Annotated in this window: 59 protein-coding genes (2 of these 59 only partly in view); 44 read left to right on the top strand and 15 right to left on the bottom strand. The window is 63.2% G+C overall.

The window, feature by feature from the left end; all coding sequences use genetic code 11:
- Positions 1–98, bottom strand: partial view of a rhodanese-like domain-containing protein gene (locus EV688_RS06205; protein WP_162883792.1) — the beginning only. It extends 403 nt beyond the left edge of the window; the window shows 98 of its 501 coding nt (coding positions 1–98); the start codon lies at positions 96–98; its stop codon lies off the left edge, out of view.
- A 31-nt stretch (positions 99–129) separates the two neighbouring features.
- On the opposite strand from EV688_RS06205, the gene EV688_RS06200 reads away from it, so the two are divergent.
- The 9 genes from EV688_RS06200 (at position 130) to EV688_RS06160 (ending at position 11,378) form a co-directional block, all read left to right on the top strand.
- A complete protein-coding gene (locus tag EV688_RS06200) occupies positions 130–660 on the top strand; it encodes a GNAT family N-acetyltransferase (RefSeq protein WP_162883791.1) in 531 nt (176 codons plus the stop codon).
- Positions 661–748: 88 nt separating this feature from the next.
- A complete protein-coding gene (gene dinB, locus EV688_RS06195) occupies positions 749–1,897 on the top strand; it encodes a DNA polymerase IV (protein WP_117314921.1) in 1,149 nt (382 codons plus the stop codon).
- A 92-nt stretch (positions 1,898–1,989) separates the two neighbouring features.
- On the top strand, positions 1,990–2,370 hold the full coding sequence (locus EV688_RS06190) for a nuclear transport factor 2 family protein (protein WP_117314920.1): 381 nt from the start codon (positions 1,990–1,992) through the stop codon (positions 2,368–2,370).
- 259 nt (positions 2,371–2,629) lie between these two features.
- Positions 2,630–5,125 carry a TonB-dependent receptor domain-containing protein gene (locus EV688_RS06185; protein ID WP_117314918.1) on the top strand — a complete coding sequence of 832 codons (2,496 nt, stop codon included), beginning with the start codon at positions 2,630–2,632 and terminating at the stop codon, positions 5,123–5,125.
- The gene (locus EV688_RS06180) at positions 5,125–6,366 is read left to right on the top strand and encodes a Ca2+-dependent phosphoinositide-specific phospholipase C (RefSeq protein WP_117314916.1); all 1,242 of its coding nucleotides are present in this window, start codon (positions 5,125–5,127) and stop codon (positions 6,364–6,366) included. Before EV688_RS06185 ends, EV688_RS06180 begins: the two co-directional genes overlap by 1 nt.
- A gap of 9 nt (positions 6,367–6,375) precedes the next feature.
- Positions 6,376–7,638 carry a YdcF family protein gene (locus EV688_RS06175; RefSeq protein ID WP_117314914.1) on the top strand — a complete coding sequence of 421 codons (1,263 nt, stop codon included), beginning with the start codon at positions 6,376–6,378 and terminating at the stop codon, positions 7,636–7,638.
- 2 nt (positions 7,639–7,640) lie between these two features.
- Positions 7,641–9,695, top strand: coding sequence for a glycoside hydrolase domain-containing protein (locus EV688_RS06170; protein ID WP_205686485.1), 2,055 nt, complete (start codon positions 7,641–7,643; stop codon positions 9,693–9,695).
- A gap of 61 nt (positions 9,696–9,756) precedes the next feature.
- Positions 9,757–10,770: a phospholipase C/P1 nuclease family protein gene (locus EV688_RS06165; protein ID WP_205686484.1), complete on the top strand. Its 1,014-nt coding sequence runs from the start codon at positions 9,757–9,759 to the stop codon at positions 10,768–10,770.
- Between the two features lie 131 nt (positions 10,771–10,901).
- Positions 10,902–11,378 carry an SgcJ/EcaC family oxidoreductase gene (locus tag EV688_RS06160; protein WP_117314910.1) on the top strand — a complete coding sequence of 159 codons (477 nt, stop codon included), beginning with the start codon at positions 10,902–10,904 and terminating at the stop codon, positions 11,376–11,378.
- A gap of 15 nt (positions 11,379–11,393) precedes the next feature.
- Here EV688_RS06160 and EV688_RS06155 read toward each other — a convergent pair whose 3' ends face one another.
- The 4 genes from EV688_RS06155 to EV688_RS06140 are packed head-to-tail and all read right to left on the bottom strand — an operon-like array spanning position 11,394 to position 14,520.
- Positions 11,394–12,194, bottom strand: coding sequence for a DUF1295 domain-containing protein (locus EV688_RS06155; protein ID WP_117314908.1), 801 nt, complete (start codon positions 12,192–12,194; stop codon positions 11,394–11,396).
- Positions 12,195–12,237: 43 nt separating this feature from the next.
- Complete coding sequence (locus tag EV688_RS06150; protein ID WP_117314906.1) at positions 12,238–12,996, bottom strand: SDR family oxidoreductase; 759 nt, start codon at positions 12,994–12,996, stop codon at positions 12,238–12,240.
- A gap of 35 nt (positions 12,997–13,031) precedes the next feature.
- Positions 13,032–14,126 carry an NAD(P)H-dependent amine dehydrogenase family protein gene (locus tag EV688_RS06145; protein ID WP_162883790.1) on the bottom strand — a complete coding sequence of 365 codons (1,095 nt, stop codon included), beginning with the start codon at positions 14,124–14,126 and terminating at the stop codon, positions 13,032–13,034.
- On the bottom strand, positions 14,119–14,520 hold the full coding sequence (locus EV688_RS06140; RefSeq protein WP_117314902.1) for a nuclear transport factor 2 family protein: 402 nt from the start codon (positions 14,518–14,520) through the stop codon (positions 14,119–14,121). The genes EV688_RS06145 and EV688_RS06140 overlap by 8 nt, the downstream gene beginning before the upstream one ends.
- Before the next feature lie 95 nt (positions 14,521–14,615).
- Between EV688_RS06140 and EV688_RS06135 the strand changes: the two genes are divergently transcribed.
- The gene (locus tag EV688_RS06135) at positions 14,616–15,647 is read left to right on the top strand and encodes a DUF3667 domain-containing protein (RefSeq protein ID WP_162883789.1); all 1,032 of its coding nucleotides are present in this window, start codon (positions 14,616–14,618) and stop codon (positions 15,645–15,647) included.
- A gap of 18 nt (positions 15,648–15,665) precedes the next feature.
- Here EV688_RS06135 and EV688_RS06130 read toward each other — a convergent pair whose 3' ends face one another.
- From EV688_RS06130 to EV688_RS06115, 4 genes are all read right to left on the bottom strand, one after another.
- Positions 15,666–16,424, bottom strand: a complete 759-nt coding sequence (locus EV688_RS06130) for a class I SAM-dependent methyltransferase (RefSeq protein ID WP_117314898.1) — start codon at positions 16,422–16,424, stop codon at positions 15,666–15,668.
- Positions 16,421–17,275 carry a glutathione-dependent disulfide-bond oxidoreductase gene (yghU, locus tag EV688_RS06125; protein ID WP_117314896.1) on the bottom strand — a complete coding sequence of 285 codons (855 nt, stop codon included), beginning with the start codon at positions 17,273–17,275 and terminating at the stop codon, positions 16,421–16,423. The genes EV688_RS06130 and yghU overlap by 4 nt, the downstream gene beginning before the upstream one ends.
- The gene (locus EV688_RS06120) at positions 17,272–18,213 is read right to left on the bottom strand and encodes an MBL fold metallo-hydrolase (protein ID WP_162883788.1); all 942 of its coding nucleotides are present in this window, start codon (positions 18,211–18,213) and stop codon (positions 17,272–17,274) included. Before EV688_RS06120 ends, yghU begins: the two co-directional genes overlap by 4 nt.
- 300 nt (positions 18,214–18,513) lie before the next feature.
- Positions 18,514–19,110 (bottom strand): uracil-DNA glycosylase family protein, encoded by a 597-nt coding sequence (locus tag EV688_RS06115; protein ID WP_117314892.1) that lies wholly within the window; start codon positions 19,108–19,110, stop codon positions 18,514–18,516.
- Positions 19,111–19,214: 104 nt separating this feature from the next.
- Here EV688_RS06115 and EV688_RS06110 point away from each other — a divergent pair, with 104 nt between their 5' ends.
- Positions 19,215–21,341: a hybrid sensor histidine kinase/response regulator gene (locus EV688_RS06110; RefSeq protein WP_117314890.1), complete on the top strand. Its 2,127-nt coding sequence runs from the start codon at positions 19,215–19,217 to the stop codon at positions 21,339–21,341.
- A gap of 100 nt (positions 21,342–21,441) precedes the next feature.
- On the opposite strand, the gene katG is transcribed toward EV688_RS06110, so the two are convergent.
- The gene (gene katG, locus EV688_RS06105; RefSeq protein ID WP_117314889.1) at positions 21,442–23,661 is read right to left on the bottom strand and encodes a catalase/peroxidase HPI; all 2,220 of its coding nucleotides are present in this window, start codon (positions 23,659–23,661) and stop codon (positions 21,442–21,444) included.
- Positions 23,662–23,957: 296 nt separating this feature from the next.
- On the opposite strand from katG, the gene frdA reads away from it, so the two are divergent.
- From frdA to EV688_RS06065, 8 genes are all read left to right on the top strand, one after another.
- Positions 23,958–25,742, top strand: coding sequence for a fumarate reductase (quinol) flavoprotein subunit (gene frdA / locus EV688_RS06100; RefSeq protein WP_205686483.1), 1,785 nt, complete (start codon positions 23,958–23,960; stop codon positions 25,740–25,742).
- Positions 25,739–26,494, top strand: coding sequence for a succinate dehydrogenase/fumarate reductase iron-sulfur subunit (locus tag EV688_RS06095; protein WP_117314887.1), 756 nt, complete (start codon positions 25,739–25,741; stop codon positions 26,492–26,494). The genes frdA and EV688_RS06095 overlap by 4 nt, the downstream gene beginning before the upstream one ends.
- Entirely contained in the window at positions 26,487–26,900 is a 414-nt protein-coding gene (locus EV688_RS06090; RefSeq protein ID WP_117314885.1) for a fumarate reductase subunit C, read from the top strand. The genes EV688_RS06095 and EV688_RS06090 overlap by 8 nt, the downstream gene beginning before the upstream one ends.
- Entirely contained in the window at positions 26,897–27,262 is a 366-nt protein-coding gene (frdD, locus tag EV688_RS06085) for a fumarate reductase subunit FrdD (protein ID WP_117314883.1), read from the top strand. The genes EV688_RS06090 and frdD overlap by 4 nt, the downstream gene beginning before the upstream one ends.
- Before the next feature lie 75 nt (positions 27,263–27,337).
- Positions 27,338–28,033 carry a glutathione S-transferase family protein gene (locus tag EV688_RS06080; protein WP_117314881.1) on the top strand — a complete coding sequence of 232 codons (696 nt, stop codon included), beginning with the start codon at positions 27,338–27,340 and terminating at the stop codon, positions 28,031–28,033.
- Positions 28,030–28,809, top strand: coding sequence for an SDR family NAD(P)-dependent oxidoreductase (locus tag EV688_RS06075; RefSeq protein WP_117314879.1), 780 nt, complete (start codon positions 28,030–28,032; stop codon positions 28,807–28,809). The genes EV688_RS06080 and EV688_RS06075 overlap by 4 nt, the downstream gene beginning before the upstream one ends.
- Positions 28,810–29,910, top strand: a complete 1,101-nt coding sequence (locus tag EV688_RS06070) for a c-type cytochrome (RefSeq protein ID WP_117314877.1) — start codon at positions 28,810–28,812, stop codon at positions 29,908–29,910.
- A 76-nt stretch (positions 29,911–29,986) separates the two neighbouring features.
- Positions 29,987–30,532: a DsrE family protein gene (locus EV688_RS06065; protein WP_162883787.1), complete on the top strand. Its 546-nt coding sequence runs from the start codon at positions 29,987–29,989 to the stop codon at positions 30,530–30,532.
- A 10-nt stretch (positions 30,533–30,542) separates the two neighbouring features.
- Here EV688_RS06065 and EV688_RS06060 read toward each other — a convergent pair whose 3' ends face one another.
- Positions 30,543–31,631, bottom strand: a complete 1,089-nt coding sequence (locus EV688_RS06060) for a GGDEF domain-containing protein (protein WP_117314873.1) — start codon at positions 31,629–31,631, stop codon at positions 30,543–30,545.
- A gap of 282 nt (positions 31,632–31,913) precedes the next feature.
- Between EV688_RS06060 and EV688_RS06055 the strand changes: the two genes are divergently transcribed.
- Positions 31,914–32,993, top strand: coding sequence for a GGDEF domain-containing protein (locus EV688_RS06055; RefSeq protein ID WP_131917568.1), 1,080 nt, complete (start codon positions 31,914–31,916; stop codon positions 32,991–32,993).
- A gap of 44 nt (positions 32,994–33,037) precedes the next feature.
- On the opposite strand, the gene EV688_RS06050 is transcribed toward EV688_RS06055, so the two are convergent.
- The 4 genes from EV688_RS06050 to flgA form a co-directional block, all read right to left on the bottom strand.
- On the bottom strand, positions 33,038–33,733 hold the full coding sequence (locus EV688_RS06050) for a flagellar brake protein (RefSeq protein WP_117314870.1): 696 nt from the start codon (positions 33,731–33,733) through the stop codon (positions 33,038–33,040).
- Between the two features lie 62 nt (positions 33,734–33,795).
- On the bottom strand, positions 33,796–34,284 hold the full coding sequence (locus tag EV688_RS06045; protein WP_117314868.1) for a flagella synthesis protein FlgN: 489 nt from the start codon (positions 34,282–34,284) through the stop codon (positions 33,796–33,798).
- 17 nt (positions 34,285–34,301) lie between these two features.
- Complete coding sequence (flgM, locus tag EV688_RS06040) at positions 34,302–34,589, bottom strand: flagellar biosynthesis anti-sigma factor FlgM (protein WP_162883786.1); 288 nt, start codon at positions 34,587–34,589, stop codon at positions 34,302–34,304.
- Between the two features lie 107 nt (positions 34,590–34,696).
- Positions 34,697–35,416: a flagellar basal body P-ring formation chaperone FlgA gene (gene flgA, locus EV688_RS06035; protein WP_162883785.1), complete on the bottom strand. Its 720-nt coding sequence runs from the start codon at positions 35,414–35,416 to the stop codon at positions 34,697–34,699.
- A 321-nt stretch (positions 35,417–35,737) separates the two neighbouring features.
- Here flgA and flgB point away from each other — a divergent pair, with 321 nt between their 5' ends.
- From flgB to fliF, 24 genes are all read left to right on the top strand, one after another.
- Complete coding sequence (gene flgB, locus EV688_RS06030; RefSeq protein WP_117314863.1) at positions 35,738–36,148, top strand: flagellar basal body rod protein FlgB; 411 nt, start codon at positions 35,738–35,740, stop codon at positions 36,146–36,148.
- On the top strand, positions 36,148–36,561 hold the full coding sequence (flgC, locus tag EV688_RS06025) for a flagellar basal body rod protein FlgC (RefSeq protein ID WP_117314862.1): 414 nt from the start codon (positions 36,148–36,150) through the stop codon (positions 36,559–36,561). The genes flgB and flgC overlap by 1 nt, the downstream gene beginning before the upstream one ends.
- Positions 36,562–36,563: 2 nt before the next feature.
- Positions 36,564–37,229, top strand: a complete 666-nt coding sequence (locus EV688_RS06020; RefSeq protein WP_117314861.1) for a flagellar hook assembly protein FlgD — start codon at positions 36,564–36,566, stop codon at positions 37,227–37,229.
- A 12-nt stretch (positions 37,230–37,241) separates the two neighbouring features.
- Positions 37,242–38,462 carry a flagellar hook protein FlgE gene (flgE, locus tag EV688_RS06015; RefSeq protein WP_117314860.1) on the top strand — a complete coding sequence of 407 codons (1,221 nt, stop codon included), beginning with the start codon at positions 37,242–37,244 and terminating at the stop codon, positions 38,460–38,462.
- A gap of 36 nt (positions 38,463–38,498) precedes the next feature.
- Entirely contained in the window at positions 38,499–39,239 is a 741-nt protein-coding gene (locus EV688_RS06010; RefSeq protein ID WP_117314859.1) for a flagellar basal body rod protein FlgF, read from the top strand.
- A 5-nt stretch (positions 39,240–39,244) separates the two neighbouring features.
- On the top strand, positions 39,245–39,370 hold the full coding sequence (locus tag EV688_RS17785) for a hypothetical protein (RefSeq protein WP_276309844.1): 126 nt from the start codon (positions 39,245–39,247) through the stop codon (positions 39,368–39,370).
- 53 nt (positions 39,371–39,423) lie between these two features.
- Complete coding sequence (flgG, locus tag EV688_RS06005) at positions 39,424–40,206, top strand: flagellar basal-body rod protein FlgG (protein WP_117314858.1); 783 nt, start codon at positions 39,424–39,426, stop codon at positions 40,204–40,206.
- Positions 40,207–40,217: 11 nt separating this feature from the next.
- Complete coding sequence (gene flgH, locus EV688_RS06000; RefSeq protein ID WP_117314857.1) at positions 40,218–40,913, top strand: flagellar basal body L-ring protein FlgH; 696 nt, start codon at positions 40,218–40,220, stop codon at positions 40,911–40,913.
- An 11-nt stretch (positions 40,914–40,924) separates the two neighbouring features.
- Positions 40,925–42,055, top strand: coding sequence for a flagellar basal body P-ring protein FlgI (locus EV688_RS05995; RefSeq protein ID WP_117315235.1), 1,131 nt, complete (start codon positions 40,925–40,927; stop codon positions 42,053–42,055).
- 2 nt (positions 42,056–42,057) lie between these two features.
- Positions 42,058–42,516, top strand: coding sequence for a rod-binding protein (locus EV688_RS05990; RefSeq protein WP_117314856.1), 459 nt, complete (start codon positions 42,058–42,060; stop codon positions 42,514–42,516).
- Positions 42,517–42,564: 48 nt separating this feature from the next.
- Positions 42,565–44,442, top strand: a complete 1,878-nt coding sequence (flgK, locus tag EV688_RS05985) for a flagellar hook-associated protein FlgK (RefSeq protein ID WP_117314855.1) — start codon at positions 42,565–42,567, stop codon at positions 44,440–44,442.
- 6 nt (positions 44,443–44,448) lie between these two features.
- The gene (gene flgL / locus EV688_RS05980) at positions 44,449–45,639 is read left to right on the top strand and encodes a flagellar hook-associated protein FlgL (protein ID WP_117314854.1); all 1,191 of its coding nucleotides are present in this window, start codon (positions 44,449–44,451) and stop codon (positions 45,637–45,639) included.
- A gap of 204 nt (positions 45,640–45,843) precedes the next feature.
- Positions 45,844–47,412: a flagellin N-terminal helical domain-containing protein gene (locus tag EV688_RS05975; RefSeq protein WP_205686482.1), complete on the top strand. Its 1,569-nt coding sequence runs from the start codon at positions 45,844–45,846 to the stop codon at positions 47,410–47,412.
- 156 nt (positions 47,413–47,568) lie between these two features.
- Entirely contained in the window at positions 47,569–47,886 is a 318-nt protein-coding gene (locus EV688_RS05970; protein WP_162883784.1) for a flagellar protein FlaG, read from the top strand.
- Between the two features lie 173 nt (positions 47,887–48,059).
- The gene (fliD, locus tag EV688_RS05965; RefSeq protein WP_117314852.1) at positions 48,060–49,427 is read left to right on the top strand and encodes a flagellar filament capping protein FliD; all 1,368 of its coding nucleotides are present in this window, start codon (positions 48,060–48,062) and stop codon (positions 49,425–49,427) included.
- A gap of 56 nt (positions 49,428–49,483) precedes the next feature.
- Positions 49,484–49,927 (top strand): flagellar export chaperone FliS, encoded by a 444-nt coding sequence (gene fliS, locus EV688_RS05960; RefSeq protein ID WP_205686481.1) that lies wholly within the window; start codon positions 49,484–49,486, stop codon positions 49,925–49,927.
- Entirely contained in the window at positions 49,924–50,256 is a 333-nt protein-coding gene (gene fliT / locus EV688_RS17395) for a flagellar protein FliT (protein ID WP_162883783.1), read from the top strand. Before fliS ends, fliT begins: the two co-directional genes overlap by 4 nt.
- Positions 50,257–50,267: 11 nt before the next feature.
- Positions 50,268–50,807, top strand: coding sequence for a PilZ domain-containing protein (locus EV688_RS05955; RefSeq protein ID WP_162883782.1), 540 nt, complete (start codon positions 50,268–50,270; stop codon positions 50,805–50,807).
- A gap of 212 nt (positions 50,808–51,019) precedes the next feature.
- Positions 51,020–52,105, top strand: a complete 1,086-nt coding sequence (locus tag EV688_RS05950; protein ID WP_117314850.1) for a sigma-54 interaction domain-containing protein — start codon at positions 51,020–51,022, stop codon at positions 52,103–52,105.
- A gap of 84 nt (positions 52,106–52,189) precedes the next feature.
- Entirely contained in the window at positions 52,190–53,377 is a 1,188-nt protein-coding gene (locus tag EV688_RS05945) for a sensor histidine kinase (protein ID WP_117314849.1), read from the top strand.
- Complete coding sequence (locus EV688_RS05940; protein ID WP_117314848.1) at positions 53,374–54,738, top strand: sigma-54-dependent transcriptional regulator; 1,365 nt, start codon at positions 53,374–53,376, stop codon at positions 54,736–54,738. The genes EV688_RS05945 and EV688_RS05940 overlap by 4 nt, the downstream gene beginning before the upstream one ends.
- Positions 54,735–54,869 carry a pentapeptide repeat-containing protein gene (locus EV688_RS17865; protein ID WP_117315230.1) on the top strand — a complete coding sequence of 45 codons (135 nt, stop codon included), beginning with the start codon at positions 54,735–54,737 and terminating at the stop codon, positions 54,867–54,869. Before EV688_RS05940 ends, EV688_RS17865 begins: the two co-directional genes overlap by 4 nt.
- An 18-nt stretch (positions 54,870–54,887) precedes the next feature.
- On the top strand, positions 54,888–55,205 hold the full coding sequence (gene fliE, locus EV688_RS05930; protein WP_117314847.1) for a flagellar hook-basal body complex protein FliE: 318 nt from the start codon (positions 54,888–54,890) through the stop codon (positions 55,203–55,205).
- 27 nt (positions 55,206–55,232) lie between these two features.
- Positions 55,233–56,124 carry the 5' portion of a flagellar basal-body MS-ring/collar protein FliF gene (gene fliF / locus EV688_RS05925; RefSeq protein ID WP_117314846.1) on the top strand. The gene runs 764 nt beyond the window's last position, so the window shows 892 of its 1,656 coding nt (coding positions 1–892); its start codon is at positions 55,233–55,235; the stop codon falls past the right edge of the window.

The following is a 56,124-nucleotide window of genomic DNA, read 5'->3' as shown; positions in this document are numbered from 1 at the left end:
CCAAACCAATCTGCCTGTGCCGGCAGGGCGCTTGCCGCGAGCAGGAGCAGTGCGAACAGCCAGGGCGTGACGCGCGCAAAACTCGTGTATGGTTGCATGATCATTGCCTGCGTTACGGGGGAGTCGACTATGGTAGCAGTTCCAGAGCTTGTGACCCCTCGCCTGCTGCTGCGGGAAGTCCGCATCAGCGACCATGAACCCGCGACTGCTATGTGGGCAACACCGTCGGTCGTCCGCCATGTCGGCGGTACCCCGTTCTCGGGTAGCCATACCTGGAACCGGCTGCTGCAGTTCGCCGGGATGTGGCAACTGCTGGGCTATGGCTACTGGACCGTTGAGGAGCGCGGCAGCGGTCTCTTTGTCGGGCAGGCCGGGCTCGCGGATTTTCATCGGGACATCGATGCACCGATGAGCGGTGTGCCGGAGGCTGGCTGGGCGGTGTCTCCCCGGCACGAGGGCAAGGGCTATGCGACCGAGGCCGTTGCCGCCGTTCTCTACTGGGCCGACAACCACCTGCCGGCCACACGGACCTGCTGCCTTATCGAGCCGGACAACCGACCCTCATTACGCGTGGCGGGCAAGCTGGGCTTCGTCGTGTTCCGGGAGACCCGACTCGGCGATTCGGTGACGCAGCTGCTCTTTCGCGCCCGGCCTGACTGACCGCCTGATACGCTGGAGTTTTTGCGTCTACTCACGCACGCTACTGTCGAACTTGCCGGAACCTCGACGTCTGCCTAGTATCCCGCGCATGCCCGACGCCACGCCACCACCGCAGCGCAAGATCCTTCATATCGACATGGATGCCTTCTATGCCAGCGTCGAGCAGCGCGATAACCCCGAGTTGCGCGGCAGGCCTGTCGCCGTCGGCGGATCGGCACTGCGTGGCGTGGTGGCGGCGGCGAGCTACGAGGCGCGGGTCTTCGGTGTCCGTTCGGCAATGCCGTCGGTCACGGCAAAACGGCGCTGTCCCGACCTGGTATTTGTCAAACCGCGCTTCGACCGCTACCGGGAGGTGTCGCGGAAGGTACACGCGGTTTTCGCCCGGCACAGCGAGCTGATTGAGCCGCTGTCGCTGGATGAGGCCTATCTCGACGTTACCCGCGACAGGCAGGGAATCGGCAGTGCTATCCGCGTCGCCCAGTGCATACGGGCGGAAATCCTGGCCGAAACCGGACTGACCGCCAGCGCCGGTGTCAGCTACAACAAGTTCCTGGCCAAGGTGGCCTCCGACCAGAACAAGCCGGACGGCCTGTTCGTGGTGTTGCCCGATGACGGCGCCGTCTTCGTCGCTACTCTGCCGGCGCAGCGCTTTCACGGCGTTGGCCCGAAAACCGCCGCCCGCATGGCGACGCTCGGCATCCATACCGGTGCCGACATCCGCGACTGCTCGCTGGCCTTTCTGCAGCAGCATTTCGGTAAACAGGCCCTGTACCTCTACCGCGCCAGCCGAGGGCAGGATGGGCGACCCGTGCGGCCGGATCGGCAGCGCAAATCCATTGGTGCCGAACGCACCTGGGACACAGACCTGATCGGTGAACATGCCCTGCGACCGGCGCTGGCGCAGATTGTGGAGATTGTCTGGCCCCGGATTGAGCGCCAGGGCGCCCAGGGCGGAACGCTGACGCTGAAGGTCAAGTTCGCGGATTTCCAGCAGATCACCCGCGCCTGCTCGCCGGCGGTGCCCATCGCCACGCGCGAGGCGCTGACACAGTGTGCGGACGTCTTGTTGTCCAGGCTGCTGCCGCTTGACCGGGGCGTCCGTCTGCTGGGTCTGGCGCTGTCTGCGCTGGAGCCCGCCGGGTTGCGCACAGTGAAAGTCGTGGATGATGGCGTTGGCAGTGAAGCGGGGCTGGTGGACCTCGCCGAGCCACCGGCGCAGTACCGTCTGCAGTTCTGAGGGCTGTGCGCTGATTCGCTATACATGCCGATGGCCGCGCCGCGCGCTGTGCTACCCTTTTTTATCGTCTTTTTTCCGGAGTAGAGTCTGATATGACCCGTCACGATAACTATCTGCAAATCGGCGAGCGGCTCATGGCCTGTCTCGAAGCCTGCGATGTCGATGCGACGCGCAGCCTGTACCGGCCAGACGCGCGCATCTGGCACAACTTCGACCAGCGCTGCCAGCCACTGGAGGAAAACCTGAAGTCCCTGCAGTGGATGCACCGAAAGCTCAGGAACCTGCGCTACGATATCAAGCGCCGGGAAGCGATCCCCGGTGGCTTCTATCAGGAGCACGTGGTGCGGGGCACGCTGGCGAACGGCGACGAATTCGCCATGCCCGCCTGCGCCATTATCAAGATTGAGGACGGTCTGATCGTGTCGCTTGATGAGTATCTGGATAGTGCACATACGCAGGCGCTGATGGCCTGAGCGCTGATTCGCTATCTGCCGGGTCTTTCGCAGTGACTGACCCCGTCTGACCAATCCTGCCGACGCTCGTTGCTTGTCCCGGAACAACGTCGTTCGCGCCCTGCCATTGTAGTTAAAGACTGGGCGCGCGTAGCGAGCGCACTGTCAAAGTGCTGTCTTCCAATATTAATACAAACGTCATTCAAGCGTCACGCCAGCGTCATGTGTGATCCGCAGGATATGAGCCTCTCTCATTTGCAAGTCTTGACGGGGTCATCTCATGCATCAGAAAACCATTATGGCAAGCGCTATCGCCCTCCTCACCGGGTTGTCGATCGACGGTATGGCACAGACGCTCGCCAATGACGCTCGGAACACCACTGGTGGTTCCTCGCAGCAGACCAGAAGCCGGATGGTAGAAGAGGTCATCGTGACCGGGAGCGCTGGCGGCCAGAGCAAATTTGATACGGCCTATGCTGTATCCAACGTTGATGACGAGGCTATCCAGAAATTCGCGCCGTTGAATACCGCGGACCTGCTGGGTCGGTTACCGGGAATCTACGCGGAAGCCAGCGGCGGCGATGCGCAGAACGTGTATCGCGTGCGCGGTATTCCGAACGAAGGTAGCTTCTACTCGTTTCAGGAAGATGGAATGCCCATTTACCCGGATGACGGTTTCTTTTTTAAGGGCGATGGCTTGCTTCGTACCGATCTCATGACACAGACGCTTGAGAGCGTGCGCGGTGGTCCAGCACCGGTGTTTGCCGATAACTCGGCAGCGATCTTCAATCAAGTCACGCGTCAGGGCGGTCCGGAGGCCGAGGGCGCGATACGCACAACGATCGGAGATACTGGCCTGTATCGCGTTGACGGTTACTGGTCTGGCCCTATCGCCGAACAAACCTACATCGCCGCCGGCGGCTTCTTCCGCTACCACGATGGCTACAGAGATAACGGCTTCCGCAGTGATGAGGGTGGGCAGTTTCGCATTAACCTGCGGCACGAGATGGATCGCGGAGAAATTCGTGCCCACGTTAAGCATTTCTCTGATACCAATGTCTTTTACCTGCCAATTCCCCTCGCAGATCCTCGTGATCCCAGCCGCTCTCTCAACCCGTTCCTCGACAGTGAAGACGGCACCTTGAACACGCCGGAACTCAAGGATGTTGTACTTCGCTACGCTGACGAAAATGGGAATGTAGTGCAGGAAAGCCGGGATCTGTCTGATGGCCGGAAGATTGAGTACACCAACGTGGGCCTGGACGTGGAATGGGAGCTCAGGGAAGGGCTGCGTGTGGAGAACCGGTTCCGATATACCGATGGAGACCTCGACTTCGACGCGCTTTACTCCACGCAGAACCCCAGGGATGCCGGGCAATATGCGACAAATGCGCTCCCCGCAGCGCAGGCAGCCTTTGCGGGTGCGCAGTCGATGGGTTATCGGATTGCAAGAACCGGGGCCGCCTATGACCCTTCGCAGGACTCCGGCCTTGTGGTTGAGGCGCAGTATCGGGCGATCGGTGCACCGTTCGAGTCGCTGATGAACGAAACGCGAGTCAGTCTGGATTTTGATCTTGCCGGCCAGCATACGCTCACTGCAGGTTACTTTTACTCAAGCTATGAGACTGATGGCATGTGGCGGGCACAGGACTACCTGATGGAAATGCGGGGCAAGCCGCGCCTGCTTGATCTTGTGGCGCTCGACGGTAATGGAAATGTCGTTGGATCAGCCACCGACGACGGTGTCATTCGCTACGGTACGGCATTCAATTCTGGCAGCACGGACACCACGCGTGACGCGTTTTTCCTCTCCGACACCTGGTACGTTAACGATCGGCTGACGCTTGACTTTGGGATACGAAGGACCAGTTACGACGGTAGCGGCGCGAGCCGCGGCAGGGCTGTAAGAGACCTGGGTGACGCAAGTACTCTGGCAGACAACGCCACCCTGGGTTTCTCAGGCGTTACCGAAGCGTCCAGCATTGACCAGAGCTATACCTCCTGGACCATTGGCGGCAACTATACCCTCTCGGATGAGCTCGGTGTTTATGCCAGGGCCTCCCGGGCCAACCGGGGAGCCAATGAGTTTGATCTGATTTTCATGAGCCCGGGCGGGAGAACGGAAGCAGACCAATATGAGCTTGGGGTCAAATATGATGCGCCGGCTTTCTCGGTATTCGCAACGGCCTTTTACTCGCAGTTCAAGCCGTTCACTGCAACACTGGATGCCATAGACCCCTCTACGAGTGAGATCATACGCGAGCAGTTTGTCGGGGAGGTCACCTCACCCGGCATTGAGATGGACCTCTACTGGCGCGTTACCGACAACTTCAATGTCAATGCTGCCATTACATTCAATGAGGCAGAGTTGGGTGACTTTACCAGCACGACGGGCGCTCAGCCTGTTTCCGCCGATGGCAACCAGCCTATCCGCCAGCCACGCTGGTACGGCAACGTGCGGCCGAGCTACTCCACGGTACTTGGAAATGGCTGGGATGCCGAAATCTATGCACAGTACATGTTCATTGGTGATCGCTACGTTGATCTTGAAAACAACACCCGCCTGCCGTCCTTCGAAACCTTTGGCGCTGGGATTATCGTCAACCGTGGGCCCTGGAACGCGCAGCTCTACGGTGACAACCTGACTAACGAAGTCGGCATCACGGAGGGTAACCCACGCACGGATGGTATAGCAGGGCAGGGAAGCGCAGACGCTATCTACGGTCGCCCGATCTTCGGCCGCAATTTCCGTCTGGTCCTGACGAGAAGCTTCTGATGAAAGTGGCGGGAGCCGCCATCGAACCCGGTCCCCTGCTTCTTTTGGCGGCGCTGTTTGCCGGAGTGACAGCTGCGGACGGCGCGGGGCACCAGGCGGAGCTGGAAGGTGAACCCATCAATAGGCTTCAGGTACTGGGCACGCATAACAGCTATGCAATGCCTATTGATCCGAAGCTCGTTGCGCTGGCATCTCCTATGGTTGAGCGAATGTATTCGAAAGCACATGCGGCGCAGGATCGGTTCACCGATGATGAGCGTGCGCTGCTGGCGGAGGAGCACCCGCAGCGCGTCGACTTTGCCGATGCCCGGGCCTATGAGTTCCCACCGTTGCGTCAGCAGCTAGATGACGGCATGCGCTCGCTGGAACTGGATATCTACAACGATCCGGAGGGAGGGGCCTTCACCGGGCCCGCCGGCTATCGGCGCCTGCAGATGGAAGGGGTGACGGATACATTGCCGCACGATGAGAGCCATCTGGGCGAGCCCGGGCTCAAGGTGCTGCACGTGCCGGATCTTGATTTTCGCACTCACTGCGCCACATTTTCTGCCTGCCTCGAGGAGTTGGCGCTTTGGTCGGATAACAATCCGCGCCACGAGCCGGTGTTCGTTCTGGTGGAGCTGAAAACACGCGCAATGCCACTCTTCGATGAGGCAGCCGCCGTGGTGCCTTTTGACCAGTCGGCATTCGATGAGCTGGACGAAACGCTCATTGCGGCCATGGGACGCGGGAGAGTGATTACGCCTGACGATGTGCGTGGCGACTATGAAACGTTGAACCAGGCAGTTCTGGCGGGCAACTGGCCGACACTGGCGCAGTCGAGAGGGCGCTTTGTATTTCTGGTAATCACTGCGGGTGATCTCTCGGCGCATGCCCCCTATCTTGAGAATGCCAGTAACCTGCAAGGTCGCGCGGCCTTCCTGCGGGCGCAGCCCGGTGAGGATCACGCGGCTTTCCTGATGCTGGATAACGCGCTGGTGCGTGAGGCGGAAATCCGCGAGCGGGTGCGTGAAGGCTACCTTGTTCGTACGCGCGCAGACATCGATACCTGGGAGGCGCAGCAGAACGACTGGGGGCGCGCCCGGTCTGCCTTCCGTAGTGGCGCACAGGTCATATCAACAGACTTCTATCAGTCCGGAAACCGCTTTGGTACCGAGTATCGTGTGTCGCTGCCCGGCACGGCCCCAATCCGTCGCAGTCCGGCATTCGAGAGAAACCATGACGATCGCGATGAGAGGTAAGCGCTGGTGATGCCGTTGAAAACAGGGAAATATCGTCTTGCTGCCGGCCTCTGGTGTCTGGCTGTCGCCGCCTGCGTGTCGGCGATGGACCCGCCGGGCTATAAGACTCCCTATCACGAAACGCTGGCGTCGCTGAATTTTCCGCTGTTGCCCATGATTCACGAGACAGACGACCTGGCATCGTTGTTGCGCAACGATACGTCGCTCGCGGCGCTGGCCGATGATCGCACTGCACGTGTCATTGCGGCGCCTGAATGCACCGAGAAGCCCGCTTGTCTCGCGGACGCGTGGCTCTGGACTGAAGCGGATATCGCCACCGTGGATGCGGCGCTCAGACGCGCCGTCAGTCAATCACAATCTGCCAGAGCACTGGTGGCTCGCCAGATGCGGCCCTCGGGCCGCTTTGCACGTCATGAAGCACTCTCGGACGAAGGGCTCATCACGGCGGCCTGGTCTGATACGGTCGCAGGCATCAACAATATCATTTCGGTTTACGCCAAAGGCCAGCCACCCCGGTATCCCCTCATCGACTCGATGATTTTCGACCCGGAGGATCAGGGGTTTGCTGCCAGCCTGAATGCGCATGGACAGGTCGTCGCATCAGGCATGCGGGATACTGACCTCGTTTTCGATTCCAGCGCACGCTTTGCCACGGGTCTTCTGCGCATGAATGAACGTATGGATGCCTCGAACCTCCGACCTGTTTTCGGCGGCACCAATGCGGGTGCAGTAAGGGCTGTAGGTACCGTCGACTGGGAGGACTACCCGTATACGGCAATGCTCGTCTTTGGCCACGGCCCTGAGGACGCACAATCTCGCACTGGGCCGATGAGTTACATTCGCATGGCGAGGGCAGTTGATCTGTTCGAGCGCCGTCTTGCCCCGTTTATTGTCGTCAGCGGCGGCAACGTGCACCCTGATCGAACGCCATTCAATGAAGCGCTGGAGATGCGACGCATCCTCATTGAGCAGCACTATATTCCTGCCGAGCGTATACTCATCGAGCCGCATGCGCGCCATACGACAACCAACCTGCGCAACAGCGCCAGATTACTGTTCGCCGCGGGTTTTCCGGCCGATCGGCCATCCCTCATTGTTACCGATCCCATGACTGCCGGCTACATCGGTAGCGAACGCCTGATGGAGCGTACGCTTGATGAAACTGGCATCGTTCCCGGTCTGGTCACGTCATCCGATACGCCCTTCGCCTTCGAATTCATTCCCCACCCAGCTGCGTTTCACGTGGAAGCGCTGGACCCGCTGGACCCATGAACATGCGAAGACTGAACGTTTTTTTCTTGCTGTCACTGTCTCTTCCCGTCCTCGCGACAGACACCCCGGCGCGCCTCGTTGACCCCTTTGTTGGAACGCTCAGTGATTTCGGCCAGCTGAGCCCGGCTGCGGTAGCCCCCTACGGCATGGTCCAGCTCGGGCCGGATACCAACGCGGCCAACCATGCAGGCTATGACTATGCCGCGACGGAGCTGCTCGGGCTGTCGCACACCCGCGCAGTCGGAGTTGGCTGCGGCGGCGCCGGAGGCGATCTTCGAATCAGTCTACATTACGCAGACTTTCCGGACAGCAAACGCATCGACAAGTCTACCGAGCTCGCCAGTGCCGGCTATTATCGCGTGGGCTATGGAAACGGGTTGATCGCTGAAGCCACAGCGACGCGCGGTGCGGGCATTTTGCGCTTCACCGTGCCACGCACGGGCAAAGTCGACCTGGCCATTGACCCGCGCCCCGCTTATGCAGATCGTATCGCAGCGCACTGGGACAACACACAGGCGGATGACTTGCGGGCCACCCTGCGGGCTGGCACGGTATGTAACGTTGGCAGCTACACGCTTTACACTGCAAGCGTCATACGCCATCAGGGCAAGGTGCCGGAAGGCGTGATAACTATCGATGACGACGGCGTCGCCAGCCTGCAATTGAGCGCTGAAGCTGGCGATACGATCGAGGTACGCACGGGTCTGTCTTCGGTAGACAGTACAGCCGCCGCAGCGGTCCGTCGTGCCGAGCTTGCCAACCGAGTCCTCGAGGAGGTGGCGGCCGCCACTATGGCCAAGTGGGAAGAAGAGCTTGGGCGCATCAGTATCGAGGCACCAAAGGAGCAGCGCGCGCTCTTCTACACGTCGCTGTTTCGCGTCATGCAGACACCTGTTGCCATTGCGGATCCGGATGGCCGGTATCGTGGTAGTGATGGACAGCTGAAGCGCGTTGATGACGGTCAACAGCGCTATACAAGCTGGGCGTTATGGGATAACTACCGCACGCAGCTGCCGCTCATTGGGCTGATTGACCCGGCCCGCGCCGGCGACATCGCCCGCTCATTGGCGGCGTTGTATGACGAAGGCAAGCATCGGTGGGCGACTGGCACAGAGCCATTCCTCACTGTTCGCACCGAGCATGCTGGCGTAGCGCTGCTGGATTTTTACCGCAAGGGCATTACCAATTTTGACGCCCGCGCGGCTCTCACCAATATGGTCACAGAGAGTCCTTCACTGGTGCGTCGCACGCCAGATGAACGGATTGAGGCCGCCTACGACGATTGGGCCATTGCGGAGCTGGCAAAAGAACTGGGTGATACCGCCACCTCTGATAGATTCCGGTCCCAGGCATTGGAGTATCGTGACGACTGGCTTCAGGTATTTGATCAACTGGACGATGACGCTGACGTGGTCGGGGCCCGCGGCCTCTACCAGGGCACGATCTGGCAGTACCGCTGGGCCCCGGTGTTTGACCTGCCCTGGCTTGCGGACACGCTAGCCGAACGACTGCGGCCTGAACTGGCGCAGTTCTTCAATGACAACCTTTACAATATGACCAACCAGCCGAGCATTCACGTTCCCTGGATGCTGTCCTGGAGTGGCGACCGGTCGGCAACCGCCGCAATTGTCCGTCGCTATCTCAACGAGAGCGTCGATCACGGCTACACCAACGCCGGCAAGAGATCCACACCATGGCATGGCCCCAGCTTTGCGCTGGCGCCCCAGGGATTTGCTGATGGCATGGACGACGATGCCGGCACCATGTCTGCCTGGTATGTGTGGGGGTCGCTCGGGTTGTATCCGCTGATACCCGGAAAACCTGAATATGTTATCGGCTTGCCCACAGTTTGCCGTGCCGTCATTAGTACGGGAAAAGACCAGCAGGTACATATCGCGGTAAGCCGCAGTTTAGATTCAGGGCCACCAGCCTTTGAGGGTGAGCCCATAGAATCCAATCAGATAGAGCACGCGAGTCTTGTCGCCGGCGGTGTCCTGCACTTTTCCTCAAGCCGTGACATGGCTTGCGAAAATGTAACGCGTCCAGACCCGGACTAGAAGCGCTTTCCGCCATTGGGTTCAGAGCCTCGACTGACTGAATTTCCCCAGGAGCCAAAGAATGATGCCTCAAATCACAAAGCGGATCGTCGTTGCAGGAATTGTGCTTATCGGCTTTGCGGTCCCTGCGAGTGCGTGGGGGCCGCGCGCCCACACGGCGATCGATCGGGTAGCGTTGGAGACTTTGCCTGCGGACGGGCCGGTGTTCCTACTGAAGTACACGGATTTCATTGGCAATCTGGCACTGTTGCCGGATGCGTGGCGCAGCCCGTCAGAGCCTTTCTCGAAGATGGAGGAAGACCCGAATCATGGTTGGTTTCGGGAGCAATTTTCGTTTTTGGAGGTGATCCCCAGGTCCCGACATGAGTTCCTGATTGCGTTGCTGGACGAGCAACGCAAAGCCAGAGATCCCGCGTCGGAGGAGGCACTCCGAACCAACATCCGGTGGACCGGAACCCTGCCCTATGCCGTTATGGAGGCCTACGGACGCCTGGTCGCAGGTATGCGTATCCACCGAACCCTGTCTGGGCAAGGCAAGGATACTCAGGATCTCGAGCGAGCATTGGCGTTTGACGTTATTCGTCTGGGGCATTACATCGGCGACGGCGCCCAGCCGCTTCACGTTTCTATCCATAGTGATGGATGGCGTGGCGAAAACCCTGAGGGATATACCACCGATAGAAGTATCCACGGCAGGGTGGAGACCCGGTTCGTCGACGACATTGGCCTGACGGAAAACGATGTCAGGGATCACGTTAAGGAACTGGGCCGGCAGACAGGCGACCTGTTCACTCAGGTGCTGGAGTTTCTTGATGAAAGCGCAACTTGGATGGAGCCTATTTACATTCTCGAGAAGGGCGGCGCTTTTGAAGATCCAGAGAATGACGAGGCGCGCCGGCTTATTCTCCAGCGAACCGGTGTCGGCGCAACCATGCTGCGGGATCTGCTATACCGCGCGTGGCGCGAATCTGCAACCGATCCGGGTCGCGGTCCAGATCCCCTCAATCCAGGCAACCCGCATTACAATCCTGAAACCGGTTCCGCGCCGGCACCGGTCAGGAATGATACCGACTGATTTCAAGTCGGTGCTTGTTGTCGCCTCCGGCAGGTAGTAACGTCGCAGAACGAGTCTGGCGATACAGCGCAGCGGCTGAGAATGGCCTGCCTGTTTCTGAGGGCCGTGCCCATACACGGAGAGAATCCCCGATGAATCTGACCAATCTGAAGCTCAGTCTGCTCTGCATGGCTTTGCTGGCAGTGCTCGCCCTACCTGCACGCGCCGAGGACCCCGAATCAGTCACCATGGATATGGTCGACGCCTGGAATGACGTCGACCTCGACCGGGTCATCGGGCTGTTCACGCCAGACGGTGTGCTGCACAGCATGATGAGCGCGCCGGTGGTCGGTCGCGACAGCCTGCGCAGTCACCTCGCGCCGCTGTTTGCGGGCATCGAGGAGCTCAATCTGGATCTGAAGCGCGTGGTCGTTGATGGCGACACGGTGATCATCGAGCGGGTCGACGAGTTTGTATTCAAGGGCAAGCGCGGCGCCGTGCCGGTTGTCGGCGTCCTGGTCATACGCGACGGCGCCGTTGCCGAGTGGCGGGAATACTACGATCGTGCCCAGCTGCTCAGCGAAATGGGGATGACCGCTCCCGGCGGCGCGTCAGCCACCGCCGAGTAGCGCGAAAAGCCGGCGTCACGCCCCGGACTTGGGTGGTCTGGGCGGCCAGGGGAAAAAGCTGCTGGTGCGCTCAATGTAGTCCACATAGCCGGGGCGCGAGCGCTTCAGGCGCCGTTCGAGCAGGGCGGCGCCGCTCCACTTCACCAGAATGAAGGTCAGGAAGATGGGCGAGATGATTGCCCAGCGTCCGGTCGTCGTCTCTGCGGCAACAAGATAAAGGCCCCACCACACACAGGCATCGCCGAAATAGTTCGGGTGACGGGTGTAGCGCCACAGCCCCTTGTCCATGACCTTGCCTTCGCTCGCCGGATCCGCCTTGAAGCGCGCCAGCTGCCAGTCACCCACCGTTTCGAACAGAATGCCAATCACTGCGAGCGCCGCGCCCGCCATGGCGATAATGCCCAGCGATGCCGGCGTGGCGTCGATCTGCCCGAGCTGCACAGGGAGCGCGACCAGCCACAGCAGCGGGCCCTGCAGGAGAAACACCTTGCGCAGGCTGAACAGGTGCGGATTGCCAGGCGCCTTGGCCAGCAGCGCCACATAGCGGCGGTCGGCGCCCTCGCGCCGCCAGCGCAGGAACAGGTGCAGGCCCAGGCGTATGCCCCAGACAGCGGTGAGGAACAGCAGCAGCTGCTGGCGCGCGGCGCCGTCGCCTACCATGGCGTAGGTCGTGGCGGCCACGATCACCATGCCGAGCGCCCAGAAGCTGTCGATGAAGGAGACGTCGCGCAGGGGAATGCTGATCATCCACAGCGCAGCCATCATTGTCATCACGACCAGCAGGTTGATACCGAGGACGGACAGCAGTAGCTCCATGGTGAGGTTTCTCCTTGATAAGGTTGGGTTGGCGGCCGGTGAATCAGCGGCCCGTGGAAAGATCCGTGGCATGCACCGTGGCAGCCATGCGCTTTTCCAGCGTCGCCGGGTCGCGGTGCAGTGCGGCGCGCGTGGTAAGCGCGAACAGGTCGGTATCCATTTCGTGGATGTTCTTCTCAATGGCCTTGATACCGGCTCTGGCGATATCTTCCGGCTTTTCCTTGTTGCCGGCAACATGGCTCGCCATGCGCGTGTCCACCGAGCCGACAATCAGGCAGCCGACCTGGGTTCCCTGGTCGGCCAGCTCCGCGCGCAGGATGGTAGTCAGTGCGTGTGCCGCGAATTTCGACGGACTGTAGCCGCCCATATTGGGTACCGCGAGAATGGCCCCGACCGACAGCACATTGATGATCGCTCCGCCGCCATTTCTGGCCAGGATCGGCGCGAAGGCGCGTGACATGGCCAGCGGCCCGAAATAGTTTACCGCCATTTCGTTGCGGGCGGCGTCCATGCTCTCGGCGCCCAGCAGCCGTTCATTGTGGAAGGCACCGGCGTTGTTGATGACAATCGACACGTCGTCGCAGGCGGCTGCGGCGGCATTTACCGACGCTTCGTCCGTGACGTCAAGGGCGACGGCAATCGCGCGGTTGGGAAAGGCCTGCTGCAGATGATCGGCGTTTTCCAGCTGTCGTGCGCCGACGTAGACCTTGCTCGCACCGGCGGCCAGCAACTCGCGCACAAATGCCTCGCCAATGCCGCGATTGCCGCCGGTAACGATGGCGACGCTGTTTTCTACCTGCATGTCTCTGCTCCCTTGTGTGCGTGGTGGTTGGCTTATCAGGATAGGCGCGGCGTGTAGTGCGGTGCGCCGGGAAATGTCATCAGCCCCGGCGGGGCCGACACCACGTGCGGAATCGCCTGGGTCACCATACCGGCAACACCGTACTGCACCGCCGTGGTCTTCACGCCGGTATTCTCCGGCTCCACCAGGTCCATGCGGATGTCGATACCCGGCTTGCCGCGCAGCGAGACCTCCCAGTGGCTGAACTGTTCATAACCCGGCACGTCCCCGCCCATCACCCAGTTGACCGAATGGGTGATCACGCGCCTCTCGCCGATCAGCCCGTGGATCTGCCAGTTGGTGGCGGCAACCGTGCCGGCGCGGATGGTGCCGGCGCGGGCCTTTATGTCCCGCGGTGCCAGCGTGACCTGGTGGTCGTTGCGTATGTCTGTCAGCGGCAGCTCGAGTCTTTCGGCGAGGGCGCCGACACACTGACGGTACATAGCGCCGAACAGGGTGGCGAGAGGACCGTTCTCCAGGTCGACCTCCTCGGGACGGGCTCCCATGCCCATGACGTCGAACACGTAGTTGGCGTTGGGCATGTCGATGCAGTCATACACCTCGCGACACAGAAGGCTCTCCAGCTCGGTGAGCAAGCCCGAGACAACGGGCGCGAAGCGCTCGGCGATCAGTCCCGGGTTGATGCCCGTGCCGGCCAGCGTGCTTCCACCGCGTTCGCAGCTCGCCTTGAGCCGTTCCGCGTGGGCCTCTCCCAGGCTCGCCGGATGAAAGTAATTGTTGATGGAGATGACGTTCTTGCCCGAGGCCAGCAAGCGACAGACATCGTCGTCGTGGGCGTTGTAGGGGAACTTCAGCAGCGGGCAGTGCAGCACGACATCGGCCTCCAGCGCCAGGATATCGTCGATGCTGCGCGTTGCCATCACGCCAGTCGGTTCACGCCGGGCAATGTCGCCGGCGTCGCGACCCGCCTTGGCGTCGCTGTAAACATACAGCCCCGCCAGCTCGAGGTCGGGATGGTCGATAACGCTGCGCAGGCAGGTCTTGCCCATCGCTCCGGTCGCCCACTGGATGACGCGATACGGGCGACGCTGTGACGGCGATGCGGCGGCGGTGACAGCGGTCTCAGTCATTCCCGGGAGCCACACTGGCCTGCTCGGGCGGGGCCATGTTCTTCGAGTCGTAATAATCGCGCCAGCGCGAGATAAGGCCATCGCGGAATTCATAGGCCTGCATGAAGGGCTGCTGAATCGTGCGCTGATGCTCGTGGTCCCAGAGCTCCTCGTGACCCTCGATCAGTAGCAGCTCGCCGTTTTCCGCATGGTTGAGAATGTCCCAGCGCTTCTGCTCATAGTTTCCCGAGTAATTGTTAAGAAACTTGCGCATGGTTTCCTTGCTGCGGATGGGTCGGGCGCCCATGTCCCAGTGATACTCGATGTCATCGCTCAGACAGGCGAGCACAGCGTCAATATCGCGGCGCTCCCAACAGGCAATGAGATGGCGGACGGCGTCCAGCTTCGTGCCCATGCGGGTTCTCCTATTGATGGCAGACTGCAATCTACGATGTTGAGTGGCGGGGGACAAGCGCAGGCAGAGCGGTTCGGCGCCAGGGCAACGGCGTTGTGTCCGTTTTCACCCCGGCCGACTGGTGCTATCTTGGTTTTTCCATCGCTGCCTCGGGCCAGCGCCATCCGGCGCGGATAACAGTGACAGATCAGAGCGAGACAATCAGCACCTGCAAGAACTGCGCTACCGCGCTCAGCGGCCCCTACTGTCATGCCTGCGGGCAGCCTGACAGGTCGACCATCCGCTTCTTCGGCGCGCTGGTTCACGAGCTGTTCGAGGACGTCTTCAGCTTCAGGTCGCGGGCGGCGAGAACGCTGTCAGCGCTGTTCTTTCGCCCCGGTTTTCTCACCTGCGAGTACATTGCCGGACGACGCTATCGCTACGTACCGCCCCTGCGGCTGTTCCTGGTCACCAGCCTGGTCTGCATCTTCTTTCTCTGGTTGCTCAACCTGACCGGAGGCGAGCGTGTGATCAGTATCGTGCCGGACGGGGCACCGCTGGAGAGTCGCGAAACGGAGCCACGCGACGTTCCGACATCGGAGTCAGAGGGGGTGGAATTCATCGATGGACGGGTTTTCGTGAATATTCCCTGGCTGTCCCCCGAGAACAATCGCCAGCTGGAAGCCCGACTGCAGCGAAGCGCCGAGCGTATCCAGAATGATCCGAACGATTTCATCGGCGATCTGCTCGAGATGATCCCCAGGAGCATGCTGCTGCTCGTGCCCCTGTTCGCGTTTTTTATGCGCCTCGTCTATCCCTTCGCGGGGCGCTACTACGTGGAGCACCTCATCCACGCGGTGCACGGTCACGCCTTCCTGTTTCTCGCCATTCTGCTGCTGGTGGGCCTGCAGACGGCCGCGTCTGCGGCGAGCCGGGGAGGAATGGAGTCACTGTCTTCTCTGCTCGACGGCCTGGAAACGGCCCTGGCGGTCTGGATGCCTGTGTACTTTCTGCTATCGCTGAAACGGGTCTATGCCCAGGGCTGGGCGCTGACCCTCTGGAAATGGATGCTGTTGTCCTTTTCCTACCTTGTCCTTGCGTCAGCGGCGGCGGTTGCGGTCATTCTCCTGAGCGTGTTGCTGGCCTGAAACGTCGCTGCAGGGCCGTCACTCCGGCTTGCGGAAAAACAGCATGTGCTGCTGCGGCAGTGCACTGTCCAGGCGCTCCCACGCCAGACCCAGCGCCTCCATTTCCCGCCGTGCCTGCTCCTGGGTCATCTTGTGCAATGGCTTGATGGGCACCGTGGGATCCTCCCCGCGGTATTCAATCAGCACCAGGCGACCGCCGGGCTTCAGGGCCCTTACCAGCGACTGACCCATTTCCACGGGATGCGAGAACTCGTGGTAGGCATCGACGATAAAGGCGAGGTCGACGCTGTTTTCGGGCAGCTGGACATCGGTGATCGAGCCGAGGCGGGGCTCGACATTGCCATTCCCGTCGCCATTGTCAGTGCCAATAGCGGCCTGCTTCTGACGGATGATAGCCAGCATCTCGGGCTGGATGTCCACCGCGAACACCTTGCCTTTCGGCACGCGCCGCGCCACCGGAAAACTGAAATAGCCGGTGCCGGCGCCGATATCGGCGACAACGCTGTCCTCCTCAAGCGGCAGGCGATCGATCAGGAGGTCGGTGCGCTCCTCGCGCTCGCGCCCGTCGCGCTCCAGCCACATGGCCGCACGATGGCCCATGACGTGAGCGATCTCGCGACCCAGGTAGAACTTGCCGATGCCGTCGCGACTGGCATCGCCGATCTCGTAATGGCCGTCGCGGCTGCGCGCTGAATCTCCCTGCGCGCAGGCGAGGACCGAGAAAGTCGCCAGCAGCAGGGCGATGAGGGTGGTGACCGGCGTCCTGGCTTCGCTCATGCTGATCCCGGGTCCAGGTCGCTGGCGTCGTGGCGCTCCGGCACCCGCTCTTCCTCGGGGCCCCAGACGCGATTGACCCGTCGGCCGCGCTCGACGGCGGGACGTGCCGCAATCTCGTTGGCCCAGCGGGTCACGTGTTTGTAGGAAGCGACGTCGAGGAAGGTCTGGGCATCGTAGATCTCGCCGATCACGAGCACGCCGTACCAGGGCCAGGTGGCGATGTCGGCCACGGTGTACTCATCGCCGCATAGGTAGCGACGCTCGGACAGATTGCGGTCGAGCACGTCGAGCTGGCGCTTGACCTCCATCGCGTAGCGATTGATGGGGTACTCGTACTTTTCCGGCGCGTAGGCGTAGAAGTGCCCGAAGCCACCGCCGAGGAAGGGGGCGCTGCCCATCTGCCAGAACAGCCAGGACAGGCATTCCGCCCGCGCCGAGGGTTCGGTGGGGAGAAAGTGGCCGAACTTCTCCGCCAGGTACACCAGCATGGCGCCGGACTCGAAAAGCCGGGTGGGTGGCGAGGTGCTGTTGTCCAGCAGCGCCGGAATCTTTGAGTTCGGGTTGATGGCGACAAAGCCGCTGCCGAACTGATCGCCCTCACCGATGTTGATCAGGTGGGCATCGTACTCCGCACCGCGGATGCCAAGGGCCAGCAGCTCTTCCAGCATCACGGTCACCTTCACCCCGTTGGGCGTCGCCAGGGAATACAGCTGAAGGGGATGTTTGCCGACAGGCAGTTCCTTTTCGTGTGTCGGGCCGGCAATCGGCCGGTTGATGCTGGCAAACTTGCCGCCGCTCTCGCTGTCCCAGGTCCAGACCTCGGGGGGCGTGTAGCCGGTCTCGTTGCTCATGCTCGGGTTTCTCCATGCTTGCTGCTGTCGGATTGTGCCTGCCGGAAGGCGATGCCCTGCGCGTTCAGCTGGGCATCCATTGTCAGGCGCTGTGCCGCTGCTCGCGCCTGCTCCGGGGACGTCAGCTGCTCCAGGTGATGCCGAGCGCGCTCAAGTACCGCATCCTGCAGCGCCTGCAGGTACCCGCCCCCGTCGCGTCCGGTGTCATCCCCCGAAGCCGCAGCGAGTGTGCTACCAATCGCATCATAGTGCGCCAACTGGTCACACAGCCTGTCGACCTGCTCGGGCCGGAAGGGCAGGGCACTGAAATGCGTGAGATACATCATAGTGGGATTGCGCGCCGCGAGGGTCCGGACTGACGCGATGTACGCATCCGGATCGAACTGCGTCGGCGTGGTGGCGGGCAGCACGAAATCGCCCTGCGCAAAGCGCAGTCCCGGGTAGCTGATGCCGAACATGTCGCCGCTGAACCAGCCCCGGGTCTGTTCGTCCCACAGGCAGAAATGGTGCTCTGCGTGGCCGCGGGTGTGCACGGCCTGCAGCGTGCGCTGTCCTATCCTGAAGGTGGCGCCATCCTCGAGCACGCGGGTGCGCGCCGCAGGCGCCGGGACAATCTCGCCATAGAGTGCCGCGAAGGTCTCCTTTCCATACACCTGAATGGAGCTTGCCACCAGTTTTCCGGGGTCGATCAGGTGGCGTGCGCCGCGCGGGTGAACCAGAAGCTCTGCCTCGGGAAACTCCTGCAGACAACGCCCGGCGCCGCCGGCATGGTCCAGATGCACATGCGTGGGCACGATGTAGCGTATCTGTGAGTCCTCAATGCGGAAGTGGTCCAGCGCGCGCCGCAGGTTGTCGAGACTGTGGTTGGTGCCGGTTTCAATCAGGGCATACTCGCCGCTGTCGCCAACCAGATAGAAACAGGCAATTTCCGGCTGCACATAATCGGCATCAATGCAGACGATATTTCCGGGGAGCGTATGGAAAGGCTGGCTACCTGCTTTGCCACCGGATGCCGGGCTAGTGACTGTGTTGTCGGTGATGGCCTGTCTCCTGGGTGTTCTGTGGAGGTTGTGCGAGAGCGCTTTGGAAGTAACGCAAGCCTGCTCCCGGATTCGCTGCAGGCAGCATACGTAGCAGCGGGTTGTCGCGCAAACGGCGCGATGCAGGGTCTGACGACGTGGGGGCCGGGGCCGAGCCCGTCCTCAAAGCGAGGCCAGTGGTCAAAGCGAGGCCAGTCTTCAAAGCAGAGTGGCTATGTCGCGGCGAAGCTCGGGCAGCAGCTCTGCCTCGAACCAGGGATGTCGCTTGAGCCAGCCGCTGTTGCGCCACGAGGGGTGCGGCAGGGGAATGACGTCCGGCGCGCTTTGCCGCCAGTTGGCAACGGTCTCGGCAACCCTGGCCGAGGCGGGCAGGCGCAGGTAGCGTCGCTGCGCGTAGCCGCCGATCAGCAGCGTCATCCGCACGGCGGGCAGTTGCGCCATGACCGATGCATGCCAGGTCTCGGCGCAGATGCGCGGCGGTGGCAGGTCGGCGCCTGCCGCGCTGTACCCCGGAAAGCAGAACGCCATGGGCACAATCGCGATGCGCGAGCGATCGTAGAACGTATCCGGGTCCACGCCCATCCAGTCGCGCAGGCGGTCACCGGAGCGGTCCAGGAATGGCGTGCCGGACTGGTGCACACGCAGGCCCGGTGCCTGGCCAATCACCAGAACCCGGGCGCCGTTCTCGAACCAGGTTATAGGGCGCGGCTCGTGGGCTGTCCGGGTTGCGGCGAAGCGTTCCCGGCACAGTCGGCAGTCGCGGATCTGCGCACGCAGCCTCTCCTCGCAGGACATCAGCCAGCCTGACCCTGCATCTGCCTCGTCGCACGGCCGGGCGCTCGGACACAAGGCGTGGCATGATGGGGTGCCGCGGCCAAGTGCAGAGGGAGTGAGCGGCCATGACCGACAGTGAACGCAATGAGGGCGTCAGTGTTCCGCACGATGATCGCGCACGGCGGGTGCTGACCGTTGCACTGCTGCTGGCCTTCGCGGGATCTGTGCTCGGCCTGATATTCGGCGTATGGCTCGGACCCGCGCAAGGTGCAGAGAGCGTTCTGCTGATCGCCTGCGCGCTGGTAACGGGCAGTCTGCTCGTCCTTTTGCGGCTGCCGCGTTCTCGCCTGTCCGTCAGCAGCATTGCGGCTGCTGCAAGCCTGTATCTCACCGCGCACCTCAGCGTGGGCGCGGCGCTGACCCTCTGGCACGAGCCCTACGTTCCCCATGCGCTGCCGTATCTGCTGTGGTTTTTTGCGCTGCTGGCGTTCAACAAGTTTACCAATACCGGTCGCTCCCGGGCGTTTCTCGACACCCTGATTATTGTCATGCCGCTGCTCCTGGTGGTGGGGACCTTCCTGCTGCAGTCCGCCCACCTCGACCGCGAGGGCAGCGTCACGCTGGTGCTCTACATTTTTTCCTATCTGAGCTTCAGCGTGTTCTTCAATCTGTTTACCGTCTTTCGCGAAGACTACATCACCAGCACGGAGCGGTCACTGGCGCTGGGCCGGCAGAACACCCTGTTGAGAGAGAGCGGCGAACGCCTGCGGCGGCTGTTTGACGATGCCGTACTGGGGATTGCCGAACTGGATGCACAGGGCCGGATCATTAGCGCAAATGCCACCCTGGAGCAGCTTCTGCGAGTGTCCGCGGGGGATCAACTGGCCGATGGGCTCGCGCGGGATGATGTCGCGCTCTGGCATGCGGCCCTGCGCGCGGTGGTTGATGGCGGGCCGGCGCAGCAGCATCTGGAGATTACCCCCGTCGGCGAACGACGTCTCGCCGTCAACTGCATCCTGTCGTATCTGCCGGCGCGCGGCCAGCTGCCTGCAGGCCTGGTCGCCGTTTTCCAGGATATCACCGAGCGCCGGGAGCTCGATTCGCAGCTGCGCCAGTCGCAGAAACTGCAGGCGATCGGACAGCTGACGGGGGGTATTGCCCATGACTTCAACAATCTGCTCACAGTGATCATGGGCAATTCCGAGCTGCTCGCGGAATCCCTGGGCGAGCAGGAAAATCTGCAGGCCCTGGCGCAGATGTCCACCTCCGCCGCCCAGCGTGGCGCTGAGCTCACGCGGCGTCTGCTGGCGTTTGCCCGGCGCCAGCCCCTGGCGCCGCAGGTCGTGGACTTGAGTCAGCTGGTCATGGCGGCCAGGCCGCTGCTGCAGCGCACGCTGGGTGAATCGGTTCGTATCGACGTGATCGCTGACCCGGCACTGTCCCGGGTGGAGGTCGATCCCGGGCAGTTCGAGGTGGCCCTGCTGAACCTGGCGATCAATGCGCGGGACGCCATGCCCACGGGCGGCGAGCTGGTGATTGAGAGCCATGATGCGGCGCTGGATGAGGATTATTGTCGCCGCGAGACAGAGGTGGCGCCGGGTGACTACGTGCGTGTCTCCGTCTCCGACAACGGCACCGGCATTGCCCCCGGCGTGATTGAGCACGTTTTTGAGCCGTTCTTTACCACCAAGGATGCCGCGCGGGGCAACGGTCTGGGCCTGAGCATGGTGTATGGCTTCGTGAAACAGTCCGGCGGGCATGTGAAGATCTACTCCGAGCCCCGTGAGGGCACCACCGTGCACCTGTATTTCCCCCGTGTGACGAATGGCCGGACGCCCGCGCCCGATAAGGCTGTCAGCAAGCCATTTGTGGGGGGTTCGGAGCACATTGTTGTGGTGGAGGATGACGACCTCGTGCGCAGCCATGCAGAGTCGACGATTCGCGGACTCGGGTACGGCGTGACGGTGGCCCAGAACGGTCCTGAGGCTCTGGCCCTGTTGAAGGATGCCGCGGCACCGGACCTGCTGTTCACCGATGTGGTGATGCCCGGCGGCATGAACGGTCGCGAGCTGGCTGAGGCGGCGCAGGCCCTGCACCCGGGGCTGCCGGTGCTGTATACCTCGGGTTATGCGGAGGACGCCATTGTGCATCATGGCCGGCTGGCGGCTGGAGTGCAGCTGCTGAGCAAGCCCTACCGTCGTGAGCAGCTGGCACTGGCCATCAGGCAGGCGCTGCAGAAAGCGGGGGATTGATCAGCGAGAAAATGCAGGCAAAAAAAGGGGCCCCGCAGGGCCCCTCTGGTTTATCGACAGCGCCCGCGGGCGGTGTCGATGCTTGCGGTCAGGCGCAGGCTTACTTCAGGTCGAAGCGATCGGCCTGCATGACCTTGGTCCAGGCTGCCACGAAGTCCGTAACGAACTTCTCCCTGGAGCCGTCGAAGGCATACACCTCGGCGACCGCCCGCAGCTCGCCGTTGGAGCCGAACACCAGGTCCGCTTCCGTGGCTGTCCACTTCAGCTCGCCGCTGTTGCGGCCACGCCCCTCGAACACGTAGGGCTGGCCTTCCACCGGCGTCCACTTCGTGGACATGTCGAGCAGATTGACAAAGAAGTCATTGCTCAGCGTGCCCGGGTTCTCTGTGAACACGCCGTGACCGGCACGGGCCGCATTGGCATCCAGAGTGCGCATGCCGCCTACCAGCACCGTCATTTCCGGCACGGTGAGATCCAGCAGGTCGGCGCGCTCTACCAGCAGTGCTGCCGGTGATTGCTCCAGGCCCTCGCCATAGTAGTTGCGGAAGCCGTCAAATGTGGGCTCCAGCACTGCAAAGGACTCGGCGTCGGTCTGCTTCTGGGTCGCGTCCGTGCGGCCAGGCGCGAAGGGCACTTCAATGTCGTGTCCCGCCTTGCTGGCCGACTGCTCGATCGCGGCGGCACCGCCGAGAACGATCAGGTCTGCCATCGACACCTGCTTGCTGCCCGCCTTGCGGTTGAAGGCTTTCTGCACCTTCTCCAGCTCCTTCAGCACCTTGCGCAGTTCACGCGGGTCATTTACCGCCCAGTCTTTCTGCGGAGCCAGGCGAATGCGCGCACCGTTGGCGCCACCGCGCATGTCGGTACCGCGATAGGTCGCTGCCGACGCCCAGGCAGTCCTTACCAGCTCTGACGTGCTGAGGCCGGTGTCCAGAATGGCCGCCTTGAGACTGGCGACATCGCTGTCGTCGATCATGTCGTAGTCCGCCTCGGGGACGGGGTCGGTCCAGATCAGCTCCTCATCCGGCGCCGTGGAGTTGACATAGCGCGACGTCGGGCCCATGTCGCGGTGGATCAGCTTGAACCACGCACGCGCAAAGGCGTCCTCGAACGCGTCCTGGTCCTTCTGGAAGCGCATGCCAATCTTGCGGTAGGCGGGGTCTTCCTTCAGGGCGATGTCGGTGGTGAGCATCATCGGCGCATTCATCTTGCCTTCCACGTGCGCATCCGGCACGGAGCCATCGAGGGCGCCGTCCTTGGCGGTCCACTGCTTGGCGCCGCCGGGGCTTTCCGTCAGTTCCCACTCATTGTTGTACAGATTGTTCAGGTACAGCATGGTCCACTGGGTGGGTGCCTGGGTCCAGGCGCCTTCCAGGCCGCTGGTCACCGTATCTTCCGCGTTGCCCTTGCCGCACTTGTTCTTCCAGCCAAGGCCCTGCTGCTCCACGCCAGCGGCGGCCGGCTCGGGGCCCAGGCAGTCGGCGGCCTTGTGTGCACCGTGCACCTTGCCGAAGGTGTGGCCACCGGCGATCAGCGCAAAGGTCTCCTCGTCGTTCATGGCCATGCGGCCGAAGGTGGTGCGGATGTCATGCGCGGCCTTCTTCGGGTCCGGGTTGCCGTTGGGGCCTTCCGGGTTCACGTAGATCAGGCCCATCATGGAAGCACCCAGGGGGTTTTCCAGCCTGCGCTCGCCATCGTAGCGTTTGTCGTTGGCCAGCATGGCCTCTTCCGGGCCCCAGTACACCAGATCGGGCTGCCAGTCGTCCTCGCGTCCACCGGCGAAGCCGTAGGTCTTGAAGCCCATGGACTGCATGGCGACGTCGCCCGCCAATACAATCAGGTCGGCCCAGGACAGGTCGGGGCCATACTGCTGCTTGATCGGCCACAGCAGACGGCGTGCCTTGTCGAGGTTGGCGTTGTCGGGCCAGCTGTTGAGTGGCTCGAAGCGCTGCTGGCCGCCACCGGCGCCGCCGCGGCCGTCGCCGATGCGGTAGGTGCCGGCGCTGTGCCACGCCATGCGAATGAAGAACGGGCCGTAATTGCCCCAGTCAGCGGGCCACCAGTCCTGGGAGGTGGTCATGACTTCCTCGATCTCTGCCTTCAGTTTGTCCAGATCGACGGTCTTGAAGCGCTCGGCGTAGTTGTAATCCGGACCGAGGGGATTGTGATTCTCGGCATTCTGACGCAGTGGCGCCAGATTCAGCATCTTTGGCCACCAGTCCTGGTTCGTCTTCGCTTCGCCCATGGCCAGAGCAGTGCCCGGCGTCAGGTGCGACAGTGCCGCCATGACGGCGATTGCGGGAAGTGTCTTCTTGAACATAGTTATATCCTCTCAATTACTGATCAATTCAGCCTGTCAGTCTCGACACGCTTATCAGTGTGGCCCTGGCCCGGGGGCAGGTACCGATGTTACCCATGACGCGATCGCATCATTGGTCTTACCTGTCTAAGGATAATCCGATTGAAAAAGAGGATCTAGACGAAAAAATCGATTGCGGCTAGGGTGAAATCCGATAAGGGCGATGCCTGTGAGCAGGCAGTCGAGCCATCAAAATGTTATAAAGGCACCTTGTGCAGTGTGCAGCCGCTGCCGCAGACGCGACACAGGAAAAGCCGATGGATATTCAGCACAGCGACGTCGATATTGTGATTGTAGGGGGTGGCGGCGCAGGCCTGCGCGCCGCCATCGCCGCCGCGGAGCAGGCGCCGGGCCTGCGCATTGCGCTGCTGTCCAAGGTCTATCCCATGCGCAGCCACACGGTGGCCGCCGAGGGCGGCTGCGCCGGCGTGGTGCAGGACCACGACAGTCACTTCGACCACTTTGTTGACACGGTTTCCGGCGGCGACTGGCTGTGCGATCAGGATGTCGTGGATTACTTTGTCGAGCATGCCACCGAGGAGAACCTGCGCCTCGAACACTGGGGCTGCCCCTGGAGCCGCAAGCCCGATGGACGCATCAACGTGCGCGCCTTCGGTGGGATGAAGATCGAGCGCACCTGGTTTGCCGCCGACCGCACGGGTTTCCACATTCTGCATACCCTGTTCCAGACCTCCCTCAAGTACCCCTCCATCCAGCGTCACGATGAGTTTTTCTGCACCGACCTGCTGGTGGACGAGGGGCGCTGCGTTGGCGTGCAGGCCATCGACATGCGCGAGGGGCATCATGTGTGCCTCCGTGCGGGCGCGGTCATCCTCGCGACCGGCGGTGCGGGCCGCGTCTATCGCTATAACACCAACGGCGGTATTGTTACCGGAGACGGCATGGCCATGGCCTGGCGCCAGGGGGTGCCGCTGCGCGACATGGAGTTCGTGCAGTATCACCCCACGGGGTTGCCGGGGTCGGGCATCCTGATTACCGAGGCCTGCCGTGGCGAGGGCGGGTTACTCCTGAATGCCGACGGCCATCGTTATCTGCAGGATTACGGCCTTGGTCCGGAGACGCCCCCGGGGTCGCCGCGCACCAAATACATGGAGCTGGGGCCGCGCGATCGCCTCAGCCAGGCCTTCTGGCACGAGGCACGGGCAGGCCGAGTCCTTAAGACCCGCCGCGGTGAGGCAGTGCAGCTCGACCTGCGTCATCTTGGTGAGGCGCGCATCAACGAGCGCCTGCCCTTCATCCGCGAGCTGGCCAGTGCTTACGTGGGAGTCGATCCGGTGACAGCACCTATCCCTGTGCGGCCCACGGCACACTACACCATGGGCGGCATCCAGACCGATATCCACACCGCGACACCGCTGCCGGGCCTGTTTGCCGCAGGCGAATGTGCCAGTATCGGCCTGCACGGCGCCAACCGCCTGGGGTCCAATTCCCTGGCGGAGCTGAGCGTGTTTGGGCGGGTTGCGGGGGAGCAGGCGGCGTCCCATGCGCTGGCCGCCGGTGTGCCGGACGCCGCTGTGCTGCGCGAGCAGGCCGAGCACAACGCAGCGGGCTGGGAGGCGCTGCGCGAGGCCGATGGCGATGAGTCACTCGCGGCCATTCGCGATGCACTTGGCGAAAGCATGGAGCGCGGTGCCGGCATTTTCCGCAGTGGCGAGGAACTGGCGGCAACCTGCGCTGAACTGGCCAGGCTGAAGCAGCGTTACCAGTCGCTCGGCCTGACGGATCGCAGTCGCGTCTTCAATACGCAATGGCTGAATGCGATCGAGCTTGGCTGTCAGCTGGATGTGGCCAACGCCATGGCGCAGGCGGCGCTGGGGCGGGAGGAATCCCGGGGCAGCCATCAGCGGCTGGATGCCACGGCCCGCGACGACCAGCGCTTTCTGTGCCACAGCCTGGCGCGGCGAGCGGATAACGGCGACGCCACCGTCGACTGGCAGCCGGTGGTGATTACCCGCCTGCCGCCGGGCGAACGACATTACGGTGAGGCGGGGGAAAAGCCCGCCCTTGAGAAACGCGCATGAGTGGAAGCCTGAAGGTTCGCGTGCAGCGCTACCGTCCCGAAGAGGACGACGCCCCCTGGTGGCAGTCTTTCGAGGTGCCCTGGAGTGAAGATACCTCCGTGCTGGATGCCCTCAACCACATCAAGGACGTGGAAGACGGCAGCCTCAGCTACCGCTGGTCCTGCCGCATGGCAATCTGCGGCAGCTGCGGGGTCATGGTGAATGACGAGCCGCGGCTGGGTTGCAAGACTTTCCTGCGTCACTACGCCGACGCCGACGAGATTGTACTGCGACCGCTGGAAAACCTGGCGGTGGAGCGCGATCTGGTGAGTGATATCGACCCCATGCTTGCGCATATCGAGACCGTGCAGCCCTGGCTGCAGCGCGAGCAGGCCGAAGCACCTGAGGCGGGGGAGACCCTGCAGACTCCGGTGCAGATGGCGCGCTATGAGTCCTTCAGCCACTGCATCAACTGCGGCCTGTGCTACGCCGCCTGCCCGCAGTTCGGGCGCAACCCGGATTTTCTGGGGCCGGCAGCGCTGACCCTGGCCCAGCGTTACAATCTGGATTCCCGCGACGAGGGGCGCGAGGCGCGCATGCCCTTTCTCAACGGCGAGGACGGCGTGTGGGCCTGCACCTTTGTCGGCTACTGTTCCGACGTCTGCCCGAAGGATGTCGACCCCGCCGCCGCCATCAATCAGGGCAAGGTGGCATCCAACGTGAATTACGCGGTCAATCTGTTCCGGCTTCTGCGGGGTGGCGACGATGCGTAAGCCGCTGCCGCCGCGACAGGACGCCCTCTGGTGGTGGCGTCATCCCGCCTATCGGCGCTATATGCTGCGTGAAGCCACTGCACTCCCGCTGTTCCTGTATGCGCTGTGCCTGCTGTACGGCGTCCGCGAACTGGGCCGCGGCGAGACTGCCTTCCAGGCCTGGCTGGCCTTCATGGAGTCGCCGCCGCTCATCGCACTGCAGGCGGTGGCCCTGCTGGCGGTGCTTTGGCACGCCTGGACCTGGTTTCAGCTGGTGCCGAAAATTCTGGTCATACCCACGCGTCACGGCACCCTGCCAGGGCACTGGCTGCGCCTGGCGCATGTTGTCCCGGCGGCGCTGTGCTGGCTGCTGCTGCCGCTGCTGGCGTGGTGGGCGCTGGGGCAGTTCGCCGGAGGTGGGGCATGACCCGTTCACTGCCCCGGCGTTCCCAGGAGCCTGTGGCCTGGTCGCTGTTCGGTGCTGGCGGCATGCTGCTCGCCTTTCTCGGCCCGGCCCTCGTGCTGATCACACTGCTGGTGCTGCCGGCGCTGCTCGCCGATGATGTGGCGGCGGGACACGCGGCGGTACTCGCGGCGCTGCGGCATCCGTTGGGGGCGCTGCTGGCCTTTGCCGGGCTGTCGCTGACGTTTTTTCACACCCTGCACCGCCTCTGTCATGGGCTGCACGATCTGCACGTGCCCCTGTCCGCCCGGCTCGTGGGCTGGGTGGGCTACGGCACGGCGACGCTGCTGTCGCTGCTCGCGGGTGTATGGCTTCTGGGCCTGTAGACCAGGCCGCTGGACAGCTTGATTCAATCACCGCTCGTCGGGAACGGGCGATGCAAACATACCAAGGAGCAGGGAATGCTGAAATTTTTCTATAGCGCCGCGCCCAACCCCATGAAGGTGGCGTTGTTTCTGGAGGAGTCGGGCCTGGCCTACGAGGCCATCCCCATCGATGGCAAGCGGGGCGATCAGCACACGCCGACCTTCAAGGTGATCAACCCCAATTCCAAGGTGCCGGCCATCATCGATGATGGGCACCCGGTGTTCGACAGCAACGCCATTCTGCTTTATCTCGCCGAGAAGACGGGCCAGTTCCTCCCGGAGGATACGCCGGGTGCGCGCGGGCAGCTCTTGTCCTGGCTGATGTTCGTTGCCTCGGGGCTCGGGCCCTTCTCCGGACAGGCGGTGCACTTTCGCAAGTTCGCCCCGGACAGCGTTCCCTACGCCATCAAGCGCTACGACTTCGAGGCGCGGCGCCACTGGCAGATTGTCGATGACCGCCTCGCGCGCAGCCGCTATATGCTCGGCGATAGCTATACCATCGTGGATATGGCGGTGTGGGGCTGGGGCGATCGCCTGACCTACATGCTGGCGGACGACGACATCATGGCAACCTATCCCAATCTGGACCGCTTCATGCAGGAAATCGATGCGCGTCCGGCGGCACAGCGCGCCAAAGACCTGCCGAACCGGCACGACTTCAAGACCGAGATGGACGAGGAGGCCATGCGCTTCATGTACCCGCAGCTGTTTGCGGCAGATCCCGCGCTGTGAGCGACCTGCGCGGCAGGACGGTGCTGGTGACCGGCGCCGGGTCCGGCATTGGCCGCGCCATCGCCGACCGCTTTGCCGCTGACGGCGCCACCGTTGTCTGCGCCGACATCAACCTGGAGTCCGCCAGCGCCACCGCCGCGGCGCTCAGGGAGGGCGGCCTTGAGGCCTTTGCGGTCGAGGTCGATATTGCCGATGAGAATTCCGTGGCGCGCCTGGTCAGCACCGTCGTTGATACCACCGGGCGCATCGATATCGTGGCCGCCAACGCCGGGATCATGGTCGAGGGCGACATTCTCTCGTTGTCGCTGGATGACTGGAATCGCGCCATGACCGTGAATGCGACGGGGGCCTTTCTCACGGCGCGGGCAACGCTGCCCTACCTGATGGAGAGCGGTCAGGGCACTCTCGTGTTCTCGGCGTCGACGGTGGCGCTGGCGGGCATGCGCGGCGTTGCCGCCTATTCCGCCGCCAAGGGCGCTATCGCCGCGCTCACCCGGCAGATTGCGGCGGATTACTCCGACCGCGGTGTGCGTGCCAACGCGGTAGCGCCGGGCGCAGTGCGAACCCCCCTGTCGGAATCGCAGTTTCGTGCCCGCGCGCGGGACGATGCGCACTTCGATGAGCTGCTGGAGGGCGTGATTGCCCGCTACCCTATCCGGCGCTGGGGGGAGTCCCCGGAGATTGCCGAGGTGGTGCACTTTCTGGGGACATCGCGCTCGGCCTGGATGACCGGGCAGGTTCTCCCCGTCGATGGCGGTTTGCTGGAGCTGCGATGAATGACCGACGCCGTCCCTGTGCCGAAAGTGTCAGCGTCTGCCGTGGGCAGGCGTCCCCTGTTTCGCCTGCGACGCGTCTGCGCTACCGGATGGCGGCACGGCCTGCGGGCCGGGCGCCGGCGCTGGCCGGGGTTCGCCTCGGTGCCGTTGTTGCTGGCTGCGGCTGCTCTTGCCGGTGAGGCGTCGCTGCCGCCGGGCGCCCCCGCGCCGGAGCCGGGGCAGTATCAGCACACACCGCCGACGCTTACGTCACTGCAGGAAAGCACCACCATTCATCCCGGTCTGAAAGCGGTGATTCTGCGGGGACGCGACATCTTCATGAACACACAGCAGTTTCGCGGGACCTACGTGTTCAATGACATGACCTGTAAAAGCTGTCATCCCGGCGAGGGACGGCTGCCGTGGTCTGGCCCCGTGTGGCCCGCCGCCACCACCTTTCCCGACTTTCGCGCCAAGAACCAGCAGGTGAACTCGCTGGAAGAGCGCATTGCCGGCTGTTTTGCCTATTCCATGAATGGCCAGCCGCCGGATTACGGCAGCGACGACATGGTCGCGCTGGTGGCCTACCATCGCTGGCTGGCAACCGGCGCTCCGGTGTACGAGGGGAATATCTATGGCCGTGGCTATCGCCATCTGGGTACGCGCATCCCGGCCGGTACCAGCCGCGAGCGGGGCGAGGCGATTTACCGCACACAGTGCGCCGCCTGCCATGGCGCCGACGGCGGAGGCCTGCGGCACAATGGCGCGCCGCTGATGCCCGCTCTCTGGGGCGATAATGCCTATAACTGGGGCTCGGGCATGAGCCGTATCTTCACGGCCGCAGCCTTCATTCATCTGAACATGCCGTTTGGGCAGGGTGGCAGTCTGTCGCCGCAGGAGGCCTGGGACGTGGCGCTGTTCGTCAATTCCCAGGAGCGCCCGCAGGACCCCCGCTACACCGGGAGCGCCGAAGAGACGCGCCAGCGCTACGAGAATTTCCATCGCCACTCCCTGTACGGCACCAATGTCGACGGGCGGGTGCTGGGCCAGCACGACAATACCGGCGCAAAACCCTTCCTCAAGCCCCCGGTGCTACGCGCCCGCAAATTCGCCGTGCCCTGAGCGGACTGGCTGTTCTCCCGCGCCCGGGTCTGCGATGATCAGGCATTCAGTCAACCCACTAAGTGGAAGGTGTCCCGTGCGCTCAATCATTGCTCTTTGCTTTTTCTGTTTTTCGGCGTTCCTTGCCGCCGCCGACTATCCTCCCGGCGCTGAAACCGGTCCTGTCGTGGAGGGGTATGGACCGGTATTCCCGGTGGAAAAGGGTGCCTTTGCCCTGGCCAACGATCGCAACTACAAGGTGAGGAAGGACCTCTCTTCCACGTCTGGCTCGGTGGATGAGATCAACCGGGGCATCGACTCCGTCGCGCGCTTTCTCAATATGCAGGCCCGGGCAGGCACGCCGCCCGATAGCCTGGAAATGGCGCTGATCGTTCACGGTGCGGCCATCAAGGACCTGCTGACGGATGCCGCCTACCGTAAGCGCTTCGGGGTGGACAACCCGAATACGGGGCTTCTCGCGGGCCTCGCCGACGCCGGTGTGACCCTCTATCTCTGTGGTCAGACCGCGGCCGCTCGTGGCTTTGGCAGGGACGAGCTGAGCCCCACCGTCAGCATGGCGCTCTCGGCCATGTCCGCCCACGTGCAGCTGCAAGGCGAGGGCTACGCGCTGATTCCGTTCTAGCTCGTGTGGGTCAGGCAGAGCGGACGCAGTTCTTGCCTGCCCGTTTGGCCTCATATAGCGCGGTGTCAACTCTTTTCAGCAGGCTTGCACGGCTGTCTCCGGCTTTGCAGGCCGTGACGCCGATGCTGACGCTGAGGACGAGGCTCGTTTCCGGGCGCTCCGGCGTTTCCTCTACGGTGAATATCCGCGACTTGAGAATTTTACAAATTTCATTCCCCTTTCGGGTCGCAATGCGTGCTGAAGCGCCGGGAAAAATGATGGCGAACTCGTCGCCACCGAAGCGCGCAAACACATCCTCACTGCGTATCACGCTGCGACAGATCTCAACCACTGCCAGCAGTACCCGGTCACCCAGCAGGTGGCCAAAGTTATCGTTGATTGCCTTGAAGTTGTCCAGGTCCAGCATTAACAGCGCAAATTGGCTTCTGCGCGAACCATTGGTATCCAGCTGGCCATCGAGGAAGGCATCGAAGGCCCGCCGGTTGTAGATGTCCGTCAGGCCGTCGCGACGGGATTCTTCCTGCGCAAGCTCGAGCTCGGTGCGCAGTGAAGCGACCTGGCTTGTGAGCTTCTGAATGCTGCTGGACTCGGCGGCCTGCTTTTTCTCCTGAAGTTCTCGCAGCTGCGTGAGTTCCGCGATCAGGCCAGATCGCAGTTTGCGGATGTCCTCGAGACGACTCAGCGCTGTCATGTTCTCGATCTGTTCGCTCAGGCTGGAATCATAGGCGTCGTTGCGTGAGTTCATCGCGATAACGGCACTGGTCAAAACCTGGACAACCTCCCGCAGTTCCGTATCGCGCTCCTCAAGGTGGCGCCGCTGCCGTGCAATGAAGGCAGGAATGAAAGCCGTGTGCGTTTCGACCGATTGCGGCCGGGTGCTGTCATTCAGTTCCTGCAGGCGGGCGCGCAATATTTCCAGCGCCGCGTAAAAGCTGGCGCTGTCGATATCTTCTTCGTCGAGCGCGAAATCCTTCAGCCAGCCGAGAAAGTCCTCGCTGAGCTGGCGGTATTTGGACTGCCGCGCCTGCGCCACCTTCAGGTGTGCGTCGGTGCTGAGGTTGCTGGTGTCAGATGACTTTCTGCGCTTGCTGAATAGCACGGTGGATCCTTTTCCTGGTCTCGATAAGTGTTTACCGATAAACCGTTATTGGCTTAACCCGCGCTGGGCGCCTGATGCACTAACGCGTTCTGCTGCGTCGCCTGCGGGGGCTGCTCACGAGAGTGTGATTCTGCGCGGATTCGAATTATCCAACACTTCGAAAAAAATGTCCTGTCCATATGCCGCTTGCGCGCCAGCATCATTTATCGGCGTCAAATTGAAAGCCCCCGGCCGAACTGTTACCTTTCGAATCCTCATGCTAAGAAACGTGAATTGCTGCCCATGCAGGTGACCGACAGTACGCCCCACGCAAGCTTGCCGGAAGCCGAGGGCAGCATCCTGAATTATACCGTAAAGCTATCCTCCACCAGCGATATCAAGCAGCTGGACCGCATCTTCCTGGAGGGCGCCTGCCAGTTGCTGCCCTTTGATTATGTCCTGCTCCACCTGTCCTCGGCCAACGGCAGGGAAATGCGCTTAAAGCGCTGCTGGGACAGGGGGTCGCGCAGTTACCAGAGCAACTGGCAGCAGGATGCGCTGACAGATGAGCAGCGTCGGCTGGTTGAAAAGGCGCGACTTTCTCCCGAGGGCGCTCAGGCGACGGCTGGCGGGAATCGCCAGATCGCGGCATTCAGCCGGCAGAATGACCGTGGCAACAGCGTGAGTCTGGTCGTCCAGTATGCGAGCTCAGTGAGTGCCGAGCGCCTGGTGGCGTTCCGGGCCTTCAAGCGCATTTACTTCAATTTTCGTAGCTTTATTGATGAATCGCAGCGCGACCCCCTCACCGGCCTGCTGAACCGGCGGTATTTTGACGATTGCATTCATCGCGCGCTGGAGGTCATCGGCAGTGAAAAATCCCCGGTAGTGCTGGACGCGCCACGTCGAAGCACCGATACCCGGCAGTTGCGGCACTGGCTGGCCATCCTCGATATCGACCACTTCAAGCGCTTCAACGATGCCTACGGCCACCTGTATGGCGACGAAATCCTGCTGTTGTTCTCGCGCATCATGGAGCAGACCTTTCGCGAGTCGGATCTGCTGTTCCGTTTTGGTGGCGAGGAGTTTGTCGTCATCATGGAAAACGCCAATCCTGCCGAGGCCATGGCCGCGCTCGAGCGCTTCCGGATGGCGATCCACGCCCATCGTTTTCCCCAGGGCGAGAGAGTGACAGTGAGCTGCGGGGCGATTGAGGTTGCGGGTTCGCTGTCGGCGGCCTCATTGCTGGGCAAGGCCGACGAGGCGCTGTATTACGCCAAGGCACACGGCCGCAATCGCACGTTTATGTACGAGGATCTCGTGGCCAGCGGTGAGCTGAGTGAGGCGATCATCAATCATACGGCGGGGCAAGTGGAGTTATTCTGAGGGGATGAATCGCCCGCGCGATACGGCGGGCGCCGAGATGGCGCTCAGCTGCGCGCCATCTCGGCGCGGATGGCGTGCCTCTCGAGTGCGCGTATCAGCTTTCCCAGCTGTGACTGCTGCTGCGGTGTGAGCCCGGTGAACGCCGCACCAATGCGCATGAAGCGACCATGATCGGGTATGCGTAGATCGCTCAGGTAAATGGTGGTTCCCAGCGAGACTCCATCAATCTCCAGCGAACTGTCCAGCTCTTCGCCGGCGCGCAGTGGCGCCGTGCGATCAATCAACGCGCCAAAGCCGGCCAGCGACAGGTCGATGAGTCGACCGCGGATACGATTGCCAGCGTCATCAAAGAGCTCCAGCCGGCTGCTTCTGTCCTCGCCCACCCGAACCCGGAAGGCCTTGCGACGCTGTCGGGAGATCACGCTGCCGGGCCAGCTGGTGCGCAGCGCCGGATAGCCCTTGAAGGTTTCGGTACCTATCACTGCTGTGTCGAAGCGCAGCTCGGCGCCGTTGCATGAGGTCATGACCGTCATGGTGGTGCCGGTAGCGTAGAGTCCACTTTCGAGGTCGCGCGGTGCGTCGAAAACGAGTTGCGCACTCTGCGGGTCACCCGCCAGCAGCAGGGAAGGCTCGGGGGCACTGGCATTCGCCGCGAGGAGGCGCACCGGGAACTGATGGCGTTGTACGTTGCCGATCAGTGTGGCTATCTGCTCCTGATCGGAAATGCCGGTATCGTCCAAAATGTGTCGTCTCCTTTGGCGCCCTGTTCATGCAAACGCCCGACCTGCCCGGCCGGGCTGGTTCAGCCCTCGGCGAGAAGACGTGAAGAGCCACCACTGTGGGCCATGCCATCCGGCCCGTAAACCAGCGTTTCCGCGTGGGCAGCATGCAGTATATCGATGGCGCGCCTGACGTAGTTCAGCCGATGCTGCACCAGCAAGCCGTTGCGGCGGTTACTGCGATCACAGTCGATCATCAGCCGGGAAACGTCCTCGCGCACGGCGCGTACTGCACCCGATGCGTCGCACCATGCGAGCGCCTGCTCAAAGGGGGTGTCGCTGTTGCTGAAGGGGGTGCCTGCCAGCAGCTGGTCTTCGCGGCTCTTGAGCTGCTCCATGCCGGCAAGTGCAGCGGTCTTGTCGGCAGATGCGGTATCCATGGCGACGAGGTCGCCATCGTCCAATGCCGCGCGCTCACGCTCGAGAATCTGTAGCAATTGGGTTGCACATTCACGCTGCGCCTGAAGCATGTCTGCGAGCGCCGTGGCGAAGCGGGCTGGACTTTGCAGCACGTCGGGATCTCCGCGGATCAACGGTCGAACTGCAGCAGCCGCTCGGCGATCTGGCGGCTGTCGATGGAATATTGCCCGTCGGCGAGCGCCTGGCGGATAGCGCTGACCTGGTCGGCACTGACCGTTTCTTCGGTGCTGGTCGTCTTGACCAGGTTCTGGAGCTGGCGCGCAGTATCGGTAAGATTGACAGAATCACCACCGGCGGGCGTCGACGACGTCCTCGGGCTGCCGGTCTCCGGCGTGCCGCTGCCACGCGAGAGGGGCGGGCCAATTGGCTTGCCCAGGCCATTGATGCTGTCTGACATCACGCTTGCTCCAATTCGAATCGTTGCAATATAAAGTAGCGGCAGGTGTCGGGCAAACTTTAGTGGGCCGGCACTCAACATTTACTCAATGTGTACTCAATAGATGCTCAATACACCTCAACCGTACCTGAAGAGCGCGCAATCCCCTGCACGGTCTTGCCTGACGACAGGTTCCGGACGTGCAGCCGGTCGCCGATCCTGGCGTCGGCCAGTGCCTCTCCAGGCGCCTGAACCGCGATACCGCTGCCGCTGGATACCAGGGACACCCGCTGCCCGCGCTGTATGACGGGTGGCTCCTGCACGAGGGTGTGGGTGAGGATGGTGCCGCCGGCGGCGGAGCGCTTGAGCGTGTGCCCGGTAACGCTTGCCATGTCGGCATAATAGCCCCGGACCAGTCTGTCCGTGTCCACGGTGACGAATTCCAGGTCATCCGGTCCCAGTATTTTACCGCGATCGAGGGAGTGCCTGAGTGCCAGGACCGGGCGCAGGGTTTCCACCTTTACCGGCACATACAGCCTCCAGCTACCCGGGCACTGCACCCCGACGCTGGTGTTGCCCTTGAGGCGATCGCCGGCGACCGCAAAGGCAACCAGCGCTTGCTGGCAGCGCGCCAGCCGCAGGCGCGGATCCAGCTGACCGGCGGATGCCGTGGTGCCATTGGCATTGCCGCCCAGTCGTGCCAGCACGAAGGCCTCCGCGGTCGCCCTGATATCATCTAGTGCCTGACGGCTGTTGTCCGCCGCGCCTGTGGCGGCGATCAGCAGCAGGAGCCCTGCGAGGATTGACCGGCAAAAAGGCGGTAGCGGGGCTCTTTTGGTCGCAGTCATGTTAGTGAAGGACATTTTCATCGTGGTTTGTCTCACAAGGGTGCCAGTTTTCATGCAAGCCCTGTGCCCATTATGAATCCGCGTCGGCCCGGTCTGCGTCTGCTGAACACCGGGGTGTTGTTGCCTCGGCATGGGACCATCCGCCGGTCAAGGGCGGCTGCTGCGCGACTCCACCTTGCCGCAGCGGCAAGCATTTGCCGCCACAGGCCGGCATAACGCCGCAAAACAGCTGTAATCGGGCCACCCTCACCGCTGGCACATATCTTGCTGTTATCTCCCCGGGTAAAGAGAAAACACCAACAGTAGGAATGGTACGGCGTCATGAGTTTCAGTCTCGACAGCTATTTTGGCATTCATCAGCAGTCGCTGAGCCTGCGCTCGCAGCGCAACACAGTGATCGCCAATAATCTGGCGAATGCCGATACACCGGGCTTCAAGGCCCGGGACTACGATTTCAAGGCGGTGCTCGCGCAGGCGGGCGGCCAGGCCGCCGGTGGCGAGCAGATGCGGGTCACCCACAGCCGGCACCTGGGCGGTAGCGATGGCCCGGGAGCCCCGGGGCCGCTCCTCTACCGGGTGCCGATGCAGCCGGCGCAGGACGGTAATACGGTGGAGCAGGACACGGAGCAGGCGGCGTTCGCGGAGAATTCCGTGCGCTACCAGGCCAGCCTGCAGTTTCTCAACAGCCGCATCCAGTCAATAGTGAATGTCCTCAAGGGAGGGAATAACTGATGGATCTTTTCCGGGTATTCGACATCGCGGGCTCCGGCATGGGCGCTCAGTCGGTGCGCCTTAATACGACGGCGTCGAACCTTGCAAACATCAATTCGGTCAGCGGCGATCCGGAGCAGGCCTACCGCGCGCGTCACCCCATGTTCGAAACGATCATGCAGGGTTTTGGCGATGAAGCCTCGGCGGGGGTGCGGGTACTGGGCGTGGTGGAGGATGCCACGGTGCCGCAGCCGGTGTACGAGCCGGGACACCCGGAAGCCAACGAGGCGGGCTACATTTACCGCGGCAACGTGGACCTGGCAACGGAGATGACCAACATGATCTCCGCGTCGCGCGCCTACCAGAACAATGTGGAAATCCTCAACACGTCCAAGGACCTGATGTTGCGGACACTGAGCCTTGGGAGACAGTAGCGATGACTGACATGACAGCCATACAGAACCTGTTCGCGCGCCAGCCGCAGGCATCCGAGCGCAAGCAGGACGAGCTCGGCCAGGAGGATTTTCTGCGCCTCATGACCACGCAGCTGCAGAATCAGGACCCCTTCAAGCCCATGGAGAACGGGGATTTTCTAGGTCAGATGGCGCAGTTCTCCACGGTGTCCGGTATCGACCGGCTGCAGTCCACCTTTACCGACACAGCGGATGCGCTGACCGGAAGCCAGGCCCTGCAGGCGGCGTCGCTGGTGGATCGTCAGGTGCTGGTGCCCTCCAGCCAGGGCGCGTTTGATGGCGAGAACCCCTTGAGCGGCATGGTCGAGGTGCCCGCGGAAGCGAGCGCGGGGGTCCTGGCGATACAGAATGCCCAGGGCCAGCTGGTAGCCCAGCTGCCGCTGGTCCCGGGCCCGGGTGGCCGCGCTGCCTTCAGCTGGGACGGGACAGACAGTGACGGAAAACTGGCGCCGCCCGGCAACTATCAGCTGGAAGCCCGCTACCGGGTGGGCCGTGAAACACAGGCGGCGGAGCCCCTGGTCTGGGGCCGCGTCGACAGCGTGTCATTGAAGGGCCCCGGTGGGGGTATCTCGGTAAATGTGGCCGGTATGGGCGCGATGTCGCTCAGCCGGGCCCTTGAAATTTCCTGAAGGAGAAAAACAATGCCATTTCAGATTGCGCTGTCGGGGCTGAATGCCGCCAATACTGACCTCAAGGTCACCTCAAACAATATCGCCAACGTCAACACGACGGGATTCAAGCAGTCACGGGCCAACTTTGCCGAGCTGTTTGCCGCGGGTCTGCAGTCGGTAACGTCCTCGGCCACGGGGCTGGGAACGCGGCTGAGTTCCATCCAGCAGCAGTTCTCCCAGGGCACCATCGATTTCACGGGCAATAACCTGGATATGGCCATTGTCGGTGACGGGTTTTTTACCCTGAGCGACAGCGGCGCTCAGAGCTATACCCGAGCCGGTGCCTTCAATGTGGATCGGAACGGGTTCGTGGTCAATGCAGACGGCCTGCGTCTGCAGGCGTTCCCGCCCGCTGGCGACAGCTTCAATACGGCGGAGCTCACTGACCTGCAGCTGGTGACCGCCAATAACCCGCCGCGGGCGAGCGAAGTGGTCACCGCCGGCCTGAATCTGCCAGCCGACGCCGAGCCACCCGGGGACCCTCTCCCTCCACTGGTTCCAGCTGATCCCACGACGTTCAACCACACTACCTCGCTGTCAGTGATCGATTCGCTGGGGGGTAGCAATACGGCCAGTTACTACTTTGTGAAGGGGGCGGCAGATAACGCCTGGCAAGTATCACTCTACGTCAATGGTGATCCTGTTGGCGGCGCGGAAGATCTGGAATTCGATGCCCTCGGCAACCTGACGGTGCCTGCAGGCGGCGAAATCGTCTTCCCCCCGGTCGACCCCGGCAACGGCGCCGAGGATCTGGAACTCACCACCAACTTTTCAGATACCACCCAGTTCGGCGACCGCTTCTCCATCAACGAACTGAGCCAGGACGGGTTTGAAAGTGGCCGTCTGACGGGCATCGACATCAGTCAGGAAGGCATCGTGTTCGCCCGCTTCACCAACGGGCAGGCGAATCCGCTGGGCAAGCTGGCCATGGCCAACTTCGCCAACGTGCAGGGCCTGGCCAACAACGGCAACACCACCTTTACCGAAACCTTTGCCTCCGGGCAGGCCCTGCTGGGCGAGGCGGGAACCTCGAATTTCGGCCTGGTGGAATCCGGTGCGCTGGAGGCCTCCAACGTGGACCTGACCGCGGAACTGGTGCAGATGATCACCGCGCAGCGCAATTTCCAGGCGAACGCGCAGATGATTTCCACGGCGGATACCGTGACCCAGACCATTATCAACATCCGCTGAGGCTGATCGGCAAATGACACAAGGGGGACGCTGCTGATGGATCGCCTGCTGTATGTCAGCATGACCGGTGCCCATCGGGTAATGGAGGCCCAGGCCCGCAACGCGCAGAACCTGGCGAACGTCAGCACCACCGCGTTCAAGGGCGCACTCGACAGCGCCGCGGCGCAGAAAATCGAGGGCCCCGGCATGCCGACCCGCTACAACGTGGAAACCCGCGACTCCCGGCCCGACCTGTCGCCGGGAGCGCTGCAGTCCACCGGCCGCGTGCTCGATGTCGCCGTGCAGGGCGAGGGCTGGATGGTGGTGCAGGATGCCAATGGCGGTGAGGCCCTGACCCGCCGCGGCGACCTGCAGGTGGACGCCAACGGTCTGCTGCGCACGGGTGATGGCAACCCGGTGCTCGGCGACGCGGGACCGATTGCGATTCCGCCCTACAAGGAAGTGTCCCTCGGCGCTGACGGCACGCTGTCCATTGTGCCGCTGGGCCAGGGACCGCAGGCGCAGGCGATACTCGACCGCATTCTGCTGGTGCGCCCCGATCCCGACACGCTGCAGCGTGGCACGGACGGTCTGTTTCGCGCCGCCGACGGAGAGGTGCCGCCGCCGGATGCGGATGTCCGCCTGCTCACCGGTCACCTGGAGGCCAGCAACGTCAATATGGCCCAGTCCATGGTGGAGATGATCGAACTGGCAAGGCAGTTCGAGATGCAGGTACGCATGCAGCGCGCAGCGGACGAGAATGCCGATACCGCGGCGCAGCTGATGCGCATGGGCTGAACCGCATGATGATCAAGCCTGGCAGTCACGACACGGCTATCGAGAGCGCGATGGCCGAGAACACGATCCTCGAGAACATGACTCTCGAGAACACGGAAGAACGCACCCTGATACACAAGAACGCACCCTGATACACAAGAACGCACCCTGATACACAAGAACGCACCCTGATGAGAGCAGCGACATGAGAGCACTTTGGATCGCCAAGACCGGCCTCGACGCCCAGCAGACGCGCATGGCGACGGTGTCCAACAACCTGGCCAACGTCAACACCACCGGCTTCAAGCGCGGTCGCGCTGTGTTCGAGGACCTGGTGTACCAGAACGTGCGCCAGGCCGGTGGGCAGCAGTCGCAGAATACCGAAATGCCCTCCGGTCTCTACCTGGGCACCGGCGCGCGGGTGGTGGCCACCGAGAAGATGTTCACCCAGGGCTCGCTGGTACAGACCGAGAACGCCTTTGACGTTGCCATTCAGGGGCGCGGCTTCTTCCAGATTCTCATGCCCGACGGCACCCAGAGCTACACCCGCGACGGCTCTTTCCAGGTGGACTCCATCGGCCAGCTGGTGACCGCCTCCGGCTACCAGATCCAGCCCGCGATCAACGTGCCGGTGAATGCCCGCAGCGTCACGATCGGCGTCGACGGCACGGTCAGCGTGCAGCTGCCGGGGCAGGCCGCGCCGGTGCAGATCGGCATCCTGCAGACCGCCGATTTCGTCAACCCCGGCGGTCTTGAGCCCCGCGGCGAGAACCTGTTCGTGGAAACCGGCGCCAGCGGTCCGGCCCTGATCGGCACGCCGGGCATCAATGGCCTTGGCACCCTCGTGCAGGGCATGGTGGAAGGATCGAACGTGAATACGGTGGAGGAGCTGGTGAACATGATCGAGACCCAGCGCGCCTTCGAGCTGAATTCCCGCTCCATCCGCACCTCCGACGAAATGCTGCAGTTCGTCACCAACAACCTGTGAGGGTACGCGCTGTGACAGTATTTGCCTCGAGGGTTGCCCGCCGGGCGCTGGCGGTGGTGTCCGTGGTGCTGCTCGGTGCCTGCGCCAGCCCCCAGCCGATCCGCGACTGGACGGCTACCCTGCCGCCGGAGCCGCCGGTGCCGGAAGCCGATCAGGCCAACGGCGCCATCTACCAGATGGCGACGGGTATCTCCCTGTTTGGCGACGTCAAGGCGCGGCGCGTGGGCGACACGCTCATTATCCAGCTGGCGGAGCGCACCAACGCCTCCACCAGTGCCAGCACCAGCACCAGCAAGAGTGGCTCCGCCAGCATCGAGAACCCGACCCTGTTCGGCGAGCAGTTCACCCGCGGCGATGGCATTCCCCTGTTCCAGAGCGAGTTGAGCGCCGGCCGGGACTTCGAGGGCGAGGGCGACAGCGCCCAGAGCAACAATGTGGAGGGCAACATCTCGGTCACGGTGTACCGCCGCCTGCCCAATGGCAACCTGATTGTGCGCGGCGAGAAGTGGATTACCGTGAACCAGGGTCGCGAATTCCTGCGCGTGGCGGGCATTGTGCGCCCGGCGGATATCGGTGCCGACAACTCCGTGCCCTCCTTCAAGCTGGCCGATGCGCAGATTGAATACAGCGGTCGCGGCGCCCTGTCCGATGCCAACAAGCAGGGCTGGCTGAGCCGCTTCTTCAACTCACCGATCTTTCCTTTCTGATGAGCGCTGTCATGCCTTCACTGTTCTCACGGCGCACCCGGTTGCTGGTGCTCTGTCTGCTGCTGCCAGGTCTTGCGCTGGCGCAGAGCTCCGGTCCGACGGAGCGCATCAAGGACCTCGCCTCTGTCGGCGGTGTACGCACCAACCAGCTGGTGGGCTACGGTCTGGTGGTGGGTCTGGACCGCTCCGGCGACCAGACCGCCCAGGTGCCGTTCACCCTGCAGGCGCTGAACAACATGATCCAGCAGTTCGGTATCACGGTGCCCTCGGATATCGTCCCGCAGCTCACCAACGTGGCCGCCGTCTCGGTGCACGCGGATCTGCCTGCCTTTCTCAAGCCGGGCACGCGCCTGGACGTGACGGTAAGCTCGCTGGGCAACGCGCGCAGCCTGCGCGGTGGCAGCCTGTTGATGACTCCCCTGAAAGGCGCCGATGGCAACGTGTATGCCCTCGCCCAGGGCAGCCTGGTGGTCAGCGGTTTCGGTGTCGAGGGGCAGGATGGCTCGAGCATCACGGTAAACGTGCCCAGCAGTGGCCGCATTCCCAGTGGCGCCACGGTGGAGCGCGAAGTGCCCAGCGCCATTCTGGAAAAGGAATATCTGGTGTTCAACCTGCACACTCCCAATTTCACCACCGCCCACCGCATGGCGGAAACCATCAACGACACGCTGGGTCCGGCCACCGCGCGTCCCCTGGATGCCGTGTCCGTCGAGGTGCGGGCGCCCCTGGATCCAACGCAGCGCATCGCCTACCTGTCGGAGCTGGAGAACCTGCGCGTGTCGCCGGGGACGGCGCCGGCCAGGGTGATCATCAATTCACGCACTGGCACCGTGGTGATTGGCAGTGAGGTGCGGGTATTGCCCGCGGCCGTCGCCCACGGCTCCCTGTCGGTGACCATCACCGAGCGGCCGGAAGTGGTGCAGCCGGGCGCCCTTGCCGGTGGTCAGACTGCCGTGGTGCCGCGCACGGACATCGAGGTGCAGGAGGGCGACGGGCGCATGTTCCTGTTCGATGCCGGCGTATCGCTGAACGAGATTATCCAGGCGGTGAACCAGGTGGGCGCGGCCCCCAGCGACCTGGTGGCCATTATGGAAGCCCTCAAGGAAGCGGGCGCCCTGCGCGCCCAGCTGATCGTGATCTGAGCATGGCAATCCCGGGCAGCAGCGGCGTGGCCTTTGATGCCGCCGGCTTCAGTGGCCTCAAGCTGGCGGCCCAGCGCGAGGACCCCGAGGCGGTGCGCGAGGCGGCACAGCAGTTCGAGGCGCTGCTGGTGCAGAACATGCTCAAGCACATGCGTGCCGCCAGCCAGGATGAGCTGTTTGGCAGCAGCCAGATGGACAGCTATTACGAGATGTTCGACCAGCAGGTGGCGCTGGACATGGCGCGCAAGGGCGGCTTTGGCCTTGCGGATGTACTGGTACGACAGCTGGAGAGTGCGGCCCGTCAGGCGCCAGTGGAGGCACCGGGCCGCGACATCACGCCGGAACCGTCCCAGGGGCTGAGCAAGGGGCTGAGCAAAGTGCTTTCCGGAGCCGGGGCGGCTCAAGAAATTCTGTCACCTGCCGCTATACCTCTTAAAGCGCGTTCGGGTGCCTCTGAGTGAGTGTAACGGGACGCCAGTTGCCGGCGGATAGCCGGCTCGAGGATTCGCATGGTTGATTTCCTGAATACATCCCTGTCAGGCCTGCAGGCAGCGCAGCGTGCCCTGGCCACGACATCGAACAATATCGCCAATGCCGCGACGGAGGGCTATAGCCGTCAGCGCGTGGATTTTGGCACGAGGCCCGCCCAGTTTACCGGCGGCGGGTTCCTCGGTACCGGGGTGCAGGTGAACGATGTGCGTCGCGTCTACGATGCCTTCCTGGGGGAAGAGGTTCGCTCCGGAACCACGGGCGAGTCGCGCCTGACAGTTTTTTCCGAGTTGTCCGGCCGTGTCGGCGACTTGCTGGGCAGCGGCAGCGGCGGGCTGTCACAGGGCCTGCAATCATTTTTCGACTCCCTGCAGTCGCTGGCCAATGACCCCGCCTCCACGCCGGTGCGTCAGACACTGCTCAGTGAGGCTGATTCGTTGACGCGCCGTATCGGCACTATCGATGGCCAGCTGGTGTCGATATCTTCCGAGGTTAGCGGCCGCATCGACAATTCCGTGGCCACTATCAACAGCCTGGCACAGGCGATTGCCGACACCAACGATCAAATAGCTTCCGCACCGGGTGCGGCCAATGGCGATTTTTCCAGCGATCTGCTGGATCAGCGTGATCGTTTGTTGCAACAACTGTCCTCGGAAGTCGAAGTTAGCGTGGTGCCCGCAGCAATGGGGACTGCAAACGTGTTCATTGGCAATGGCCAGACGCTGGTTCTGGGCAACGACGCCATCACCCTGTCCAGCGGTGCGGGCGCTTTTGGGCCGGCCTTGCGCGATGTCTCGGTGGGCGGCTCGGTGGTGACCGGGCAACTGAGCGGCGGCGCGCTGGGTGGCCTGCTGGATTTCCAGCGCGAGGTGCTGGACCCGGCGCGCAACGACCTGGGGCGCACCGCGGTGGGGCTGGCCGAGTCGTTCAATGCCCAGCACAGTCAGGGGTTCGATCTCGAGGGCAACTTCGGCGACGATTTCTTTGCCGTGGGTGGCCCCCGCGTGTTTGCGGCCAACGGCAACAGCGGAACGGCTTCGGTGGATGCCAGTATCGACTCCGCGGGGGCGCTCACCGGCAACGACTACCAGTTGCAGTTTGATGGCAGCAACTATTCACTGGTCAACACCAGCAGCGGCCAGCCGGTGGCCCTGTCCGGCAGCGGCACGGCGGCAGACCCGCTGCGTGCCGACGGCGTGTCCATCGTGGTTGGTGGCACGGCCGCGGCGGGCGACCGCTTTGCTATCCAGCCCACGCGTCAGTCCGCTGCGGGCTTTGCCAGGCTGGTGGACGATACCGACGAGATTGCCGCGGCTTTCCCCATTCGCACAGCGGCATCGCTGAACAACGTCAGCGATGCCAGCATTTCCGGGGGTGAAATACTCGACGTCAGCGACCCGGACCTGCTGACGCCGGTAACCATCCGCTTCGTTGACTCCAATACCTTCCAGATCAACGGCGCGGGGGCGTTTGCCTACACATCCGGCGACGATATCGAGCTCAACGGCTACCAGTTGCAGATCGCTGGCGGCCCCGTAGCCGATGATGAATTCACGGTGTCGCCAAACACCCAGGGCGTCGGCGACAATCGCAATGCCCAGGCGCTTGCAGCGCTGCGCGACACCGGTGTGCTGGAGAACGAGCAGCGCTCGGTGGTCCAGCAGGCGGACGTTCTGCTGGCCAGTGTCGGCAACGCAACAGCAGCGGCACAGACTGCGCTGGAATCCCAGTCGGCATTGCTGCGCAGCAGCGAGGCGGCGCTGCAGTCGGTCACCGGCGTGAATCTGGAAGAGGAGGCGGCCAATCTGATCCGTTTCCAGCAGGCTTACGAGGCCAATGCGCGGGTCATCCAGATCGCCAATTCGACCTTCCAGTCACTGCTCGCGGCCTTCAGGTAGATCATTATGCGTATTTCCACCCAGATGTTGTTTCAGCAGGGGCTGAACGGGATGCTCGAGCAGCAGGCGCGTTCAGCAAAGACGCTGGAACAGCTGGCCACGGGCCAGCGGGTCAACCGCGTCTCCGATGACCCGGCGGCGGCAGCGCGCATCCAGGAGCTGGATCGGGCGGTATCGCAGCAGACGACGTTTCTCGACAATATTGGGCGCACCCGTCAGCGCTTGTCCACGGAGGAAGGCAGCCTGGAGTCCGCCGGCACGGTGATACGTCGGGTGCGCGAACTGGCCGTGCAGGCGGCCTCGGACACCACGGGCAGTGAAGGCCGACGGCTGATCGCCGTGGAGCTGCGTCAGCGGGCCGAGGAACTGGTCGATATAGGCAACAGCCAGAGCGGCGAGGGCGAGTTCATTTTTGCCGGCGCCCAGAGCCAGACGCGTCCGTTCGTTCCCGACGTCGGCGGCATTCGCTATGACGGTGACAGCGTCCGCCGCGGGCAGGTGATCGGCCCGGGCACCACCATGGCCGAGGGCGATACCGGGGATGACCTGTTCATGCGTATCCGCAACGGTGACGGCGTGGTGGCCGCAGGGTCGGTGACAGGCAACACGGGCACTGGCGTGATTCGCGCCGATGGCAGTGATAGCGGTGTCTACGACGGTACGAATTTCACAATCCGCTTCACTGATCCTGAAAACTACGAAATCCGCAACGCCGCCAATACGGTGGTGGATACTGGTGCCTACCAGCCCGGCGGCGTGGTCAGCCACAACGGCACGCAGCTGGTGATCACCGGCGCCCCCGCTGCCGGCGACGAGTTTGCCGTGACGCCGGCGCGCTACGAGAGTGCTTTCGCCACCATCAGCAATCTGGCTGATGCCCTGGAGCAGTCCGCGAACAGCGATGTGGCCCGCACCAGTCAGCGTCAGGCGATAGATGATGCCCTGGCGCAGCTCGATCGCAACGAGACCCGCCTGCTGGAAGTGCGTGCTTCCGTCGGCGCGCGTCTTAACACTCTGGATAACGTACAGGAGTCCCAGGAATCCCTGCGCTTCTCGCTGGAGACCCTGGTTTCGGACGTGCGCGACCTGAACTACCCGGAAGCGATCAGCCGCCTGCAGCAGGAACTGTTTACCCTGCAGGCCTCACAACAGGCATTCACCCGCATCCAGGGCAACAGCCTGTTCCGATTCCTGTAGACTCCGCAGGCCCCGTGTCCTTCCCCGGGCCACAGGGCGCATCCTCTTTATACAGGCCGCAGCAACCCCACCTGAAAATAGTTCTAAAGTTTTTCCCCCACGCTCCGCTAATAGATGTGAGGAAGCCATTCACGGATCTGCCTCACCACCCTGCCCAGGCAGGTCCGGACGAAGTCGACCGGTAGGTGAACATAAGGCAGGTCGGTGCAAAACAGCAGCGGCAGTTCCGAGGAGGAATTCAAAATGCCCCAGGTCATTAACACCAACATCCAGTCATTGACGGCGCAGCGCAACCTGAACCAGTCTCAGTCAGCCCTGCAGCAATCCATCGAACGCCTGTCTTCCGGTCTGCGCATTAACAGCGCGCGGGACGACGCGGCCGGCCTCGCTATTTCCGAGCGCTTCACGACCCAGATCCGCGGTCTGAACCAGGCCGTGCGCAACGCCAACGACGGCATATCGCTGGCGCAGACCGGTGAAGGCGCGCTGAGCACCATCAACAGCAACCTGCAGCGCATTCGCGAGCTGGCGGTGCAGTCGGCCAACGCCACCAACAGCTCCTCGGATCGCGCCGCGCTGGACCAGGAAGTGCAGCAGCGCCTCGCTGAGATCGACCGCGTGTCGAGCCAGACGTCGTTCAACGGCCAGAAGATTCTGGATGGTACCTTCGGCAACGCCCAGTTCCAGGTGGGCGCCAACGTGGGCGAGACCATCTCGGTCAATCTGTCTACCAGCGTTCGGACCACGCAGATCGGTAAGACGGCGGATTACGTGCAGAACACTGCATTTGATGATTCATTAAATGTAGGCCAGCAGGGCGGAGGCGTCACAACTAGCAATCTTACAGCAGGGGACCTGACCCTTGCGCTTGGCTCTTCGCAGGCGGTGGAAGTGGGCAACTCATCGACATTTGCTACGACCACAACAGGGCAAGGGCAAGCCAGTGCGTTCGCGAAAGCCGCCGCGATTTCCGCTGCGGGCATTGGTGGTTTAACGGTTGATGCGGACACCACAGTTCAAGCCCAATTCGCTACCACGTCTGGTGGTACTGGAGAAGCATACTCACTCTCGATTAATGGCCAGGCCATCTTCACGACAAATACAGAAGCGTTGGATGGCAACGCAGTGGCAACCGCAATCAATGCCAACGCGTCTGCCACCGGCGTCACAGCACAGTTTTCCGGCAGCACGATGACTTTGCAGGCGGTCGATGGTCGAGACATAACGATTTCTCAGACAAAGGAAAATGGAGGCACACCTAACCAAGGCTTCACGACAACACCCGCGGCGAATAACACATTCAATGGTGCGTTGGACTTCAGCACGGCCGCTGATGGGTCAGCCAACGCAGTAACCGCGATAGGTTCAATTCGCCTGACTGCTTCAGAGGCCATCGTGATTGGCGGTGATTCTCCCGGCAATGCGGGTTTCACAGCAGGCTCTCTGGCCCTGGGTGCTGAAGCCCTGAGCACGGCCAGTGTCACCACGGTGGCCAACGCGGAAACCACGATCTCCCGCGTGGACGCGGCCCTGACCTCAATCAGCTCATTGCGCAGCACCTTCGGTGCCATCCAGAACCGCTTCGACTCCACGATCGGCAACCTGGCGACCACGACCGAGAACCTGGAGGCGTCACGGTCGCGGATTCGCGATGCGGACTTCGCCGCTGAGACAGCGGCCTTGACCAAGGCGCAGATTCTGCAGCAGGCTGGTATTTCCGCCCTGTCGCAGGCAAATGCGCAGCCGCAGAACGTCCTGGCCCTGCTCCAGTAAGCGCGGCTGACATCGTGGCTTTGGCAGACGGAGTCCGGCGTTTACGTCGGGCTCCGTTTGTCATTTGAGTGAGGACTGCAGGAGATGGACAACGGCATCTCTACTAACCAGGCAAGTCTCCGACCCGCGCCACCATCTGCCCGCGGTGAGGATGCGTTGAGCACGACGAATGCTGTTCCACCGGCAGAAGCCTCCACGACCGTTTCCGAGGTCGAGCCACTGCGCGACGCCGCGCGCCCGGCAGCAGAGACGAAAGAGTCTCTGGAAGCGCTGAGTCAGCGTCTCAATGACTTCATGCGGGAAACCGCACGCGAACTGGAGTTTCAGGTCAACGATGACGGGGGTTCGGTGGTCATTTACGTGCGCCAGTCAGAAACCGGCGAGATACTGCGTGCGATTCCCCCCGAGGAGGCCCGAGGTCTGGCGGACAGATTGAGTGAGGGTGCCGCCACGCTGATTTCGCAGCTGGCCTGAAGCTTGCGAGCTGATCGGAAGTTGGCCGGGAGTTCACAGGCGTTGACTTCGCATTAGAACCTCGCTAGCTGTGGCACAGGCGGGTACCACAAACGCAGTGGCAGTAGCCACAGAACAGACCGCGTGAAAACAGACCGCGTGAGAATGCGGTCGAAGCAGGGAGTATTGGCACCATGGCAAGCATACAATCACTGGGCGCCGGCTCCGGACTGGATCTGGACAACATCGTCAAGCAGCTGGTCGCTGCCGAGCGCCAGCCGGTGGAGCTGCGGCTGGCGCGCAGCGAGGCGCGCTTCCAGTCGCAGCTGTCCGCCATGGGAACTATCAAGGGCGCACTGTCTGCCCTGCGCGATTCTGCCCAGGCACTGAGCTCCGGATCGGGGCTCAACGCCCGCACAGTCACCTCCAGCAATCCGGATGTTTTCAGCGGCACTGCGGCGGCCGGTACGGCCACGGGCAGTTTTGATATCGAAGTGCTTTCCTTGGCCACCGCCAACAAGGTCGCCAGCGACCCTTTCGCCGACCCGGATGCGCAGATCGGCACCGGCACCCTGACGCTGTCGGTCGGCGGTAAGGCTTTCAGCCTGAACGTCGATGCAGGTGAGGGCAGTCTGGCCAGCATACGCGACGCCATCAACGCCGCCCCCGACAACACCGGTATCTCCGCGGCCATTCTCAACGAGGATGCCGGCAGCCGACTGGTGCTGACAGCCAGGGATACCGGCGCTGCCAATACCATTGGCGTTGCCGCGAGCGGTGGCGATGGTGGTCTCGCGGCCCTGACCACGCTGACGCAGCTGCGCGCTGCCAGCGACGCCTCGTTGACGGTGGATACCTTTGCCTTCTCCAGCCCCAGCAATAACGTCGAGGGTGTCATCGAGGGTCTGACCCTGAACCTGGACAAGGCCAACCCGGGCACGGTGGAAACGCTGGCAGTCAGCGAGAATCGGGCGGCGGCGGTGGGCAGGGTGCGCGATTTCGTCGATAAGCTGAATGCCTTCAATGAAGCCGCGTCGCGCGCCGCGTCTTACAATGCCGAAACCCGGGAGGCTGGCCCGCTCCTCGGGGATGCCACCTTGCGCGGCATTGATAGTCGAATCCAGCAGATTACGGGCTCCCAGGTGCGCTCGGCCCAGAGCGCCTTCAACAGCTTGCCTGCGCTTGGCATCACCACCAACGAGGCCGGCAAGCTGGTGCTCGACGAGGGCCGCCTCAATCAGGCGCTGGAGGCCGAACCCGGTGTGCTGACGCGCGTGTTGGCCGGTGGCGATGGCGTGGCGACAGCGCTCGGGGGGTATCTTGATGGCGTGCTCGGTTTCGACAGCCTGATCGCCAGCCGCGAGGAAGGGCTCAAGAACAGCCTGAATGGTATAGGCGAGCAGCGCGTGGCGCTGGATCGGCGCATTGCCGGCATCGAGGCGCGGTTCGTTGCCGAGTTCGCCGCGCTGGATGGCCTGGTAGCGAGTCTGTCTCAGACCGGGGATTTCCTGCAGCAGCAGCTGGCGAATCTGCCGGGTACCTTCAACAACAATCGTCGTTAAAGAAAGTTCTGATACGGCCGCTACGCAAAACATCGGCATAAGAAGGATGGCCTCGAATGAATGAAATGGTGAACGCGTACCGTGCCAGCGATGCCCTCGCGGCGGAATATGCCAGTCCCCACCAGCTGATCAGCATGCTGTTTGATGGCGCTCTGGAAAGGCTGGCGAGAGCAATCGGCCACGTCAGGCGTGGTGAGGTTGCGGAAAAGGGCGAATGTATCGGGCGCGTCGTCCTGATCCTGGATACTCTGCAGTCAAGCCTCGATTCAGCGGCGGGGGATGGCGCTCTGGCGGGGAATCTTGCTGACCTCTACGATTACATGATGCTGCGATTGACCGAGGCAAATCTGCGCACCGATCCCGCGATATTGACAGAGGTTCACGGATTGCTCGACGGTCTGGCCGATGCCTGGCGCTCAATAGGGCCTGAGCTGGCCGCAGCAGAGGGCAGGGATGCGGGTGCTGCCAATGGCTCGTCCAAGACATCGGGAATCTCATGACTCTGTCGGTCACCAGCCGCCGCATGGATGAGGTGGTGGCCTTGGGTAGAAGTATCCGCCAGTATGTTGAGGAAGCGGATATCGAGACCGCAGGCCAACTCGCCGCCGAGCGCCACCAGCAACTACGGGACCTGTTCGACGACCCGGGTGTCGAGGCTGACGAAGACTCCCTCGCGCAATGGATGCGCGATATCCTGCGCGAGGACCAGAGCCTCATGCAGGCACTCGCCGAGCTGCGCAGCCGCATGGAGCTGGAGCTGGGCGACAGCCGCCGCTCCCTGCGCAACGCCCGCGCCTATGCCGCCGTGGCCGAGAACCCTGGCCGGTAACGGCGGCCGCCTTGCTCAACTACACCGACTACCTGCCGCTGGAGTGGACGCCGGGAGACCCCGCCGACGCCGACGACAAACAGCGGGTTGCCACCAACCTTTATGTGCTTGAGGCGGTTGCCGCCGTCGAGGATAACGTGCCGGGGCGGCTGCACGAAGAGCAGCCCGAGCTGCAGCTGGAGCTGCAGCGTCTGGACGCCAAGCTGCAGCTGCTGATGGACATGGTGGCACGCCTGCTGCGCCGCGAAGAGAGCTTTCCACAGCGACACGCGGTGCGCATCGCGGTCGATCTCATCGAGGTTGCCGGGGATCTCCCCGGTATGAGTCCCGGTGCCGAAGGTCTCCTCTCGCTGCACCTGCACCCGGCCATCCCCGCGCCGCTGCAGCTTTCTGGCAGCGTGGTGGATGACGCCCGGGACAATGAAGGCCACTGGCTGCACTTTCAGGCAGGCCCTCTGTCAGATCCGGAGAAAGAGGCGCTTTCCCGTCACGTTTTCCGCCACCACCGTCGGGGAATTGCCGCGGCGCGTCAGGCCGGGCCGCCGGACTGAGACCCAGGTCCCGTTTTTCGACACCCCCACCGTCAAAAAATTGGTGTTCGACGTCGCAACCGCTGGAAAATGCGTGTAATGTTGCGAACCGAACAGACGCGTAGAAAACGTCGAGTCCAGTCAAAGAACAGTCACCACACAAAAGCCGCACAACAACCACGACAACAGCGACGTGCACTGACGCACCGTCACACAGAGGGAGACCGTGAAACATGCGCGCACCCGGCGAGCCTGTTCCTCACACTAGCAGCATGACCTACAGTCACGCCGGCACCCCGCCAACAGCGACGCGCCTGATCGGCGACTCCGCTGCCATGGCCGCTGTGCGCTCACTCATGGCGAAGGTGGCCACGTCGGAAACGGCCTCGGTGCTGATACTCGGTCAGTCCGGCACCGGCAAGGAGCTGGTGGCGCGGGGTATCCACGACCTGTCCCGCCGCGCCGGCAGACCGTTTGTGCCGGTGAACTGTGGTGCCATCCCCGGCGAGTTGCTGGAAAGCGAGCTGTTCGGCCACGAAAAGGGCGCCTTTACCGGCGCACTCACCCGCCGCCGCGGCCGTTTTGAACTGGCCGATGGTGGCACGCTGTTCCTCGACGAAATCGGCGACATGCCCCTGGCCATGCAGGTGAAACTGCTGCGGGTGCTGCAGGATCGCAGCTTTGAGCGTGTCGGCGGCACCCAGACGCTCACCAGCGATGTGCGCATTATCGCGGCCACCCACCGGGATATTGAAGGCCGTATCAGCGACGGTCTGTTCCGCGAGGACCTGTTCTACCGCCTGAACGTTTTCCCTATCCAGATGCCGGCCCTCTGTGAGCGACTGGAGGATGTGCCGCAGCTCATCCGCCATTTCCAGTCCCAGCTTGCCGAGCCCGCCGAGTTCACCCCCGCGGCGCTGGCGGCCCTGCAGACCTATGACTGGCCGGGCAATGTGCGCGAGCTGGGGAATCTGGTCGAGCGCATGGGCATCATGCAGCCCGGCCACCAGGTGCAGCTTCGGGACCTCCCCGAGCGCTATCTGCAGGGTCAGCCGCCGGCACACCTGGTGTCTGCGCAGGGGCCGGCGCCAGAGCCGTGCGATGATGCGACGCTGGCGGGGTCCGGCGTCCCCATGCTGCCCGCGGAAGGCGCCAACCTGAAGGATTATCTGGCCAGCATCGAGATAGCGCTGGTGCAGCAGGCGCTGCAGCGAACCAACGGTATCGTGGCCCACAGCGCGGAACTGCTGGGTCTGCGGCGCACAACACTGGTGGAGAAAATCAAGAAATACGGCATCGATCTCGACACCATCGGATGACCCGCGGGCCATTCGGCCCAACTCTGGTACGTTAATTGCTTTCTCCTGCAGGACAGTGTCGCTGCAGCAGGAGAAGTCTGTCTCATGGACGGCAATCACGACCCGCTAGAAAGTCCCTACAACGCCTTCAACCGGCTGTCGGAAGAGCTGTCCTCGGCTTATATCGGTCTGGCGGAGCGCGCTGCCGGGCTGGAGGCAGAGCTTGCTCGCTCGCGGCGCGAGAAGGAACGGCAGCGCGAAGAGAAAGAGCACCTGGCGGACCGGCTGGCGGCACTGCTGGATTCGCTGCCCGGTGGCGTGGTGGTTTACGCCAGTGAGGGTTGTGTGACCGCCAGCAATGCGGTGGCGCGGGACTGGTTCGGCGCGGACCTGCAGGGCCGGCGCTGGGCCGGGCTGCTGGCATCCGGCCATCTGCGACTCATGGATGATGGACGGGAACTGGAAACGGCGGCCGGCAGGCAGCTGGTCATGTCGCAGCGCTATGTGCCCGGTCGCGAGGAGACCATTGTTCTCCTCACCGATGTCACGGAAGAACGGCGCCTGCAGGCCGAACTGGAACAGAACCGCCGTCTCGCCACTATGGGGGAAATGGCAGCGCGCCTGGCCCACCAGATCCGCACACCGCTGGCCACGGCGCTGCTTTACGCCAACCATTTGACTGACAGCGAACTGAATGCCAGCCAGCGTCAGGGTTTTGGCGCCAGGCTGTTGGCGCGCCTGCGGGATCTAGACCGGCTCACCCGCGACATGCTGGGCTTTGTCCGCGCCGCGCCGGGTCGTCCCCGGGACGTCGCTCTGTCCGCGCTGTTTGATGACGTCTGCCAGACCCTCGACGCGGCGGTTCGCGACGGCCGGCAGCTACATATTCGCGACAGTGATGTCGAGGGCGTGCTGCGCGGCGATCGTCAGGCGCTCACCGGCGCATTGTGCAACCTGATCGAAAACGCCTGGCAGGTCGGTGGCCCGGCGGTGGTGGTGAAGCTTGCGGCGAGGGAATCGGCGGCGGGGTCGATCGAGATCGTCGTCGAGGATAACGGGCCGGGGGTGGATGCCGAGGTCAGTGAACGCATTTTCGAGCCGTTTTTCAGCGTCCGCAGCGGTGGCACGGGGCTTGGCCTGCCGCTGGCTCGCTCGGTGGCGGAAGCGCATCAGGGGAGCCTGCGGCTGGAGCAGCGCTGCGGTGGCGGTGCCCGCTTTGTCCTGCGCCTGCCGCTGCATGCCCGCGAGGCTAGCGTGGGCCACCAATTCGTCCTCGCCGGAGATAGCCGATGAGCGATTTCCGCATACTGCTGGTGGAGGATGACGATAACCTCCGCGAGGCGCTCCTCGAGACCCTGGCGCTCGGCGGTTTCGCGGTGGTGACGGCCAGCGATGGCAGCGAGGCGCTGCGGCGGCTTGCCGAGCAGTCCTACGCGCTGATTATCTCCGACATCCAGATGCAGCCCATGAGCGGCCTGGAACTGCTGGCCGCGGTGCGTGAGCAGTATCGCGACACTCCCTTGATGCTGATGACGGCCTTCGGCACCGTGCCCCAGGCCGTGCAGGCCATCCGCCAGGGTGCCATGGACTATCTGGTGAAGCCAGTCGAGGTGAACCAGCTGCTGGAGCGGGTACGTCGCTTCCAGAAGGCCGCCGATAGCGCCTTCGAGCTGGTGGCCGCCGACCCGCAGACTCAGTCCCTGGTCAGCCTGGCGCGCAAGGTGGCCGCCGTCGATATCAGCGTGCTGCTGTCCGGCCCCAGCGGCAGCGGCAAGGAGGTATTTGCGCGGTTTATTCACACCGAATCCGACCGCGCTGGCGCGCCCTTTGTGGCAGTGAACTGCGCCGCCATTCCGGAGCAGATGCTGGAGGCAGAGCTGTTCGGTCACGAAAAGGGCGCCTTTACCGGGGCGGCGAAGGTCCGGGAGGGCAAGTTCGAAAGCGCCGATGGCGGTACGCTGCTGCTGGACGAAATTACCGAGATGGACCTGGGGCTGCAGGCCAAGCTGCTGCGCGTGCTGCAGGAGCGCGAGGTGGAGCGACTGGGCAGCAACCGCGTCATTCCCCTGAATGTCCGGGTGATCGCCACCACCAACCGCGATCTGGCCGCCGAGGTGGCCGCAGGTCGCTTTCGCGAGGACCTGTACTACCGGCTGAACGTGTTTCCGCTGCACCTGCCGCCCCTGCGTGACCGGCCCGGCGACATCGAGCCGCTGGCCCTGCGCGCGCTGTCGCTGCACGCCCGCGGCCGGCCGCCGGGTCTTGCGCCCTCGGCCCTGCGTCGCCTGCGCGCGCACCCCTGGCCCGGCAATGTCCGCGAGCTGGACAACGTGATCCAGCGTGCGCTGGTGCTGTCATCGGACGTGGAAGACCTGCAGGCCGAAGACCTGTTTTTCGAGCAGCCCGCGCCTGTTGCGCGGGCGGGTGTAGCGCCGGAGCCGGAGCGGGGCGGCAGTCTGCAGGCGGCACTGGAAGACCGCGAGAGCGACGAGATTGTCGCGGTGCTGCGTGAAGAGGACGGGCACCGCGGGCGCGCCGCCCAGCGCCTGGGTATCAGCCCGCGCACGCTGCGCTACAAGCTGTCGCGCATCCGCAAAAGCGGCGTGCCCATTCCCGGTGACGGCAGCGGCGCCTATGCCGCGGCGGGGCGCTGAGTCGTGGCGCACGGCTCAGTGGCGCACGGCTCAGTGGCGCACGGCTCAGTGGCGCACGGCTCAGTGGCGCACGGCTCAGTGGTGCAGGGCTTAGCGACGCAAAGTACAGCGGCGCACCGCAGACAGAATGACTGTGAAGGAGTCAGAACATGAGCGATATTGCCATCCAGCAGGTGCTGACGCAGATGCGTCAGATAAAAATCGAGGCCGGATCCGGAGCCAGTGAGGCAGAGCCGGTGGATCAGGGCGAGTTCGCCAGTCTGCTGAGCCGCTCCATCGAACAGGTGAACGCCAATCAGCAGGCCTCGGCCGAGCTGAGCGCGGCGTTCGAGCGCGGCGAACCGGAGGCCGACCTTGCCACGGTGATGATTGCCGGCCAGAAGGCGCGGGTATCCTTCGAGGCCCTGGTGCAGGTGCGCAATCGCCTGGTAGAGGCCTACCGGGAAATCCAGAACATGCCGATATGATCACTGCCGACGTGAGGAACTGACCCGGTGGCCGCTCAGGAATTGACAACCGCAAGATCCGCCGAGAACCTGGTCGACCAGGTGCCCGGGCTGCGTCAGCTGCTGCTGCTGGTGGGGCTCGCCGCCGCCGTGGCGCTGGGGGTATGGGTGGTGCTCTGGTCCCGGGAGGACAGCTACCAGGTGCTGTTCAGCAACCTGGCGGATCGCGACGCCGTCGAGATTGTCCAGGTGCTCGAGAGTGCAGGGGTGCCCTATCGCTATGAATCCGGCGGCGGCGCGGTGCTGGTGCCCTCGGATCAGGTGCATTCGGCGCGACTGCAGCTGGCCTCCCAGGACCTGCCCAACAGTGCCGGGGTCGGTTTCGAGATGCTCAACCAGAGTAATGGCCTGTCCGACAGCCAGTTCGTCGAGACCGCCCGCTTCCAGCGCGCGCTCGAGGTGGAGCTGCAGCGGACCATCGCCAGTATCAGTGCGGTGTCGGCGGCGCGCGTGCACCTGGCCGTGCCGCGCCAGACCGTATTCGTGCGCGACCGCGCTCCGGCGGGGGCCTCCGTTCTGGTCAATCTCTACCCTGGCCGCCGGCTGGAGCCGGCCCAGGTCGGCAGCATCATCAATCTCATTGCCTCGTCGGTGCCCGACATGGAGCGCAGCCAGGTCACGGTGGTAGACCAGAACGGCAATCTGCTGTCGCCCGACCCGGACGCCGAGGACGCCGATGGCAAGAAAAGCATCGACGAACAGGCAGAGCGCATGGAGGTCCGCCTCACGCAGCGCGTGGAGGAGCTGCTGGCGTCGATCGTCGGCATGGACAATGTGCGCGCCCAGGTGGCGGTCAGTCTGAATCCGGAAATGCGTGAAGAGACCCAGGAGCTGTACGACCCGGAGAGCCCGGTGGTGCGCAGCGAGCAGCTGAGCGCCG

The organism is Chromatocurvus halotolerans (genome assembly GCF_004340525.1).
GTDB classification, from domain to species: Bacteria; Pseudomonadota; Gammaproteobacteria; order Pseudomonadales; family Halieaceae; genus Chromatocurvus; species Chromatocurvus halotolerans.
Note: the sequence above shows the minus strand (reverse complement) of the source record. Positions and strands in the feature narration are given on the sequence as shown.

Bases quoted from the DNA above. Each gene is read 5' to 3' on its own strand.
- flgA (WP_162883785.1), bottom strand. From the start codon at position 35,416: ATGACTGCGACCAAAAGAGCCCCGCTACCGCCTTTTTGCCGGTCAATC.
- EV688_RS06070 (WP_117314877.1), top strand. From the start codon at position 28,810: ATGACCGACGCCGTCCCTGTGCCGAAAGTGTCAGCGTCTGCCGTGGGC.
- frdD (WP_117314883.1), top strand. From the start codon at position 26,897: ATGACCCGTTCACTGCCCCGGCGTTCCCAGGAGCCTGTGGCCTGGTCG.
- flgK (WP_117314855.1), top strand. From the start codon at position 42,565: ATGGTTGATTTCCTGAATACATCCCTGTCAGGCCTGCAGGCAGCGCAG.
- dinB (WP_117314921.1), top strand. From the start codon at position 749: ATGCCCGACGCCACGCCACCACCGCAGCGCAAGATCCTTCATATCGAC.
- EV688_RS06175 (WP_117314914.1), top strand. From the start codon at position 6,376: ATGCCGTTGAAAACAGGGAAATATCGTCTTGCTGCCGGCCTCTGGTGT.
- frdA (WP_205686483.1), top strand. From the start codon at position 23,958: ATGGATATTCAGCACAGCGACGTCGATATTGTGATTGTAGGGGGTGGC.
- EV688_RS17785 (WP_276309844.1), top strand. From the start codon at position 39,245: ATGATGATCAAGCCTGGCAGTCACGACACGGCTATCGAGAGCGCGATG.
- EV688_RS05945 (WP_117314849.1), top strand. From the start codon at position 52,190: ATGGACGGCAATCACGACCCGCTAGAAAGTCCCTACAACGCCTTCAAC.
- EV688_RS06110 (WP_117314890.1), top strand. From the start codon at position 19,215: ATGACCGACAGTGAACGCAATGAGGGCGTCAGTGTTCCGCACGATGAT.
- EV688_RS06095 (WP_117314887.1), top strand. From the start codon at position 25,739: ATGAGTGGAAGCCTGAAGGTTCGCGTGCAGCGCTACCGTCCCGAAGAG.
- EV688_RS06170 (WP_205686485.1), top strand. From the start codon at position 7,641: ATGCGAAGACTGAACGTTTTTTTCTTGCTGTCACTGTCTCTTCCCGTC.
- EV688_RS06180 (WP_117314916.1), top strand. From the start codon at position 5,125: ATGAAAGTGGCGGGAGCCGCCATCGAACCCGGTCCCCTGCTTCTTTTG.
- EV688_RS06130 (WP_117314898.1), bottom strand. From the start codon at position 16,424: ATGAGCGAAGCCAGGACGCCGGTCACCACCCTCATCGCCCTGCTGCTG.
- EV688_RS06080 (WP_117314881.1), top strand. From the start codon at position 27,338: ATGCTGAAATTTTTCTATAGCGCCGCGCCCAACCCCATGAAGGTGGCG.
- katG (WP_117314889.1), bottom strand. From the start codon at position 23,661: ATGTTCAAGAAGACACTTCCCGCAATCGCCGTCATGGCGGCACTGTCG.
- flgE (WP_117314860.1), top strand. From the start codon at position 37,242: ATGCCATTTCAGATTGCGCTGTCGGGGCTGAATGCCGCCAATACTGAC.
- EV688_RS06160 (WP_117314910.1), top strand. From the start codon at position 10,902: ATGAATCTGACCAATCTGAAGCTCAGTCTGCTCTGCATGGCTTTGCTG.
- EV688_RS06115 (WP_117314892.1), bottom strand. From the start codon at position 19,110: ATGTCCTGCGAGGAGAGGCTGCGTGCGCAGATCCGCGACTGCCGACTG.
- EV688_RS06090 (WP_117314885.1), top strand. From the start codon at position 26,487: ATGCGTAAGCCGCTGCCGCCGCGACAGGACGCCCTCTGGTGGTGGCGT.
- fliD (WP_117314852.1), top strand. From the start codon at position 48,060: ATGGCAAGCATACAATCACTGGGCGCCGGCTCCGGACTGGATCTGGAC.
- EV688_RS06140 (WP_117314902.1), bottom strand. From the start codon at position 14,520: ATGGGCACGAAGCTGGACGCCGTCCGCCATCTCATTGCCTGTTGGGAG.
- EV688_RS06145 (WP_162883790.1), bottom strand. From the start codon at position 14,126: ATGACTGAGACCGCTGTCACCGCCGCCGCATCGCCGTCACAGCGTCGC.
- EV688_RS05950 (WP_117314850.1), top strand. From the start codon at position 51,020: ATGCGCGCACCCGGCGAGCCTGTTCCTCACACTAGCAGCATGACCTAC.
- EV688_RS06010 (WP_117314859.1), top strand. From the start codon at position 38,499: ATGGATCGCCTGCTGTATGTCAGCATGACCGGTGCCCATCGGGTAATG.
- flgB (WP_117314863.1), top strand. From the start codon at position 35,738: ATGAGTTTCAGTCTCGACAGCTATTTTGGCATTCATCAGCAGTCGCTG.
- EV688_RS06190 (WP_117314920.1), top strand. From the start codon at position 1,990: ATGACCCGTCACGATAACTATCTGCAAATCGGCGAGCGGCTCATGGCC.
- yghU (WP_117314896.1), bottom strand. From the start codon at position 17,275: ATGAGCAACGAGACCGGCTACACGCCCCCCGAGGTCTGGACCTGGGAC.
- EV688_RS06055 (WP_131917568.1), top strand. From the start codon at position 31,914: ATGCAGGTGACCGACAGTACGCCCCACGCAAGCTTGCCGGAAGCCGAG.
- flgG (WP_117314858.1), top strand. From the start codon at position 39,424: ATGAGAGCACTTTGGATCGCCAAGACCGGCCTCGACGCCCAGCAGACG.
- EV688_RS05940 (WP_117314848.1), top strand. From the start codon at position 53,374: ATGAGCGATTTCCGCATACTGCTGGTGGAGGATGACGATAACCTCCGC.
- flgL (WP_117314854.1), top strand. From the start codon at position 44,449: ATGCGTATTTCCACCCAGATGTTGTTTCAGCAGGGGCTGAACGGGATG.
- EV688_RS05995 (WP_117315235.1), top strand. From the start codon at position 40,925: ATGCCTTCACTGTTCTCACGGCGCACCCGGTTGCTGGTGCTCTGTCTG.
- EV688_RS06165 (WP_205686484.1), top strand. From the start codon at position 9,757: ATGATGCCTCAAATCACAAAGCGGATCGTCGTTGCAGGAATTGTGCTT.
- EV688_RS06200 (WP_162883791.1), top strand. From the start codon at position 130: ATGGTAGCAGTTCCAGAGCTTGTGACCCCTCGCCTGCTGCTGCGGGAA.
- flgC (WP_117314862.1), top strand. From the start codon at position 36,148: ATGGATCTTTTCCGGGTATTCGACATCGCGGGCTCCGGCATGGGCGCT.
- fliT (WP_162883783.1), top strand. From the start codon at position 49,924: ATGACTCTGTCGGTCACCAGCCGCCGCATGGATGAGGTGGTGGCCTTG.
- EV688_RS06150 (WP_117314906.1), bottom strand. From the start codon at position 12,996: ATGCAGGTAGAAAACAGCGTCGCCATCGTTACCGGCGGCAATCGCGGC.
- EV688_RS05990 (WP_117314856.1), top strand. From the start codon at position 42,058: ATGGCAATCCCGGGCAGCAGCGGCGTGGCCTTTGATGCCGCCGGCTTC.
- EV688_RS06020 (WP_117314861.1), top strand. From the start codon at position 36,564: ATGACTGACATGACAGCCATACAGAACCTGTTCGCGCGCCAGCCGCAG.
- fliE (WP_117314847.1), top strand. From the start codon at position 54,888: ATGAGCGATATTGCCATCCAGCAGGTGCTGACGCAGATGCGTCAGATA.
- EV688_RS06155 (WP_117314908.1), bottom strand. From the start codon at position 12,194: ATGGAGCTACTGCTGTCCGTCCTCGGTATCAACCTGCTGGTCGTGATG.
- fliS (WP_205686481.1), top strand. From the start codon at position 49,484: ATGAATGAAATGGTGAACGCGTACCGTGCCAGCGATGCCCTCGCGGCG.
- flgM (WP_162883786.1), bottom strand. From the start codon at position 34,589: ATGTCAGACAGCATCAATGGCCTGGGCAAGCCAATTGGCCCGCCCCTC.
- EV688_RS06185 (WP_117314918.1), top strand. From the start codon at position 2,630: ATGCATCAGAAAACCATTATGGCAAGCGCTATCGCCCTCCTCACCGGG.